Raw genomic sequence first — 56505 nt, forward strand, 5'->3', positions numbered from 1 at the left:
GCCGCATGATCGGCAACGTCCTCGAGCAGCTCGCCGCCCGCTGACCCCCCAAGACCCGAGCAGCCGTCCGCGCGGGAGACCGCGATGCCGTCGAGGACTGCGAGGAGAAGCGCCGCGTCGTCGGCGCCGAACGACGCCGCGGGATGCGCGGCGCGCAGCAGCTCCAGGACGACGTCCTCCGTTCGCGACCAGCCTGCGGTGTGGATCGCGCGGATCTCCGGATCGGTGCCGGCGCGGGAGGCGAAGGCGGTCCACACGATCGCATCGGGGACGTCCTCGTCCGCGACGCACGCGATCTCGTCGCAGAAGACGCGCAGCCGCACCTCGGCCGAGGATTCGGCCTCCAGGCGGCTCCGCATCCGCTCGCGGAAGCGCTCCTCGACCCGGGCCATCGCGCCGGCCAGCAGCGCCTGCTTCGTCGGGAAGTGGTGCTGGACGGCCCCCACCGAGACGCCGGCCTCGGCCGCGACGGTGCGGATGCTGAGGTGCTCCGCCCCGCGGGTCGAGAGGACGGCGACGACCGCCGAGAGGATGTCGCTCCTGCTCTCGCGCCGATCCGGCATGGCGTCCCTCTCGTTCGACTGCTCGAGCAGGCTACGCTCTCGGACATGACCAATACGACCGTATTGCCGCCCCGTGCCGAAGCCGGCCGCCGCATCGCGACCCTGGACGTCGTCCGCGGTGTCGCGATCATCGGGACCCTCGGCACGAACATCTGGATCTTCTCCCACCCCTGGGGGATGCTCGGACTGCTCTCCGTTCCGGTGACGCCCGAGACCTCCTCCTCCGCCGGGACTGCGCAGCTCCTGCTGATGGCGCTGGCGCAGGGCAAGTTCCTCGCCCTCCTCTCCCTCGCCTTCGGGGTGGGCCTCGCGATCCAGCACGCCTCCGCGGTCCGGCGCGGGACGCGCTGGCCGGGCCGCTACCTCTGGCGCGCGACGCTCCTCCTCCTGGATGGCGCGGTCAACTACGTGCTGATCGCGGAGTTCGACGTCCTCATGGGATACGCCGTCACCGGAGCGGTCGTCGCCTGGCTGCTGCTCACCCGGCCGACGACGCAGCGCCGCGTGATCCTCGTCTGCGGCGCTCTGCACGTCGTCCTGATCTCGGCGCTCGTGGCGCTCGTGGCGGCGAGCCCGGACGGTGCCGGGCAGGGGCCGGCCGGCCGGAGCCCCTACGCGGACGCGTCGTTCCTCGGCCTCGCCCTCTTCCGGCTGCAGAACGCGGGCGTCTTCCGTGCGGAGCCGGTGCTCATCGGGCTCCTCAGCCTCGCGATGTTCCTCCTCGGCGCGCGCCTCCATCGGGCGGGGGTCCTCGCCGCCGAGGGCGCGTCACTCCGCCGTCGCATGATGGTCCTCGGCGCCCTCGCCCTCCCCGTCGACCTCGCGCTGGGCGTCGGGGGGAGCGCCGCCGGTCTGCTCGCCGAGCGCTACCTCGTCGCGCCCCTGGTCGGGCTCGGCCTGCTCGCGGCCCTCGCCGAGGCCTGCCTCCGCCGGGGCGCCGAGGGCTGGGCGGCACGACGGGCGCGGGAGGTCGGCCGGGTCGCCCTGAGCGCCTACCTCCTGCAGAACCTGCTCGGCGGCGCCCTCTTCTACGGCTGGGGACTCGGGCTGGCGGTGACCGCCGCGCAGTGGCGCGTCCCGGCGACCGTCGGAGCGTTCCTGCTCATCGCGGCGGTCGTCGTGCTCGCGGCGCACCTGTGGCTGCGCCGGTTCGAGCTCGGTCCGGTGGAGTGGCTCTGGAAGCGGGGCGAGCGGATCGGTGTCCGCGCGCCCCGCTGACCGGAGGGGGACCTACGCGAGGAGCTCCGCGACGCCGGTGCGCAGGGCGGCGAGGCGGGACGAGACGGCCGACCGGCGGGCGTCGGCGTCGGAGTCGTGCGACCAGGCGTCGAGGTAGAGCTTGACCTTCGGCTCCGTGCCGCTTGGGCGCGCGATGAGACGGGCACCGTCCAGGGAGAAGCGGAGCGCGTCGGTCGGGGGCAGCGCGCCGCCCTCGGCGAGCAGGTCCTCGCTCCGCTCGACGGCGAGCCCGCCGATCGCGGTCGGAGGCGTCGCGCGCAGTCCGGCCATGATCCGGCCGATCTCGGAGAGGTCGGTGACGCGGAGCGAGATCTGCTCCGATCCGAAGAGCCCGAACCGCTCGGCGAACGACTCCAGCTCGTCGTCGATCGTGCGCTCTTCGGCGGCGAGCGCGCTCGCGAGGGAGAGGAAGGCGAGCGCGGCCGAGACGCCGTCCTTGTCGCGGACCGTCCCGGGGTTCACCAGGTAGCCGAGCGCCTCCTCGTAGCCGAAGACGAGGTCGGGGACGCGCGAGATCCACTTGAAGCCCGTGAGCGTCTCGGCGAAGTCGAGGCCGTAGTCGGCCGCCACGGCACCGAGGGCGGGGGAGGACACGATCGAGCAGGCGAGCGCTCCTCCGGTGCGGCCCTCGCGGCGGGCCTGCTCGGCGGCGCGCCAGCCGAGCAGCGCTCCGACCTCGTTGCCGGTGAGGCGCCGGAAGCCCTCCGGGGCGGAGGCGTCGGGCACGGCGGCGGCGAAGCGGTCGGCGTCCGGGTCGTTGGCCACGATCAGCTGCGCGCGACCGGAGCGCGCGGTCGAGAAGGCGAGGTCGAGGGCGCCCGCCTCCTCCGGGTTGGGGAACGCGACCGTGGGGAACGCCGCGTCGGGCTCGATCTGCTCGACCACGACGGCCGGCTCGTCGAATCCCGCCGCGGAGAGCACCCGGTGCGCCGTCTCCCAGCCGACCCCGTGCATCGCCGTGTAGACGATGCGCAGCGGAGCGGACTGGCGGCCGACGGCTGCCGTCGCCTCGATGTAGGCGGCGACCACGGACTCGTCCGCGAGCCGGTACTCGCCGCGCGGCAGCTCCGGAACGCGCCGGTCCCGCGCGACCGCGAGGATCCGCTCGGCGATCTCGGAGTCGACCGGCGGCACGATCTGCGAGCCCTCGTCGGCGCCGCCGAGGTACACCTTGTAGCCGTTGTCCTGCGGCGGGTTGTGGCTCGCCGTGACCATCACTCCGGCGTCGGCGCCGAGGTGGCGCACGGCGAAGGCCAGCACGGGGGTGGGCAGGAGCCGGGGCAGCAGCACCGCGTCCACGCCGGCGCCCGCCATCAGCGCGGCGGAGTCCTCGGCGAAGACGCGCGAGTTCCTCCGGCCGTCGTAGCCGATCACGACCACGGGCCGCTGGACGCCCTGCGCCAGCAGGAAGTCGGCCAGGCCCACGGCGGCCTGCGAGACCAGCACGCGGTTCATCCGGTTGGATCCCGCCGCGATGGCGCCGCGCAGGCCCGCGGTGCCGAACGCCAGGCGGGCGCCGAAGCGGTCCTCGAGCTCGGCGCGGGCGGAGGCGTCCCCCGAGTCGGAGGCGGTCAGCAGGCCGACCAGCTCCTCCCGCGTCTCCGGGTCGGGGTCCTGGGCGAGCCAGGCCTCGGCGAGCTCCCGGACGTCGGCGCTCACAGGGCGCCCGTGATCCCGGCGAGCAGGCGGGCGAGGTCGTCCTCGGCGTCGCGGCCGGCCTCGAGCACCTCCTCGTGGCTGAGGGGGGTCTTCTGGATGCCGGCGGCGAGGTTCGTGATGAGCGACATGCCCAGCACCTCCATGCCCGCCTCGCGCGCGGCGATGGCCTCGAGGGCGGTCGACATGCCGACGATGTGGCCGCCGATGATCCTCGCCATCTGCACCTCGGCCGGGCTCTCGTAGTGCGGCCCGCGGAACTGCACGTACACGCCCTCGTCCAGCTCAGGACGCGTCCCCCGGGCGAGGTCGCGCAGGCGCGAGGAGTAGAGGTCGGTGAGGTCGACGAACGTCGCGCCCTCGAGCGGCGAGTCGGCGGTGAGGTTGATGTGGTCGCTGATCAGCACGGGGGTCCCGGGCGTCCAGTGCTCCTTGATGCCGCCCGCGCCGTTGGTGAGGATCATCACCGTCGCGCCCGTCGCGGCGGCGGTGCGGACGCTGTGCGCGACGCGGCGCACGCCGTAGCCCTCGTAGTAGTGGGTGCGGGCGCCGATGATCAGCGCGCGCCTGCCGGTGGGGAGCAGGACGGAGCGCAGGGTGCCGCCGTGCCCGTGCACGGCCGGCTTGGAGAAGCCGAGGATCTCGGTGGCCTCCACCGTCGCGGTCGTCTCGCCGATCGCGTCGGCGGCCTTGCCCCAGCCGCTGCCGAGGGTGAGGGCGATGTCGTGCTTCTCGACCCCTGTCGCCTCGGCGATCTGAGCGGCCGCGCGGGCCGCGATCTCGAAGGGATCGGCGTCGGGGGCGTCGAGGGTGTGCAGGGTCTGGTCGGACATCCTCCCACCCTACCGACGGGCTGCGCGGCGGCGGAGGGCGACTCCCGCGGCCGATCCGACACCCCGCGATTGGGCGAACACTCAGTGAGAGAGGACAATGGGAAGCATGGCTTACGAGTTCGAGCGCGCGCAGAGGATCGCTGTACTCGGAGGGGGGCCGGGCGGCTACGAAGCCGCCATCGCGGGAGCGCAGCTCGGCGCTGAGGTCACCCTGGTCGAGCGGGTCGGAGTGGGCGGCTCGGCCGTCATCACCGACGTCGTCCCGTCGAAGTCGCTCATCGCGACAGCGGAGGCCACCAACGCCATCGGCGAGGCCGCCGACCTGGGCGTGCAGTTCTTCACCCGCTCGGAGCTGAACAAGCCGGTGCGCCCGGACGTGGCGGTCAACCTGGCGACGGTGAACAAGCGCCTGCTCGGCCTCGCGCGCCAGCAGTCCGAGGACATGCGCGCGAACCTGGTGCACCACGGCGTGCGCATCGTCCAGGGGGACGGGCGCCTGGACGGCTCGAACGCCCTGATCGTCTCGACGGCGGCCGGCGGCGAGGGCATGGACTTCGACCGCATCGAGGCGGACACGATCGTGGTCTCGGTGGGCGCCAGCCCGCGTGTGCTCCCGACCGCGGCACCCGACGGCGAGCGCATCCTCAGCTGGACCCAGCTCTACAACCTCAAGTCGGTCCCCGAGCACCTGATCGTGGTGGGCTCCGGCGTGACCGGCGCGGAGTTCGCCTCCGCCTACCGTGCGCTCGGCGCCCGCGTGACCCTCATCTCCTCCCGCGACCAGGTGCTGCCCGGCGAGGACGCCGACGCGGCCGCCGTGATCGAGAACGTCTTCAAGCGCAACGGCATGGTCGTGCTCTCGAAGTCGCGCGCCGACCGCGTCGAGCGGACCGAGAAGGGCGTGCAGGCCGTGCTCTCGGACGGACGTGTCGTCGAGGGCTCGCACTGCCTGATGGCCGTCGGCTCCGTGCCGAACACGGCGGGCATCGGCCTCGAGGACGCGGGGGTGCAGCTGACGGAGTCGGGGCACATCCGCGTCAACCGCGTCGCCCGCACCAGCGTCCCCTCGATCTACGCGGCCGGGGACTGCACCACGTTCCTCCCGCTCGCCTCCGTCGCCGCCATGCAGGGCCGCACCGGCGTGTTCCACGCGATGGGCGACGCCGTGAACCCGACCGAGGTGCGCAACGTCGCGGCGAACATCTTCACGCAGCCCGAGATCGCGACCGTCGGGTGGAGCCAGCGCGAGATCGAGGAGGGCATCGCGCAGGGCGAGATCTACAAGCTCCCGCTCGCCGCGAACCCGCGGGCGAAGATGATGGGCATCCGCGACGGCTTCGTCAAGCTGTTCGCGCGCACCGGCTCCGGCACCGTCATCGGAGGCGTCATCGTCGCTCCGAAGGCGAGCGAGCTGATCTTCCCGCTCGCCCTCGCCGTGGAGCACCGCCTGACCGTCGACCAGGTCGCGCGGGCCTTCACCGTCTACCCGAGCCTCACCGGCTCGATCTCGGACGCCGCGCGCGCCATGCACATCGTCACCTGACGCGCCACTCCGCCGGGCCGCGCGGGGTGCGGCCCTTCATCGGCAGAGCGCACGACCGGGAATCGCGTGCGAAGCGATTGACGGCAGCGCGACGCGACCCGCTCGGCGGTACCCCTCACGTCGAGGAGCCGACCGCGCCGGGCCGCGCGGGGAGCGGCCCGGAACGGGCTCAGACGATCTGGAGGAGCACGTGTCCCGCGGGGACGGTCGCTCCGGCCGTCGCGTCGAGGCCCTTCACGACGCCGTCCTTGTGGGCGGTGAGCGGCTGCTCCATCTTCATCGCCTCGAGGACGACGACCAGGTCGCCGGTGACGACCGTGTCGCCCTCGGCGACGGCGACCTTGACGATGGTGGCCTGCATGGGCGAGGCGACGGAGTCGCCCGTGACGGTGCTGACGGAGGAGGAGCCGCGGCGCTTCGGGGAGGCGGCAGCGGCCCCGCGGGCGGGTCCCGAGCCGACCAGGTCGCCGGGGAGAGTGACCTCGACGCGGCGCCCGTCGACCTCGACGACCACGTTCCGGCGGGCCGCCGGCTCGTCGGTCGCTCCGGGCTCGCCGCTCCAGGCCGGGATCGTGTTCTCGAACTCGGTCTCGATCCAGCGGGTGTGGATCGTGAAGGGCACGCCGCCCTCGGGGGCGAAGGCCGGGTCCTCGACGATCACGCGGTGGAAGGGGAGGACGGTCGGCAGTCCGGTGACCTCGAACTCGGCGAGGGCGCGGCGCGAGCGCTCCAGCGCCTGCTCGCGGCTGTCGCCGGTGACGATCAGCTTCGCGAGGAGCGAGTCGAAGGAGCCGGAGATCACGTCGCCGGCGACGACACCGGAGTCGACGCGGACGCCGGGTCCGCCGGGGGCCTTGAAGACGTGCACCGGGCCCGGAGCGGGGAGGAAGCCGCGGCCCGCGTCCTCGCCGTTGATGCGGAACTCGAAGGAGTGGCCGCGGGGCGCCGGGTCGTCGTAGTCGAGCACGCCGCCCTCGGCGAGGCGGAACTGCTCGCGCACGAGGTCGATGCCGGTGATCTCCTCCGACACGGGGTGCTCGACCTGGAGGCGGGTGTTCACCTCGAGGAAGGACACCGTGCCGTCCTTGCCGATCAGGAACTCGCAGGTTCCGGCGCCGAGGTAGCCGACCTCCTGCAGGATCGCCTTCGAGGCGCGGTAGAGCTCGGTGTTCTGCGTGTCCGTCAGGAACGGCGCGGGCGCCTCCTCGACGAGCTTCTGGTGGCGGCGCTGGAGGGAGCAGTCGCGGGTGGAGACCACGACGACGTTGCCGTGCGCGTCGGCCAGGCACTGGGTCTCGACGTGGCGCGGCTGGTCGAGGTACTTCTCGACGAAGCACTCGCCGCGGCCGAAGGCGGCGACGGCCTCGCGCGTGGCGGAGGCGAACAGCTCCTCGACCTCGTCGCGCTCGCGGGCGACCTTGAGGCCGCGACCGCCGCCGCCGAAGGCCGCCTTGATCGCGACGGGGAGGCCGTACTGGTCCACGAACTCGAGCACCTCGGCGGCGCCGGAGACGGGGTTGAGGGTTCCCGGGGCCAGCGGCGCGCCGACCTTCTCGGCGACGTGGCGGGCCGAGACCTTGTCGCCGAGGCGCTCGATGGCCTCGGGGCCGGGGCCGATCCAGATCAGGCCGGCGTCGATGACGGCGCGGGCGAAGTCGGCGTTCTCGGCGAGGAAGCCGTAGCCGGGGTGCACGGCGTCGGCACCGGAGCGGCGGGCCACCGAGAGCAGCTTGTCGATGACGAGGTAGGTCTCGGCGCTGGTCGTCCCGCCGAGGGCGTAGGCCTCGTCGGCGAGGCGGCTGTGCACGGCGTCGCGGTCCTGGTCGGCGTAGACGGCCACGGAGGCGATCCCGCTGTCGCGGGCGGCGCGGATGACTCGGACGGCGATCTCGCCCCGGTTGGCGACGAGCACCTTCGTAATCTTCGGCATGGTCCCCAACCCTAGGGGGCGGCTCCGCCCGGCCCGGCGCGGCTCACCACAAAGAAGCGGAGGGCCTTCGTCGGTTCCTCACAAGGGCGGGACGGGCCTCAGCGGTTCCAGAGCGCGGTCCAGTCGACGCCGAGGCTCCGCACCAGAGTGCGGAGGGTCGGCACCGACATCCCGATCACCGTCGAGGGGTCGCCCTCGATCGCGGTGATGAAGCCGGCGCCGCGGCCGTCGATGGTGAAGGCGCCGGCCACCTCGAGGGGCTCGCCGGTGGCGACGTAGGCGTCGATCTCGGCGTCGTCGATGTCGTCGGCGAACGTGACGGCGGCGGAGGTGACCGCTCCGGCCTCGGCGACGATCCTCCCGCCGCGGTGGTCGACGAGCCAGTGGCCGGAGTGGAGGCGGCCGGTGCGACCGCGCTGGGCGCGCCAGCGCTCCCGGGCCCGCTCCGGCTCGTGCGGCTTGCCGTGGACGACCCCGTCGAGGACGAACGCGGAGTCGCCGCCGAGCACCAGACCGTCGATGTCCGGGCGCAGGACGGCGTGCGCCTTGGCGCGGGCGAGCAGCGAGACGGTGGCGTCCGCGTCCAGCGCCGCGCCCCGCTCCTGCTCGGCCCGGGCGACGGCCGCGGGCTCGTCCACCTCGGAGGGGACGACGACGGGCTCGATCCCGGAGGCTCGCAGCAGCGCGAGGCGCGCGGGGGAGGTGGAGGCGAGGTAGAGGCGCACGAGGGCTCCCTGCGGCCGGGCCCACGCTGTGGGATGCTCGACGGATGGCACAGACCCCGTCCCGAGCATCCGCCCGCCCCGACGGGGCCGACGACGCACTCGGGACCGAGATCGAGCTCGACATTAGCAACGTCGCCCACGGCGGCGTGTTCGTCGCCCGGCACGAGGGCCGCGTCGTCTTCGTCCCGGACGTCCTCCCCGGCGAGCGCGTGCGGGCGCGGATCAGCGAGGTCCGGCACGACAGCTTCTGGCGTGCCGAGGCGCTCGAGGTGCTCGAGGCGTCCGAGCACCGGGTGGAGCACGTCTGGCCCGAGGCCGCCCTCGACCGCCGCCCGGAGGAGCGCGTCGGCGGCGCCGAGCTCGGCCACGCCGACCTGGCCTACCAGCGCGAGCTGAAGCGCCTCGTGCTCGTCGACTCCTTCTCCCGCTTCGCCCGTCGCGAGATCGAGGTGGAGGTCGCGCCGATCGGCGGGGACGACGCGTCCGGCGGCCTCGGCTGGCGCACGCGGAACCGCCTCCACGTCGACGACGACGGACGGGTCGGCCCCTACGCGGCACGCAGCCACCACGTCGTCACCGTGGAGTCGCTGCCCCTCGCGACCGCCGATTCCTCCCTGGCCGCACCGCTCGGCGAGCGCCTCGCTCCCGGCTCGGTGGTCGACCTCGTCGACGCGGCCGGGTCCGAGGGAGCCGCGGTGCTCGTGCACGACCCCTCCGACAAGCGCGCCCGCCGCGACCGCACGGTGGTGAGCGAGTTCGTCGCCGACCGCACCTTCCGGGTCGACCGCACCGGCTTCTGGCAGGTGCACCGCGGAGCCGCCGCCGCGCTCTTCGAGGCCGTGCAGGCCGCCGTCGACGCGGATGCGGCGGACCCGTCGGCCGCCAACCACGACCTCTACGGAGGGGTCGGCCTGCTCGCCGCGGCGCTGGCCGACCGCCTCGGCGCCGGAGTGCGCGTGACCAGCGTCGAGAGTGACTCCCGCGCCACCGAGCACGCGCTCGAGAACCTGGCCGACCAGGTCGGCGCCCGCGCGGTGACCGCCCGCGTCGACCGCTACCTCCGCGACGTCGTCGCCCAGGCCGATGCGCGCGAGCGGGCGCGGTGGCGCGCGGCGACCGTGGTCCTCGACCCGCCGCGCTCGGGCGCCGGCCGAGCGGTCACCGACGCTCTGGCGGAGCTGCGGCCGGCGCAGCTCGTCTACGTCGCCTGCGACCCGGTCGCGCTCGCCCGCGACGTGGGCGCCCTGACCGGGGCGGGCTACGAGCTGGAGTGCCTCGAGGGCTTCGACCTCTTCCCGCACACCTCCCACGTGGAGGCCGTTGCGCGACTGGTCCGCCGAGAGGACTGACCGCGGGCCCGCGTCTGCGTACCATGGGCGGGATGGAGCCCCACGTCGACGCAGCCGAGGCCCCGCGCGTGCGCGTGGCGATCGTGGACGACCACGAGTCGGTGCGCCTGGGCGTGGCCGCCGCCGTCGAGAGCGCGGGAATGCAGGTGGTCGCCGCCGCCGAGACCGTCCAGGCCCTCGAGAGCACGATCGGCGGCGCCGAGATCGAGGTGCTCGTCCTCGACCTGTCCCTGAACGACGGCTCGAGCATCACCAGCAACGTCAAGTGGGGGCAGGTGCGCGGCTCCGCCGTCCTCGTCCACAGCATCGCGGACCGCGTCGTGGCCGTGCGGGAGGCGCTCGCCGCGGGAGCGGCCGGCGTCATCCCGAAGTCCTCGCCCATGTCGACGGTCGTCGCCGCCATCCGCACGGTCGCCCGCGGCGAGGTCCTCAACAATCTGGAGTGGGCCTCGGCCATCGACGCCGACGACGACTTCGCGCGGGCCGTGCTCGGCCGTCGCGAGCGCGACGTCCTGCACCTCTACGCCTCGGGGCTGCCGCTGAAGCTGGTGGCCGAGCGGCTGCAGATCTCGGTGTCGACGGCGAAGGAGTACCTCGACCGGATCCGCGACAAGTACGTCGAGATCGGCCGTCCCGCCCCGACGAAGGTCGATCTGCTGCGGCGCGCGGTGGAGGACGGCATCCTGCCGGGCATCGACCCGGACGACGGCGATGGCGGGCGCTGAGGCGCCGATCGCCCGCCGCAACGCCGGGCGCGAGCGCATCGACCGGATCATCAGCACGGTCGTGTCGTTCTTCGGCTTCGGCTTCGGCGTGCAGACCGTCCCGCCGATCCTCGCGCAGCTGCCCCTCCTGCGCCCCGAGGTGGCCTGGCCGGTGCTGGTGCTGGTCTTCGGATCGCTCACCGCCGCCGTGGTCACCGCCGTGCTGCGGCGGGGCACGCGGATCACGGCGGTCCTGGTCGCCGTCGGTGTCCTCATCGCCCTCCTGACCTGGCCGGCCGCCGTCTCCACCGGGGGCGCGGACCGCGAGACCCCGTGGATCTGGTACCTGCTGACCATCGGCACCGCCTTCTGCACGATCGCCGCTCCCCTCCGGATCGCGATCGCGTACGTGTCGGTGACGACCGTGCTGTTCGGGCTGCTGCGCGTCCTCCCCTCCGGCGGCGGGGCGGAGCCGACCCGCGCGATCCTCGACGCCGCCTACGTGGGCATCGTCGGCTTCGTGATGCTGGTGCTGATCACCGTGCTCCGGCAGTCGGCCGACCAGATCGATCGCGCGCAGACGACGGCCATGGAGCAGTACGAGGCGGCGATGCGCCAGCACGCCGGCGAGGTGGAGCGGGTCGAGGTCGACGCCCTGGTGCACGACAACGTGCTCGCGACGCTGCTCTCCGCCGCCTCCGCCGAGTCGCCGGCCGAGCGTGCGCTGGTCTCCTCGATGGCGCAGCGCACCCTCGCCGTGCTGCTGCCCGACCACGAGCCGGAGCCGCCCGAGGGGCTGGTCCCGCTCGAGCTCCTGCAGCGCCAGCTCGCCCACGCGGCGTCCACCTTCGGGACCGAGATCGCAGTCGCGACGGCCGATGGAGTGGATCCGCGCGCGACGACGCTGCCGCGCCCGGTGGCCGAGGCGCTGCTCGGCGCGGTCTGGCAGGCGCTCGCCAACAGCGTCCAGCACGCGGGTCCGAGCGGCAGCGTCCACCGCGCCGTGCACGGGCTGCTGGGCGACGGCGCGGTGGAGGTCGTGGTGGAGGACGACGGCCGCGGCTTCCGGCTCGCCGACGTCCCGCGCGAGCGGCTGGGCATCCGGCTCTCCATCCTCGAGCGGGTGCACAACGCGCGGGGATCGGCGAGGGTCGACTCGACTCCGGGCGAGGGCACCCGAGTCGTCCTCTCCTGGCGGGCGGACGCGGGAGGAGGGCCGTGATCGCCTACCCGCGCCCCCTGCTCCAGGCGCTCGGCGCCGGCTTCTCGCTGTACCACGTGGTGCTCGCCTTCTTCTCCTTCCGTATCTCCCCGGCCACGCCGGCAGACCTCGTCGCGGTCGCACTGTACGTCGCGGCGACTGTCGTCGCCCTCTGGCCGGGAGCGACGACCCGGCTCGCCCTGCCCGTCGCGGTCGGGATGACCGCGGTCGCCGTCGCTCTGCCGCTGCTGGTCGCGCCCTCGCTCGATCCGGGTGCCTCCAACGGCTACTCCACCTGGTACATCGCCGCGGTCGGCACCCTCATGACGATCGTGTGCGCCCGCCGGCGCGCGGCCTGCGCCTGGGTCGGCGTCGGCTTCCTGATCGTGCACACCGTGTTCTGGGCCGGCCCGGCCGCGCTGGCCACTCTCGGCGTCGTCGGGGGGATCGCCTGGGTCGCGATCGCGCAGCTGCTCATCGTCGAGCTCGGGCGCGCGGGCTCCGAGGCGCGCGTGCTCGAGGCGGCCGAGCGCGCGGCCGCGTCGTGGCGGGCCGCGGAGGAGGCGCACCTCACGGAGCGCGAGGTCCGGCTGGAGCAGACCCGCGCCCTCGCCGCCGACATGCTGCTGCGCATCGCCGAGCCGGGACCGGGCCTCACCGACGAGGAGCGGCGCGAGTGCCGGCTGCTCGAGGCGGCCGTGCGCGACGAGATCCGCGGCCGGCGGCTGCTGGACGACGAGGTGCGGCGTCTCGTGCTCGACGCGCGGCGGCGGGGGGTGACCGTGTCGGTGCTCGACGACGGCGGCCTCGACCGCACCTCCGAGGGCGAGAGCCGACGGGTGCTGGGGGAGCTCGCCCAGGCTCTGAGCGGGATCCGCGAGGAGGTCGACCGCGTGGTGGTGCGCACCGCGTCGGCCGACTCGGCCTCGGCGGTCACAGTGGTGGGCCTGCGGACGGCCGGCGACGGCAGCGCGGGCGCCCTCGGCTCCGACGACGCGGGGGACGAGGTCGACGCCTGGGTCGAGATCCGGCGCGACGGCGTCGGCGGACGGGACGTCTGAGCGGCGGAGCGCGCGCGGGACGGCGCGGCCGTCCGCATGCGCAGCGACCGGCGGCGACCCGCCCCGGAGGGCGTGCGGATGTCGGATCGGTGCCGCGGTCGGTACGCTCCGGCTCTCAGCACGGCTCAGGTCCTGGCGCACCCGGTCTCTCGGCGCGGACCGATCGTCGGCGCGGCACGAGCGTGAGCAGAGCCGTCATGAGCGGAGCCCGTTGAGCGCAGAGCGCGTCATGAGAAGAGCCCGTTAACGGAGTGCGGCGGGCCGTCCACTCCTCCGAAGAGGGGGCCCGGCCCGCCGTCAAACCCCGAGTGAGGGTAACAACCCGAATATTACCCTCACTCGCCCCCAACACACCCGCCTGCTTACCCTGGTCGGCGAGTGATTGGCGGTGCCCCTTCCGAAGGAGGAGCACCGTACGTCCACTAGTGTGCTCGCTCCGCCAGGAGGCGCATAGTCAGCACTTTAGGGGACTAATCGGGGGACAAATTTCACGTTCCGCGTCGCGGATCGCTCGTTCCCCGACGGGCTGCGTCTGCGAGTCCGCTCAGCCGGAGAAGGAGCGCCACGCTCCGGGTGCCGGCCGGAGCGGCCTGCGGACCGCCGCGGCGCGGTCGTTCCAGCCACCGCTGAGCTCCTGCGGGGTCTCCGGCTCGGCCTCGGTGCGAGAGGTCAGTGCGGTGACGACGGCCGTGACGGCGGCGATCTCGGCGGCGTCGAGGCCGGGGGTGGAGATGACGACGGCGGGTGCGGAGTCGGAGGCGGTCATCCCGTGACGCTATCGCATGCCGTTCACGGCGCCGGTCGGCGGGGCATGGCTATGCTGACGCCGGATGCCGCCGGAGCGTCGTCCGTCCGTTGCGAACAGGAGCGTCCCCGCATGCCGACGTGGTTCCCGAGGAGCGGTGCCGCGGCGCTGCGCCCCCTGCGTCTGCTGGTCCGGAGGTCGCCTGCGGCCGTCTCGGTCGTCCTGGTCCTCCTGGCCGCGAGCGCGATCACGGGGACGCTCGTCGCCCCCGCGGGAGCCGAGACGACGGCCTGGTGGGCGGCGGGCCCGATGACGACCCTCGACGGCCGTCCGTGGACGGCGGTGACCGCCCTCCTGATCGCGGCGGACCCGCTGCAGCTGCTCCTGGACGTCGTGCTGGTCCTCCCGATGCTCCTCGCCGCGGAGCGCCGCCTCGGCTCGGCCCGCACCCTCCTCGCCTTCCTCGTGACCGGCGCCGTCGGGATCGTCGTCGGGTCCTCCGTGCAGTCGATCGGCGCTCTCGTCGGGGAGTGGTGGGCGGGCGACACCGTCGGCGACCACACCTTCGACCCGCTGATCGGCGCGGTCGGCGCCCTCATCGCCTCGACCGCCTTCATGGGCGCTCTGTGGCGTCGCCGCCTCCGGGTGACCGTCTTCGCCGTCGTGCTGATGTTCGTTCTCTACGCGGGCGACTCCGCCGACGCGTACCGGCTCCTCGCGGGCGGCGCGGGGCTCGTGCTCGGCGCGGTGCTCGCGCGGGGAGCGGCAGGGCTGCGTCCGCAGCGTCCGGCGCCGAGCTCGCACCGCGAGTCCCGGGGGCTGCTGGCGGCGGTCGTCGTCGTCACCGCGATCGGTCCGCTCGTCGCCGTCCTCTCGGACTCGGGCTACGGTCCGTTCTCGTTCCTCGGCCGACTGCTGCAGAGCGCCTTCACGGGGACGACGAACCTCGAGGACCCGTGCAGCCGCGCCCTCCGGCACTGCGCGCACCACGTGAAGCTGAGCCTGGTCGCCCCCGGGCCGATCCTGCTGACGTTCGTCCCGCTCCTCCTCCTGCTCGTCGCCGCCTACGGCCTGCGCTCCGGGCGCCGCCTGGGCCTGCTGCTGGCGGTCGGGGTGAACATCGCGATCGCGATCCTGGAGGTCTTCTCCCTCCAGCGCGCCGCCCGTCACCCCGAGTTCCTGTACTACGCCGAGTACCTGCTCTGGGTGGCGACGACGGTGCTGGTGCCGCTGGCCGTCGTGGCGATGCTCGTGATCGGGAGGAGGCACTTCCGCATCCGCGCGCCCCGTGCCGCCGCGAGGCTCTGGACGCGGGTCGTCGCCATCGCCTTCGTCGTGTCCCTCGGCGGCTACCTGGCGCTCTCGGCCGGCGTGCGCACGAGCTTCGAGCCGCTCCTGGGCCTCGGGAGGCTCCTCCTGGACGGGCTGCTGCGCTTCGTCCCGGTGAGCTTCCTCGGCGGCGCCGGACTGCTCGCCGTGCCGCGGGAGCCCGTTGCGCGGATCGTCTTCGAGTGGGTCGGCCCGGTGTTCTGGCTCGTGGTCGTCGTGGCGGTGGTCGCTCTGCTCCGGGCCACCGACGTGCAGCGGAACCGCGGCGACGAGGCGCGGTACCGCGCGCTCCTGTCCCTGCACGGCGCCGGCAGCCTCGGCCACCAGGGGACCTGGGAGGGCAACGCGCACTGGATCTCGGCCGACGGGACCGGCGGAGTCGCCTACCGGGTGATCGGCGGCGTGGCGATCACCCTCTCCGACCCCGCCTGCGCTCCCGAGCGGCGGGAGGACGTCGTGGCCGAGTTCGTGCGGTTCTGCGACGAGCGCAGCTGGACGCCCGTGTTCTACAGCATCCACGACGAGCTGCTCCCCGTCTTCGACCGGCTCGGCTGGTCGCGCCTCTCGGTCGGCGAGGAGACGATCATCGAGCTCTCCTCCTTCGAGCTCACCGGCAAGCGGTGGCAGAAGGTGCGCTACCCGCTCACGCGCGGCATCAAGCTGGGCATCGAGGCGCAGTGGACCAGCTGGCCCGAGCTCTCCCTCGGCATGGCCAACCAGATCGTCGACCTGTCGGAGCGCTGGGTCGCCGAGAAGGCGCTGCCCGAGATGGGCTTCACCCTCGGTGGCATCGACGAGGTCCGCGATCCCGACGTCGCCCTCCTGCTCGCGGTCGGACCGGACGGCGTGCTGCAGGGGGTGACGAGCTGGCTGCCCGTGCACCGGGAGGGGCGCGTGGTCGGCTGGACCCTCGACTTCATGCGCCGCTCCGACGACTCGATGCCCGGCATCATGGAGTTCCTCATCGCCTCCGCGGCGCTGCGCGTCAAGGAGGAGGGCGCCGAGTTCCTCTCGCTCTCGGGCGCTCCGCTCGCCACCGCGCCGGTCGAGGAGGGGGAGGAGCCTCCGGAGCCGACGGTCCTCTCGCGCCTGCTCGAGTTCCTCTCGCGGACGCTCGAGCCGGCCTACGGCTTCACGTCGCTGTTCCGCTTCAAGGCCAAGTTCCACCCGCGCTACGCGGGCCTCTGGATGACCTACCCCGACGCGCTGCAGCTGCCCCGGATCGGAGCCGCGCTGGGTCGCGCCTACCTGCCGGACCTCTCCGCCGCGCAGGCGCTGGCGTTCGCGCGGGTGGTCGGGGCGAAGCCGGAGGAGAAGCCGTCCGAGGCGTCCGCGGCGAAGCCGGATGCTCCGGCCGCCAGGGCAGGCGCTCCTGCGGCGAAGGCGGGTGCTCCGACAGCCGAGCCGGACGGTCCTGGGGTGAAGGCGGGTGGTCCTGCGGTGAAGGCGGGTGCTCCGGCTGCGAGGGCGGATGCCCGGGAAGCGGAGGCCGATTCCGCGACAGGGAAGCCGGGTGCTCCGGCCGCGGAGCCGGCCGCTCCCGTCGTGCGGCCCGATGCTCCCACGGAGTCCGCTGCCCGACGGACCGGCCCCGGCTCCTCCGACTGATCGTTCCGCCCCTCCGCCCCGTGAGGAGGTGGGCGCAGCGGAACGCCGCGGCACGGACGGTCTCCCGTCTCCTGCCGCGGCGTCCGAGCGAGCCGGGTCAGAGCGGGATGTTGCCGTGCTTCTTCGCGGGCAGGTTGGCGCGCTTGGTGCGCAGCGCCCGCAGCGCCTTGATGACGGAGACACGCGTCGCCGAGGGCTCGATCACGCCGTCGAGCTCGCCGCGCTCGGCCGCGAGGAACGGGCTCGCGACGTTGTAGGTGTACTCGTTCGCCAGGCGCGTCCGGACGGCTGCGACGTCCTCGCCGGCCTCCTCCGCCTTGCGGATCTCGTTGCGGTAGAGGATGTTCACCGCGCCCTGGCCGCCCATGACGGCGATCTCGGCGGTCGGCCACGCGAGGTTGATGTCGGCTCCCAGCTGCTTGGACCCCATCACGATGTATGCGCCGCCGTACGCCTTGCGCAGGATGACCGTGACCAGCGGCACGGTCGCCTCGGCGTAGGCGTAGAGCAGCTTCGCGCCGCGGCGGATGACGCCGGTCCACTCCTGGTCGGTGCCGGGCAGGTAGCCCGGGACGTCGACCAGGGTCAGGATCGGCAGCGAGAACGCGTCGCAGAAGCGGACGAAGCGGGACGCCTTCTCGCCCGCCTCGATGTTCAGCGTGCCCGCCATGGCGCTCGGCTGGTTCGCGATGATGCCGACGGAGCGGCCCTCGACGCGGCCGAAGCCGATCACGATGTTCGGCGCGAACAGCGGCTGCACCTCGAGGAAGTCGCCCTCGTCGACGATGTGCTCGATGACGGCGCGCATGTCGTACGGCTGGTTCGGGCTGTCCGGGATGACCGTGTCGAGGAAGCGGTCCGCGTCGGTCGTCTCGAGATCGACCTCGGTCTCGAAGACGGGGACAGGCGACAGGTTGTTGTCCGGGAGGAAGGAGAGGAGCGTCCGCGCGTAGTCGAGCGCGTCGTTCTCGTCGCTCGCGAGGTAGTGCGAGACGCCCGAGATCTTGTTGTGGGTCAGCGCGCCGCCGAGCTCCTCCATGCCGACGTCCTCGCCGGTGACGGTCTTGATCACGTCGGGCCCGGTGACGAACATCTGGCTGGTCTTGTCGACCATGATCACGAAGTCGGTCAGGGCGGGGGAGTAGACCGCGCCTCCCGCGGCCGGGCCGCAGATGATCGAGATCTGGGGGATCACGCCGCTCGCCGCGGTGTTGCGGCGGAAGATCTCGCCGTACTTGCCGAGGGCGACCACGCCCTCCTGGATCCGTGCTCCGCCGGAGTCGAGGATGCCGATGATCGGGACGCCGGTCTTCAGGGCGAGGTCCATCACCTTGATGATCTTCTCGCCGGCCACCTCGCCGAGCGAGCCGCCGAAGATCGTGAAGTCCTGCGAGTACACGGCGACCTGGCGGCCGTGGATGGTGCCGGTCCCGGTGACGACGGCGTCGCCGTAGGGGCGCTTCTTCTCCATGCCGAAGGCGTGGGTGCGGTGGCGCACGAACTCGTCCAGCTCGACGAACGAGCCCGGGTCGAGGAGGGTGTCGATCCGCTCCCGTGCGGTCATCTTGCCCTTGGCGTGCTGCTTCTCGATCGCCGCCTCGCCACTGGCCGTGACGGCCTCGTGGTAGCGGTTCCTGAGGTCCGCGATCTTCCCCGCGGTCGTGTACAGATCGGGCGCGGGACGTTCGGTGTTCGCGGTCACCCGCTCACCCTACCGGCGGGGCGGACGCCTCCTCTTGTCGCACTCGCACAGGGAGGGCCGCTCCCGACGGGAGGATCCGGACAAGGGCGGGCCGTCGCGCGCGGCGCTCGGAGCGGCCTCGCGGGAGCCGCCGCTACCGTGGCGTCATGCTCCTCCCGCTCTCCTCCGCCGTCTCCCCCCGCGTCCTCGCGCTCGAGTCGGCGGGGTCGACGAACGACGAGCTCCGCGAGCGGGCTGCCGCCGACCCCGCCGTGTGGCCGCACCTCTCCGTCGTCGCCACCGGCGACCAGCGCGCCGGGCGCGGCCGGCTGGGGCGCGTCTGGCAGGCGCCCGCGGGCCGCACGCTCGCGGCCTCGACTCTGGTCGACGCCTCCGCCCTCGGCGCCGAGGCCTCCGGCTGGCTGCCGCTCGTGGCCGGCGCCGCTCTCGCCCGGGCCCTCGCACCCCTCGTCGACGGGGACGTCGCCGTCAAGTGGCCCAACGACGTCCTGATCGACGGCCGGAAGGTCGCGGGGGTCCTCGCCGAGCGCCTGCCGGACGGGCGGGTCGTCGTCGGCACCGGCGTGAACCTGCTGCTGACGGAGGCGGAGCTGCCGGTCCCGACCGCCACCTCGCTCGCCCTCGCCGGAGCGCGGACGACGAGCGCCGACGAGGTGCTCGCCGCGTTCCTGACCGGGTTCCAGGGTCTGCTGGCTCCGCTGCTCGCCCAGGGCGACCCCCAGGCCTCCGGAGCGGCCGCCGCCGTCCGCGCCTCCTGCGGCACCCTCGGAACGCGCGTCCGGCTCGAGCTGCCCGACGGCACGCAGGAGGAGGGGACCGCCGCCGCACTCGCCCCGGACGGCTCCCTCCTGCTCGAGCAGGGCGGCGCGCTGCGCTCGTTCACGGCCGGCGACGTCACGCATCTGCGCTCCTGATGGCCAGGACCGACCCCGCCGACCGCGAGCTGGCGCGGCTGACCCCGCGCGCCCGCCGGGCGGTCGCACCGGTCGTCGGTCTCCTCATGCTCACCTGGACGGGCTTCTACTTCGCCGCGCAGTTCGAGCTCGCCCTGCAGCGCTGGATCATCGGGCTCGGCACCGCACTTCTGGTGCTTCTCCTCTGCGCTCCCGGGATCGCGGGCTGGGCGAGCGTGCGCTACCGCGTCACCGCCTCCGGCCTCAGCGCGCGCCGGGGCGTGGCGTCGATCCGGCGGGCCGAGGTGGTCTTCGATCGGAGGATGGAGGTCGTGGTCGAGCGCTCCCTCGGCCAGCGCCTCGCCCGGTGCGGGGACGTCCGGATCCTGCAGGCGGGAGCCGAGGTGTTCGTGCTGCGGGACCTGCCGGATCCGGAGCTCACGGCCGACCTGCTGCAGGAGGCGATCGGCGCGGCTCCCGCTCTCGAGCCGGAGTGGCCGCCGCCCGCGTGAGCGCGTCGGGGCCTCGGTAGCATGGAGCCGCCCCGCGCCAGCGGGCGGAGACGGAGGAGCGCCATGCGCGTCGGCGTGATCGGGGGCGGCCAGCTCGCCCGGATGATGATCCCCGCGGCGGTGGAGCTCGGCATCGAGATCGCCGTGCTCGCCGAGAGCGAGGGCGCCCCGGCGGGCCTGGCCGCGACACGGGTCGGCGACCACCGCGACGAGGCGACCGTGCTCGCCTTCGCCGAGACCGTGGACGTGGTCACGTTCGACCACGAGCACGTTCCCCAGCCGATCCTCCGCGAGCTCGTCGCCCGCGGCGTCGCCGTGCACCCCGGGCCCGACGCCCTGCTGTTCGCCCAGGACAAGCTGATGATGCGGCGCCGCCTGACCGAGCTCGGCGTGCCCGTGCCCGAGTGGGCCGAGGTCTCCTCCGCCGAGGAGCTGGGGGAGTTCCTGGCCGAGCACGGCGGCAGCGCCGTGGTGAAGACCGCGCGCGGCGGCTACGACGGCAAGGGCGTTCGCGTGGTGCGCGGCGCCCACGAGGCGGACGACTGGTTCACCGCCCTCGCCGAGCACGGCCGGGGCGGCTCGCTCCTGGTCGAGGAGCTGGTGGGCTTCCGCCGCGAGCTCGCGCAGCTCGTCGCCCGGCGTCCCTCCGGCGAGAGCATCCTCTGGCCGGTGGTGGAGTCCGTGCAGCGCGACGGCGTCTGCGCCGAGGTGATCGCTCCGGCCCCCGCGTCCGCCGGCCGGCTCGCAGCCGCCGCGGCCGAGATCGCGCAGACGATCGCCGACAGCCTCGGGGTCACCGGCGTCCTGGCCGTCGAGCTGTTCGAGACGACGGACGACCGGATCCTGGTCAACGAGCTGGCCATGCGCCCGCACAACAGCGGCCACTGGACGATGGACGGATCGACCACGTCGCAGTTCGAGCAGCACCTGCGCGCGGTCCTCGACCTGCCGCTCGGCGCGACGGGCTGCCGCGACCCGTGGACCGTGATGGTCAACGTGCTCGGCGGCCCGGTGGGGGAGTCGCTGACCGACCGCTACCCGCGGGTGCTCGCCGATCACCCGGGTGTGAAGGTGCACAACTACGGCAAGGAGCCGCGACCGGGCCGCAAGGTCGGGCACGTGAACGCCGGCGGCGACGACCTCGACCTCGTGGTCTACGAGGCTCGCGCGGCGGCGGCCGTTCTCACGGACTGACCCGTACGATGGTCGCCGTGACGAGCCTGCCGACCTCCCCGACCCCTGCCGGAGCCCTCTCGTGAGCGCGGACGCGCTCGTGAACGGGCCCGCGCCGCTCGTCGGCGTCGTGATGGGCTCGGACTCGGACTGGTCCGTCATGCAGGCGGCGTCCACCGTCCTCGCCGAGTTCGGCGTGGCGCACGAGGTCCGGGTCGTCTCCGCGCACCGCACCCCGGAGGCGATGATCGCGTACGGCCGCGAGGCCCGCGGCCGCGGCCTGAAGGTCGTCATCGCCGGAGCGGGCGGAGCCGCCCACCTCCCCGGCATGCTCGCCGCCGTGACCTCGCTCCCCGTCGTCGGAGTGCCGGTCCCGCTCGCCCGACTCGACGGGCTCGACTCCCTCCTCTCGATCGTGCAGATGCCGGCGGGCGTCCCCGTCGCCACCGTTTCCATCGGCGGAGCGCGGAACGCCGGACTGCTCGCGGTGAAGATCCTCGCGACGGCGGACGACGCCCTCTCCGCAGCGCTCGACGCCTTCGCCGCCGACCTCGAGGTGCAGGTCGCCGCGAAGAACGACGCCCTGGTGGCGGGCCTGTGACGGCCGTCGCCCTGCCGCTGCGGCATCCGGACGTCGCCTCCCGCGCCTTCATGACGCGGCGGGCGTGGTGGCTGCTGATCGTCAACCTGCTGGTGCCCGGGTCCGCTCAGGTCCTCGCGGGCAACCGCCGGCTCGGGCGCCTGGGGCTCGGCTTCACCCTCGGGCTCTGGGTCGCCCTCCTGGTCGCGGTGCTCCTCTACTTCGTCTTCCCGACCGGCCTCTACACGCTCGCGACCTTCGACGTCTCGATGCTCGCGCTCCAGGCCGCGCTCGTCGTCTACGGGGTGGTCTGGGCCGTGCTGACGCTCGACACCCTCCGCCTGATCCGCGTCGTCCGGGTGCGCCCGCGGATGCGCGGCGTGCTCGCGTTCGCGACGATCGCGCTGATGGCGGTCTCGGTCGGCACCACCGCCTACGGCACCTATCTGCTCGGCGTGACCCGGGGGACGCTGTCGTCGATCTTCGGCGGCGGAGCGATCGAGCAGCCGATCGACGGCCGCTACAACGTGATGCTCCTCGGCGGCGACGCGGGAGAGGACCGCGACGGTCTGCGCCCCGACAGCATCTCGGTGGTCAGCATCGACGCGTCGAGCGGCAAGGCCTCGATCATCGGCGTCTCGCGCGAGTTCGTCGACTTCCCGTTCCCCGAGACCAGCCCGATGCACGAGCTCTATCCCGACGGCTACGACACCGACAACTGCGCCGTCGACGTCTGCAAGCTCAACTCGGTCTACACCGAGGTCGAGCTGAAGCACCCGGAGCTCTACCCCGACGCCGTCGACCACGGCAGCGAGCCCGGCATCGAGGCGATGCGCGACGCGGTCGAGGGCATCCTCGACCTGAGGATCCAGTACTACGCGCTGATCGACATGGAGGGCTTCGCCCAGCTGATCGATGCGCTCGGCGGCATCGACATCGACTACGTGGCCGACGAGCCGCTGCCCCTGGGCGGGCTGCCCGACTCCGACGGCGTGATGCAGGGCGTCAACCAGTGGATCGATCCCGGGCACTGGCACTTCAACGGCGAGCAGGCCCTCGCCTACGCCCGGTCTCGCTACACCACGAGCGACTACGACCGGATGGCGCGCCAGCGGCAGGTGCAGGAGGCGCTGCTCGCCCAGTTCGAGCCGGGCAACGTCCTCGCCAAGTTCCAGGACGTCGCGTCCGCCGGGTCCCAGGTCATCAAGACGGACGTCCCGCAGGGGATGCTCGGCTACTTCGTGCAGCTGGGGCTCAAGACGAAGTCGCAGCCGGTGGATCCGATCGAGCTGGTCCCGCCGGCCGTCGACCCGGAGGACCCGGACTACGACGTCGTGCACTCGCTGGTGAGCGCCGGACTGTCGGGCGACTCCGCGCCGTAGACGGCCGGGTGCCGCACGCCTCAGAGGTCGGCGTGCAGCGCCCAGACGCGCTCGGCGGAGTCGCGCCAGCTGAAGGCGCGGGAGCGGTCGCGGCCGGCCACCGACATCCGCTCGCGCAGCCCGGTGTCGGCGAGCACGCTGCTCATGGCGAGGGCGAGGCGGTCCGGGTAGTCCTTCGCGTCGCCGCGCTCGACGGCGACGCCGGCGTCCGCGGCGACCTCCATCAGCGCGGGGTCGTCGGAGTGCACCACCGGCACTCCGAAGTGCATCGCCTCGAGCACGGGCAGGCCGAAGCCCTCGGCGATGCTCGGGTAGACGAAGAGGGTGGCCCGCGAGAGGACGACGGCGAGGTCGGCGTCGCTGAGGACTCCCAGGGCGCGCACGCGCGTCTCGTCGAGGCCCTGCTCGTCGGCGACGGAGGCCACGTCCAGGTCGCCCCAGCCGGTCGGGCCGACCAGGAGCAGCGGGATCGCCGGGGCGGACGCTCCTCCGAAGGCCGCGATCAGCGAGACCAGGCCCTTGCGCGGCTCCAGCGTGCCGACGCTCAGCACGTACTCCGGGGGGAGGCCCAGCGCCGTGGCGCGCTCGTCGGCGTCCTCCGGGACGACCAGGCCGGAGCCGACGGCTCCGCCGATCACGCGCAGTCGATCGCCGAAGTCCATCAGCTGGGAGAGCTGGTGGGCGACGGCGTGGGTGGGGACGACGACGGCGTCCGCGTGCTTGCGGGCGCGCTTCGCCATCGCCCGGTGCCACTTCGCGCCGTGCGGGGTGAGGGTCTCGGGATGCGTCCACGGCACCGTGTCGTGGATCGTGACGGCGATCTGCTCGCCCTCGCTCCCGTCGTGGCTGCGCAGCGGGGCGAAGAGGCTCGGGGCGTGGATCATGCCGCCGCCGGCCGGGATGGCGATCCCGTACTGCCAGGCGCGCGAGAGCTCGCGGCGCCCGAGCGGCAGCCGGTGGATGCGCGCGAGGCCGGGCAGGCGCAGGCGCAGCTCCTCCTCCTTCTCGGGCGGGTGGGCGGAGACGACGGCCTCCACCTCGCAGTCGCGGGGAGCCGTCGCGATCAGCTCGCGGGTGAGCTCCTCGGTGTAGCGGCCGATGCCGCCGGGCACGCGGGCGAGCATCTGGTCGACGACGACGCGGAGAGTGGTGGTCACGGGGTCACCGCCTCGAGGGGTGCGGCGGCGAGCGCGTCCTGCCAGGAGCGCAGCGGCGGCAGGCCCGCCCGGCTCCAGCCGTCGTGTCCGAGGACCGAGTAGGCCGGACGCGGAGCGGGGCGGACGAACGAGCCGCTGTCGGTCGGGCGCAGGCGCTCGGGATCCAGGCCCGCCTTGGCGAAGACGGCACGGGCGAAGCCGAGCCAGGTCGTCTCGCCGGAGCTGGTGCCGTGGTAGACGCCGGCCGGGGCCTCCGCGTCGACCAGCTCGATCAGGCGCGCGGCGAGGTCGGCGGTCCAGGTGGGCTGGCCGTGCTGGTCGTCGACCACGGTCAGCGTCTCGTGCGCGCCCGCCAGTCGCACTATCGTCTTCGCGAAGTTGCCGCCGTGCTCGCCGTAGAGCCAGGCCGTGCGGACGACGTAGCCGCGCTCCGGGTTGGCCTCGAGCACCAGGCGCTCGCCGTCGGCCTTCGTGCGGCCGTAGGCCGAGATCGGGTTCCGGGGGTGGTCCTCCGAGTACGGGGTCGTCGCGGAGCCGTCGAAGACGTAGTCGGTGGAGACCTGCACGAGTGCGGCTCCCGTCTCGGCGGTGGCGAGGGCGAGGTTGCGCGCGCCGACGGCGTTGACGCGGTGCGCCTCCTCCTCGTCGGTCTCGGCGTCGTCGACGCAGGTGTACGCGGCGCAGTTCACCACGGCGTCGTGTCCCGCGACGGCGGCGCGCACGGCGTCGAGGTCGGTCACGTCGAGGTCGGAGCGGCCGAGGGCGGTGCTGAGGCGGGAGCCGAGGGCCGCGCGCAGGTCGGTGCCGAGCATGCCGGAGGCGCCCGTGATGAGGAAGGTCACCTCCTCATCATGCCCGAGCGGTCCGTCGGCCGACGGTCGGCGCTCCGGCACGCCGCCGGGTGGCGCAGAGAGGCGTCGCGGGCCCGTGACACGCCGTCGTTAAACTGGCGACCGTGCAGATCCGAGAGCTCGACATCCCCGACGTCTACGAAGTGACTCCGCGCCAGTTCCCCGACGATCGCGGGGTCTTCTACGAGTTCTACCGCTTCGACCGCCTGGCCGAGAAGGTCGGGCACCCGCTCTCGCTGCGGCAGGGCAACACCTCCGTCTCGCGGCGCGGCACCGTCCGCGGCATCCACTTCGCGCAGATCCCGCCGTCGCAGGCCAAGTACGTCTCGTGCTTCTCCGGCGCGGTCCTCGACTACGTGATCGACGTGCGCGTCGGGTCGCCGACCTTCGGGCGCTGGGAGTCGATCCTGCTCGACGACGTCGACCGCCGCTCCGTCTACATCGCCGAGGGCGTCGCGCACGCCTTCGTGGCGCTGACCGAGGGCGCCGTGGTCTCGTACCTCGTGAACGCCACCTTCGACCCGGTGCGGGAGAAGGGGATCGACCCGCTCGACGAGCAGATCGGCCTGCGCTTCCCGGAGGAGGCCGGCGAGCTGCTCCTCTCACCGAAGGACACCGACGCACCGACGCTGGCCGAGGCCGAGGCGCAGGGCCTGCTGCCGACCTGGGACGAGGCGCGGGCCTTCTACGCGGAGCTCGACTCCGCGTCCTGACCGCCGATCCGGCGGACGGGCCGCCCGGCGCCGGCCAGGCGGCACGCCCGACCGGACCGGATCAGCTCTTCGAGCGCAGGCGCATCAGCGCGACCCGGGCGCCCAGCCCGGCGCGCACCGCCGCACGGATCGGCGCCTGGTACCAGGCCCCGTACTTCTGCGCGAGGTAGAGGTAGGCGCTGCGGTGGTGGACCGCGAGCATCCGCGCCGAGGCCAGGCGGGTGGAGTGCCCGCCGAGGTGGGAGACGACCGCGTCGGCGAGGTAGACGTTGGTCCAGCCGCGCTGTCCGAGCGAGTCGCCCAGCTGGACGTCCTCGAAGTACATGAAGTAGCGGTCGTCGAACCCGCCGATCTCCTCGAAGGCCGTGCGGCGCACCATCACGCAGGCGCCGGAGAGCCAGCCCGCCTCCATCCGGCCGTGGCGGAGGGTCTCGACCGCGCGCGAGCGCCGGTAGGTCGCCGACCACGGGTTGCCGGGCCAGACGTGGGCGAAGACGGCGTGCCCGACGCCCGTGCCGAGCGAGGGCAGAGCGCGGGCGGAGGGGTAGATCGTGCCGTCGGAGTCGAGGATCCGCGGCCCGATCGAGCCGATCCGGTCGTCCGCCGTCGCGGCGGCGTAGAGGGCGTCGATCGAGCCGGGGAGGAAGACCGTGTCCGGGTTGGTCACCAGGATCCACTCCACTTCGGGCCCGAGGCGGTCGACCGCGTAGTTGACGGCCCGGCCGTAGCCGAGGTTCTGCCCGGTCTCGTGGAACTCGACCTGCGGCAGGCGCTCGACGACGCTGCGGACGGAGTCGTCCGTGGTCAGGTTGTCGACCACCACGATGCGCACGTCGTGCTCCGTCGCCTCCGGCACGGACTCGAGGCACGCGCGGAGGACCTCACCCGAGAAGTGGGTGACGACGATGACCGCGATGGGCAACGTCGAGCGTGCGATGGGAGCCTCCGGGTGGTGCGGCGTCGACGGGAGGAGTGCCCCGTCGGAAGAACTCGACGAGGCTAGCACGCGGCTCGAGCGGGGCCCGGGAGCCTGCGGCCCTCAGCGGACGATGTCGACGGGCTCGGTGCTGACGGCCACGGCGGCGGGGGAGACCGTCTCGATCGCGGGCAGCGCATCGTGCGCCGGACGGCGGAAGACGACGAACTTGTACATGCAGAAGTTCCACACCAGTCCCACGAGGACGGCGACGGCCTTGGCGATGTTGATCGCGAGGAAGGCGTTCTCGCCGGAGCTGGGGAGGAAGAGCAGCGAGTTGCCGAAGCGGGTGTCGAAGAAGACCTCGAAGCCGTAGATGATCGCCGACTGCAGGACCAGCGAGCTGAACCCGGTGACGAGGAAGAACTTCGCGAACGTGGCGACCGAGACCCTGCCCGGGTGGCGGAAGACGAAGAAGTGGTTCAGCGCGTACGAGATCGTGATGCCGACCAGGACGGAGAAGACGTTGGCGACGAGGGTCGGCAGACCGAGCAGGAGCACGAGCGTGTTGAGGATGAGGAAGTCGATCGCCGTGTTGGTGCAGCCCGCGATGAGGAAGCGGACCTTCTGCGATTCGAGGAGTCTCTTCATCTGCGGTGCTCTTTCCCGTCCCCCTCTGGCGTCGATGCCCGACCGTCGGGCTCCGACGGGCGTCCATCGGGGCAGGCGAACAAGGGGTGAACCGCCGTGCACTGTCGTCCATCGTAACCGTGGACCCCTGCCGGGCGGTCGAACAGCCGGTGCCATGTTCCTGAGAGAGTGCGCGGACGGGGCGGCGGGCCGCGGGGCGCGCTCGGAGGCTCGCGAGCACCGCCTCGTTATACTCGCAGGGCTCTCACCGGTCAGCCGGTGCACCGGAAGAACGGATCCTCCCCGCCTCATGCGCTCCCTCGCCGTCGTCGTCCCCACCTACAACGAAGTCGCGAACATCGCGACGGCGCTGCCGCGGGTCGCGCTCGCGGCGTCCCGCAACCCCGACTTCCACGTGACCGTCGCCGTCATCGACGACAGCTCCCCCGACGGAACCGCGGACCGCGCGCGCGAGCTCGCGGCCGAGCTCGGATCCGACACCTTCGAGGTCCTCGTGCTCTCGCGCGAGAAGAAGGAGGGGCTCGGCGCGGCGTACATCTGGGCCTTCCAGCACCTCCTCGCGGCCGAGCGCCGCTACGACTACCTGCTGCAGATGGACGCCGACCTCTCGCACGACCCGGACTACATCGACGCCTTCCTCCGCGAGGTGCGCGCGGGCGCCGACTTCGTGGTCGCCTCCCGCTACATCGCGGGCGGGGGCACTCCCGACTGGACGCTCGACCGCAAGCTGCTGAGCGGTGGCGGCAACCTCTACACGCGCCTCTTCCTCGGCTCGAAGATCACCGACTGGACCGGCGGCTTCAACCTCTTCAGCGCGGACCTCCTGCGCACCCTCCACCTCGAGACGATCCGCGCAGCCGGCTACGGCTTCCAGATCGTGCTCAAGTACCGGGCGCTGCGCCGGGCCCGCGGAGTGAAGGAGATCCCGATCGTCTTCCTCGACCGCACGGTCGGCAACTCCAAGATCCCGAGCGACACCCTCCTGAAGAACCTCCTGCTCGTCCTGGCCATCCGGTACGGCGGGAAGCACCGGTGACGGCGGGTCCGACGGGATCCCCTCGGACCCGGAGGGCCCTCCTCGAGCTCGCCGCCCTCGCCGTCGTCGTCAGCGGGACCCTGCTCGTGCTCGGATTCATGGTCGGCACGCCGTGGCGGCCGCTGCTCTTCCGCGACGGCGACTCGCTGGCGCTGCCGCTGATCCTGCAGTCCTTCGCCGAGGGCCGCCCCGCGGCGTGGGTGATGACGAGCCAGCTCTTCCTCTTCCCCGAGCTCCCCGTCTTCGGCGTCGCGTGGCTGCTGACCGGTGGCGATCCCGCGGCGGCGCTCGCGGTCAACGCCGTGCTCAACGTCGTCCTCCTCTACGGCGTGCTCCGGATGCTCGCGCGACCGCTCGTCGCGGACCGGCACCGCCGGCTGCGGCCCGCCGCCGCGCTCGCCGGCATCGCCGTGCTGCTGGTTCTCTGCCTGACGGAGGGCCGCGCGCTCAACAACGAGGGGGCCCTGGCGACCACCTTCCTCCTCACGACCTACTACTACGGCGCGGTGCTCACAGGCCTCGCCGGGCTCGCCGTCGCCCTGGGCGCGCTGCGCGAGCGCCGTCCGGCCGCGCGTCCGCTGCTCCTGGTCGGAGCGGCCGTCGCCGCGACGACCCTCTCCGATCCGCTCCTCCTCGTGCAGTTCGTCGGCCCCCTGCTGGTGGTCCTCGTCGAGCTGCTGGTGCTCGCTCTCGCTGCTCCCCGAGCGGTGCTGATCGTCGCGGGCACGGTCCTCGGGGCCGCCGCGCTCGGGGCCGCGCTGCGGCTCCCGCTCGGCTTCCTGATCGGGACCGACGCCGGCGGGTACCTCCGGCTGCCGCTCGCCGGGACGGCCCTGGACGACCTGATCGTGCAGTTCCTGGTGCTGAAGGCGCCGCTGATCGGCAAGCTCGAGGTGGCGCTGCTGGGTCTGCTGCTGCTGGCGGCCCTCGCCGTCGTCGTGGCCGGTGTCGCCCGCCTGGCGCGGGGAGCCGCCCTCGACGAGGCGGCCCGTGCGCGCTTCGCGGTGTGCGCGTTCCTGCCGGCGCAGACGGCGGTGCTCCTGGTGGTGCAGGTCTTCACCGGCAGCTCGGTCAGCCGCTACCTGATGCCGATCCCGGTGACCGCGACCGTGGTCGTGATCGCCCTGATCGGCGCCGCGGCGGCGCACCGGCGTGCTGCGGGCGCGCGGCTGGCGCCGGTCGTCCGCGTCGTCGCTCCGCTGGCCGCCGCAGGCCTCGTCGTCGCCGCCGTGCCGGCCACAACGGCGGTCGCCTCCGCGGCGGCCGAGGCGCGATCGGACCCGGACACCGACTGCCTGGACCGCTGGATCGACGGCCGCGAGCTCGCGGGCGTCGGCTCGTTCTGGTCCACGCGGCCGCTGGACCTCTACGGGCCGGCCTCGCTGCACGTCCAGCAGGTCAACTTCGACTTCACGGTGCAGCTGTGGATGAACAACCTGAGCGACTACCGCGACCGGCAGTACAGCTTCGTCCTGGCCGACCGCTCGCCCGACTGGGCGGGGCTCGCGCGCGGGACGCTCGGCGCTCCCTCCGATATCGTCGCCTGCGGGGGGTTCGACATCTACGACTACGCGGGCACCGACGGCGAGACCGAGCTGAACCGGATCGTCCAGACCAGCGTGGAGGAGCAGCGCCGTGAGCGCGGCTACTGACGTGCGCGGCCCGCGGACGGCGAGTCGGCGGCGCCGGACGCTCGTCGAGCTCGGATGGGCCCTCGTCGCCGCCCTCGTCTCGGTCGTCGCCGCCGTGCTCGCGCTCGGGATCGGGCCGCAGGACCTGACGGCCCGCTGGACCGTGGGCGGCGACGACCAGATCCTGCACTACACGCTCTTCACCAGCGCCACGCAGGCGTTCCCGTTCGACGGCAACGCGGCGCTCGGCTTCCCCGACGGGTTCAACGCCTTCTTCAGCGCGCAGTTCGACGTCGCCTCCGCCCTCGCCGTCTCGGTCCTGGCCCTCGTGGTGCGCGACGGGACGACGCTCCTGAACGTCTTCTACCTGGGCACGTTCGCGACGGTCGCCGTCACCGGCTACGTGTTCTTCCGCGCCCTCCGCACGCGGCCCTGGGTCGCGGCGTTCTCCGCGGTCCTGCTGTCGCTGCTGCCGTACCACTTCCTCCGGATCGGATTCGGCCACGCGTTCCTCGCCAACTACTGGGCGATCCCGCTCCTGGGCGTGATGGTGCTGATGGTCGCCGGACCGCGCACCGATCCTCTCCGAGCCTGGGCCGAGCGGGGCGCGACGCGGAGGAGCCGCGTGCTGCGCTCCGTCGTCCCGGGAGTCGTGCTCGGGCTCCTGGTGGCGAGCACGGGCGGCTACTACTACGTCTTCGCGGTCCTGGTCCTCGGAGCGACCTGGGCGGTGAGCACGGCCGCCGGGCTCCTCTCCCGCGAGCGGCTGCGCGTGCTCGCGGTCTCGTCGGTGCCGTTCCTCGCGCTCGGCGTGTTCGTCGGGCTCTCGCTGCTGCTGCTCTCGCTCGACTTCGGGGAGCGCTACAGCCCGTACTTCACGTCGCGGACCGTGGGGGAGTCGGAGGCCTACGCCGGCAAGCTCGTGCTGCTGGGCCTGCCCTGGTCGGGGACCGGGCTGCCGCAGGGGTACGGCCTGCTCAACACCTACGCGGGCCAGTCCGGCGTGGCGCCGACGACGGAGCCGCCCGGGTTCTCGATCCTCGCCAGCGTCGCGCTCCTGATCACGCTCGTGGCGCTCCCGATCACCGCGCTCGGCGGCGGACGGGCGCTCCGTGCGACCGCGGTCGGCCGGTTCTTCTCGGACGCCCGCGTGCGCGTCCTCGCCGTGGCGACACTGGCCGCGCTCCTCTTCTACACGGTGACGGGCCTGGGCGTCGTGGTCTCGCTGGTAGCGGGGCCGACGATACGTGCGTGGGCGCGGATGTCGATCGTCATCGCGGTCCTCGTCCTCGGCGTGCTCGCGCTCCTGCTCGATCGGATCACGGCCCGTGGCGGTGTCCGGATCCTCGTGGCGGCGCTGCTCGCCGCCGTCGCCGTCATCGATCAGCTGGCCGGAGTATCGGCCGCGGTGCCGATCGCTCCGACCGACGACTCCGAGATGCGCTCGTTCGTGTCGGAGGCCGACGCGCAGCTGGACGACGGCTGCGGTGTGGTGGAGCTCCCCCTGAAGAGCTTCCCCGACAGCGGGCGGATCGGAGCGCTCTCCGACTACGACGAGGCGCTGCCCTACCTCGCGACCGAGGAGGGACGCCTCCGCTGGAGCTACGGGGCGGTGGAGGGCACCTACGGCTGGGACGTCTGGGGCGACGTCGACGACCCCGCGGAGTTCGCCGACGCCGTGGCGGGCAGCGGCGCCTGCGCCGTCTACGTGGACACCGCCGGCTACACCGACGACCCCGACGGCTGGCGGCCCTACGTCGAGGCGGCGACGGGGGACGTCGAGCCCGAGGTCGCCTCCGCCTCCGGGCGCTGGCTGCTGTTCACGACCCGGCGCTGATCAGCGGTCGTCGAAGGCCAGCTCGAGCAGGCGCCGAGCGGTGCGGTCCCACCCCGGGATGGGCTCCGGTGCGAGTCGCCGGGGACGGCGCAGCGCCTCTCCGATCGCGGCCGACCACCCGGTGCGGTCCGCCGGGTCGATGAAGACGGCGGCGGACTCCCGCCCGGCGAGCGCGTCGCGGAGGCCGGGGATGTCGGCCGCGAGCACCGGAGTGCCGCAGGCGACGGCCTCGAGGGCGGGCAGGCCGAAGCCCTCGTGCCAGGAGGGCATGGCGACGGCGTCGGCCCCCGTGAGCAGGGCCGGCAGATCCTCGTCGGCGACGTAGGAGGAGGCGAAGCGCACGTCGGCTCCTGCGGCCACCGCGCGGGCGACGGCGGAGTGGACGTCCTCGTTGTCCCAGCCGTCCCCGCCCACCAGGAGCAGGGTGTGGTTCTCCGGCCGCTCGGCCTGCCGGTACGCGTCCACCAGGGTGACGAGGTTCTTGCGGCGCTCGATCGATCCGACGAAGAGCAGGTAGGACCCGAGCCCGTGCTGCGCGCGGACCCGCGCCACCTCCTCCTCCCCGCGGGCATGGAAGAGGTCGGCGTCGATCGTGGTCGGCAGCACGCGGACGCGCTCGGGAGCGACGCCCAGAGCGCTCTCGACCTCGGCTGCGGAGGACGGGGTGCCGGTCAGGACCAGATCGCTGCGCCGGATCCACCGGGGCACCGACCGCGACAGCAGCTCTCGGCGCTCGCGAGGAACGAGCTCGGGCATCACAGCGAAGCAGACGTCGTGCACGAAGGTGAGCGAGCGGGAGCGGGCGAGCGGCCAGCTCCGGAAGTTCGGGAAGAAGTAGGCGCCGCGGCCGAGCAGGAGGTCGATCCCCGGCGCGGGCACTCGGGTCAGTGCGCTCCACACCGGCCGGGGCAGCGGCACCGGTCGGACGCGCAGCGTACGGAAGCCGAAGCGCTCGATCGAGCCCGCCTCGCTCGCCGGCACGACGAGGAGCACCTCGACCTCTGCGGCGGTCGCGTCGGTGTCCAGCGCGTGCAGCAGGCCGAGCAGGACGCGGCCGACCCCGGTCAGGCGCGGCGCCGCGAGGGCGGTCGCGTCGACCAGGAGGCGGCGGCGCCGCGCGGTCACGGCCTGCTGAGGCGGACGGTGGAGTCGATGTCGACGACGCCGTCGTGCACGGAGGCCCGCTCGACCGTGAAGGTCGCGGCGACCGGGATCCGCATGGTCTCGCCCTGCGAGAAGGTGGCCGAGGAGGCGTGCACGGCGTAGTTGCCGGCGCCGAGGTGCAGGTCGGGGAGGGTGAACGTGACCGTCATCTCTCCGTCGACCGCGCTCAGCGGCGTGCCGATGCGCTCGGTGTTCGTCCCGAAGACGCGCTGGCCGAGGGGAGTGTCGATGCCCATGCCGATGTTCCAGTCGTCGACCGGGCGGCTGGTGCGCACCGTGACGTCGAACTCGAGGGTCTCGCCGCTGCGGACGACCGTGCCGCCGTGCTCGATCGATCCGCCGCGCAGTCGGCAGCCCAGGATCTCGATGAGCTGGGGGGCGGGCTCGTCCGCGGCCTCGGCGGCCTCGGCCTCGCGCTCCTGGCGGGCGGCCCGACGGTCCTCGAAGCTCTCGCGGAGGACCTGGAGTCCCTCGGAGGTCTCGCCGTCGAAGACGACGGTGCCCTTCTCGAGGACGATGGTGCGGTCGCAGAGCTCGCCGACCTGCTCGAGCGAGTGGGTGACCAGCACGATGGTCTTCCCCGCGCGCTGGAAGGCGCGGATGCGGTCCATGCACTTGCGCTGGAACGGCTCGTCGCCGACGGCGAGCACCTCGTCGACCAGCAGCAGGTCGGGATCGGTGTGGATCGCGATAGCGAAGGCGAGCCGCACGTACATGCCCGACGAGTAGAACTTGACCTGGGTGTCGATGAACTCGGCGATCTCGGAGAAGTCGACGATCGAGTCGAACTTGCTGTCCAGCTCGCTGCGCGAGAGTCCGAGGATCGCGCCGTTGAGGTAGACGTTCTCGCGCCCGGTGAGGTCGGGGTGGAAGCCCGCTCCGAGCTCGAGGAGCGCGGCGAGGCGTCCGCGGCGCTCCACGGTGCCGGTCGTCGGCTGCACGATGCCGCCGATGAGCTTGAGGAGCGTGCTCTTGCCCGATCCGTTCGCGCCGATGAGGCCGACGGTCGAGCCCAGTGGGATCTCGAGGTCGACGTCGCGGAGTGCCCAGAACTCGTCGCGGTGCTTGCGCCCGCGGCCGAAGTTGACGATCCGCTCCTTGAACGACTTGTCCTTGCGGATGACGAAGCGCTTGGAGGCGTTGCGCACCCGGACGACGGTCGGGGTGCCGGAGGAGGCGGGCACGGACTCCTGCTTGCTGGTGAGGGTCACGATCAGATCTCCTGGGCGAAGTTGCCCTCGAGGCGGCGGAAGATCCGGTGGCCGATCCACACGAACACCAGCCCGACGACGAGGACGATGAGAAGGCGCAGCTCCATGTCCGGCGGCCACACCTGGGGGGCGATCTCGTTGCCGTCGATGATGCTGACGCGCGAGCCGTCTCCCCAGATCGCGCGCTGGAAGGCGAGGATCGCGTTCGAGATCGGGTTGATGAGGTAGAGCTGCTCGGCCCAGCCGTGGCCCGCTCCGGTGGAGGCGGCGACGACGAAGTTCCACGCGTAGACGATGGGGGAGAGCCAGAAGAAGATCTGCAGCCCGACCTCGACGAGGAACTGGACGTCGCGGAGGTAGACGTTGAGGGCCGAGAGGGCCAGGGCCAGCGCGAGGCCGTACACGAGCACGATCGCCAGCGCGGGCACGATGTAGAGGAGCTGGACGCCGAAGATCAGCGAGCCCGTGAGGACGGCTCCCGCGATCAGGACGACGAACTGCACACCGAAGTTGAAGAGGGCCGAGCCGATGGCCGCCACCGGGAAGATCTCCCGCGGCAGGTACACCTTCTTGATCAGTCCGCCGTTGCCGAGGATCGACGTGGTGCCCGCGGTCACGATCTCGCTGAACAGGCCCCAGAGGGTGAGCCCCGAGAAGACGAAGATCGCGAAGTTCGGGACGCCGCGCGAGGCCCCGAGGATCTGGCCGATCGCCACGTAGTAGATGAGGAGCATGATCAGCGGCCGGACGAGGCTCCAGACGAAGCCCAGGCTGCTGTCCTTGTAGCGCGACTTCAGCTCGCGCCCGACGAGCAGGCGGAGAAGCTCGCGGTGCCGCAGGATCTCGGCGAGAGAGGCGACGAAGCCGCCCGAGCCGCCGCCGACGGCCGACGTGGTGCCGGCGATCTGGAACGGCTCGTCGGCGATCGCGCGCGCGCGATCCACAGCTTTGCTGGGCATGGAACTCCAAGCTCTCGGCCTCCGCCGGGCGACGGACCGCATCATTATACGTGCGGCCCACCCTGGAGCCCCCTGGCTGGCGTGCCGGTGCGCGGCGCATGGCGGGTAGTCTTGCTCCCGCTCGCCGACTGAACGACACGAACGAGGTGTTCGCCATGCCCACGCAGCCATCCGACGTCCCCCTGGACCCGGCGCCGCAGAGCGCTGGGGACCCCGCCCCCGTCCTCGGCGGCACGGGCGAGGACGCTCCTCCCGCTCCCGACCCGAGCCTCGAGTCGGCCGTCGGCGACGCCGCTCCCGCCGCCGTCCCGGCCGAGCCCGCCCGCACGTCCGGGGCTCCCATCGAGCCCCGTCTCGCCGAGCCCGAGTCCCCGGACGAGGAGCTCGCCCGCCTGCGCGCGCAGGTCGACTCCCTCCTCAACGACCCCTTCGACGAGTGGGTCGAGCGGATCCAGGTGGGCGGAGTGACCGCCTCCGGCTTCGAACGCACCCTCTCCTGGCGGGTGACGAAGCCGCTCCGCCTGGTGCGCACCTTCCAGATCCGCGTCGAGCAGCTCGGGCTGTCGGGCGCCGTCGGCCACAGCGCGCGCTTCGTGAAGCGCCGCCTGTCCGGTCGGGCGCGATGAGCGACCGGTCGCAGGTCTCGGCCGCCGGCTCGGCCGCCGCGCGCGCCCACCGCACGGAGGCGATGCTGCAGCGCCTGGAGCAGATCGGCGCGCTCCTCTTCGACGAGGAGCGCCGCGCCTCGCTGCGCACCCGCGGGCCCGGCCCGTACCTCGACGAGGTGGCCCGAGAGATCCGCTCGCGCCAGGACGACGAGCTGACCTGGGTCGCGCTGGTGTCGTTCACGGCCGCGTACCCGACGAGCGAGCTGTTCGACTGGTTCCGCCGCGCCCTCGAGCTCGCCCCCGAGGAGGCGGCGCTGCGCATCTTCCTCGAGGCCGGCTCCCGCACCGCGACCGGGTTCGCCGATCTGGACGCCCGCGTCGAGGTCGTCACCGGGGCCGTCCTGATCGACGTCGACTTCCCCGCCCGCCACGGGCACAACACCGGCGTCCAGCGGGTCGTGCGCCAGACCGTGTCCCGCTGGGACGCCGAGCACGAGATCGTCCCGGTCGCCTGGGTCCACGGATCGATGTCCTTCCGGCGGCTGAGCGCGATCGAGCACGAGCGCGTCGTCGACTGGTCCTCCGCCGGGCGGCGCGACTGGGAGCACGGCGATCCGGAGCGCATCGAGTTCGTCGTGCCCTACCGCAGCGTCGTCGTCATCCCCTCGGTGCCCGACTACAACCAGTGCGGGCCGCTCGCGGCCCTCGCCGAGTACTCCGGCAACGAGGTCGTCGTCCTCGGCCACGACGCGATCCCCGTCGTCAGCGCCGACACGGTGCCGCCGGAGGAGACGGTGCGCTTCGTCAACTTCCTCTCCGTGGTCAAGCACGCCGAGCGCGTCGCCACGGTGAGCGCCGCGGCCGCGCTGGAGTTCGAGGGCTTCGTGCGAGCGCTCCCCGCTCAGGGCCTCACCGGCCCGACCGTCGTCCCGGTCCCGCTGCCCGTGGAGCTCCCGGACGGCCTGCGCTCCGAGGGCCGGAGCGCGTCCGGCCTGCCGCTCGTGCTCTGCGTCGGCAGCCAGGAGCCCCGCAAGAACCACCTCGCGGTGCTGCACGCCGCCGAGGTCCTCTGGCGCGAGGGCCTGCGCTTCCGCGTCCGCTTCATCGGCGGGGCCAACCCGTGGGCGCACCAGGTCTTCGATCCCCGCGTGCGCGAGCTGGTCGCCGCCGGACGCCCGGTCGAGGTGCTCCGCGGAGCCGACGACGACGTCCTGATCGCGAGCTACCGGGAGGCGCTGTTCCTGGCGTTCCCGTCGCTGCACGAGGGGTACGGCCTGCCGGTCGCCGAGGCGCTGTCGATCGGGCTCCCCGTGCTGACCTCGCGCTACGGCAGCACGGCGCAGATCGCCGAGCACGGCGGATGCGTCCTGATCGACCCGGAGTCCGACGAGGAGATCACCGACGGCATGCGCCGCCTGCTGACGTCGCCGGAGCTCGTCGACGAGCTCCGCCTCGAGGCGGCCGAGCGGCCCGAGCGCACCTGGGACGACTACGCCCGGGAGCTGTGGGCCGCCCTGATCGGCCCCTCGGCCCTCATCGAGCACGAGGAGGCGCCCCGTGCGCTCTAAGCAGTACCTGGTCGACCGTCTCGCCACCCTGGTGCGCACCCTGGCCCCCTCCGTGGAGCCGCTGGGCAGCGTCGACGCCCTCACCGGACAGCTGAGCGTTCTGCTGCCCGCCCCCACCGACCGCGAGGTCTGGCTGGTGCTCGCCGTCCTCCGCGGCACGCTCCCGCGCCGGGAGGACGTCGTCGACGGCCGCCGCCGGGCCCGGCTGGACGGCACCGCCGGTCTGCTCACCCACGCCGCGTCCACCATCGCCTCGAACCGGGTCTTCGCCCGCTTCCACCACCCCGAGGTCGAGGTGGTCGTCGGCGCGGTCGTCGTCGACGTGCACCACACCGCGCGCACGGGGCTGGCCACGGGCATCCAGCGCGTGGTGCGCCAGAGCCTCGTCCGATGGACGCGCGACCACGAGATCCTGCTCGCCGGCTGGGACTCGACCCACGAGTCGCTCGTCATGCTCACCCCGGAGCAGAGCCGGAACGCCGTCTCGGGCGACGTGCCCGACGCCGCCGAGGACCGCTCCCGCGTGATCGTCCCGTGGCAGGGCACCTACCTCCTGCCCGAGCTCGCCGTGGAGGACGAGCGGACGTCGCGCGTCTCCGCTCTGGCCGAGTTCAGCGGCAACCGCACGGGCACCATCGGCTTCGACTGCGTGCCGGTCACCACCGCCGAGACGGCGAGCACCGGCATCAGCGCCGCCTTCTCGCGCACGCTCGTCGCCGTGTCGCACATGGACCGCATCGCGACCATCTCCGAGGCGGCCGCGACCGAGTACTCCGGCTGGCGCCACATGCTCGGCAGCGTCGGGATGCAGGGGCCGGACATCCGGCCGATCCTGCTGCCCTCGCAGCCGGAGAGCGTCTCGGACGAGGAGCTGGCCACCGCCGCGCGCTCGCTGGTGACCGGCGACCTCCCGCTCGTCGTCTGCGTCGGCAGCCACGAGCCACGGAAGAACCACCTGGCTGTGCTCCAGGCGGCCGAGCTGCTCTGGCGCCGGGGCGTGCGCTTCAGCCTGGTCTTCATCGGCGGCAACGCCTGGAGCAGCGCCGAGTTCGAGTACCGACTCGAGGTCCTCGAGGGCCAGGGCCGTCCGGTCCGCTCGCTCTCCAAGATCACCGACGCGCTGCTCTGGAGCGCCTACCGCCTGGCCCGGTGCACGGTGTTCCCCTCGATCAACGAGGGCTACGGTCTCCCGATCGTGGAGTCGATCTCGGTCGGCACCCCGGTCGTGACCTCCGGCTTCGGCAGCATGCACGAGGTCTCCGCCTCGGGCGGCGCGCTGTTCGTCGATCCGCACGACGACCACGACATCGCCGCGGCCCTCGAGCGGCTGCTGACCGACGACGAGCTGCACGCGCGGCTCTCGGCGGAAGCGCTCGCGATCGACGGCGGCACCTGGGACGAGTACGCCGCCCGCGTCTGGTCGTACCTCGTCGAGGGCGAGGGCGTCGACGAGCGGGGCCGGGCCGAGCAGTCGGACGCGACCGCCTAGGCGTCCTCGACCCACCGCGTGCAGAAGGCCCCCGCTCCAGGAGCGGGGGCCTTCTGCACGCGGTGCGCGCGGCTCAGTTGGAGCGGCGCGCCAGCTCGAGGTCGTTCTCGACCATGCGGGCGACGATCTCCTCGAAGCCGACGGTCGGCGCCCAGCCGAGCACTTCGCGGGCCCGGGAGGCGTCCCCGCGCATCTCGGGGGCGTCCACGGGGCGCGCGAACCGCGGGTCGATCGTGACCCGCTGCTCCCAGTCGTCGATGCCGGCCGCGGTGAAGGCGGCACGGACGAAGTCGCGGACCGAGTGCGCGACTCCGGTCGCCACGACGTAGTCGCCCGCCTCCTCGGCGCGCGAGGCGCGCACGAGGGCGTCCACGTAGTCGGGAGCCCAGCCCCAGTCGCGGCGCGCGTCGAGATTGCCGAGCGAGAGCTCCGACTCGGCGCCCGTCGCGATCGCCGCGACTCCGGAGGTGATCTTGCGGGTGACGAAGCCGAGCGGCCGACGCGGCGACTCGTGGTTGTAGAGGATGCCGGACGAGGCGTGGAGCCCTCGGCCGCGGTAGACCGCGACGAGGTGGTGCGCGAACGCCTTCGCGGCTCCGTAAGGGGAGACGGGGCGGATCGGGGTCCGCTCGGTCTGCGGGTTCTCGGTCGCGGCCCCGAAGATCTCGGAGGAGGAGGCCTGGACGAAGCGGACCTCCCGGCCCGCCGACTCCTGGAGCGCCAGCGAGGCCTCCAGGAGCGCGGCGACCGCGGTGCCGGTCACCTCGGCCGTGAGCACGGGCTCCTTCCACGAGAGCGCGACGGAGGAGAGGCCGGCGAGGTGGAAGACCGTGTCCGGCTGCGCCTCCGCGACGATACGGCCGAGGCCGGAGGCGTCGCGGAGATCGCCCTCGAAGGCGCGGACGGCGGCGGGAAGAGCGGCGTCGTCGGTCCCGCGCACGAGCGCGGAGACCTCCCAGCCGTCGGCGAGCAGGCGCTCGACGAGGTAGCCCCCGTCCTGACCGCTCGCTCCGGTGACGAGAGCGGCAGGCATGACTACTTGATCAGCGCGGACTGCTCGGCGAGGTCGTTCTCGACCATCATCGCCACGAGCTCGGGGAACGAGACCTTCGGCTCCCAGCCGAGAACATCGCGCGCCTTCGCCGGGTCGCCGATCAGCAGGTCCACCTCGGCGGGACGCATGAACGCGGGGTTCTGGGTCACGTACGGGGTCCAGTCCTCGATGCCGACGTGGTTGAAGGCGATGTCGAGGTACTCGCGGATCTGGTGGGTCTCGCCGGTCGCGACCACGTAGTCGTCGCCCTCGGGCTGCTGCAGCATGCGCCACATCGCGTCGACGTAGTCGCCGGCGAAGCCCCAGTCGCGCTTCGCGTCGAGGTTGCCGAGCTCCAGCGTCTCCTGGAGGCCGAGCTTGATGCGGGCGACCGCGAGGCTGATCTTGCGCGTGACGAACTCCGGTCCGCGGCGGGGCGACTCGTGGTTGAAGAGGATGCCGGAGGAGGCGTGCATGCCGTACGACTCGCGGTAGTTGATGGTCATGTAGTGGCCGAAGACCTTGGCCACGCCGTAGGGCGAGCGCGGCCAGAGCAGCGTCTCCTCGCTCTGCGGGACCTGCTGGACCTTGCCGAACATCTCGGAGGAGGAGGCCTGGTAGAACTTCACGCGCGACATGTCGGAGCCGGCGTAGAGGCGGGTCGCCTCGAGGATGTTGAGCACGCCCTTGCCGGTCACATCGGTGGTGAGCGACGCGTTCTCCCACGAGTAGGCGACGAACGAGATCGCACCGAGGTTGTAGACCTCGTCGGGCTGGGCGGCGGCGAGCACGCGCACGAGGCTCGACACGTCGGTGAGGTCGCCGGTGAGCAGGGTCACCTCGGGCACGGTGCGGCGGACCAGCTCGTACTTGGGGTTGTTCTGCCCGCGGACGAGCCCGAAGACCTCGTAGCCCTTCGAGAGGAGGAGCTCGGCGAGGTAGAGGCCGTCCTGGCCGGTGATTCCGGTGATCAAAGCGCGGGGCACGTGGTGGTCCAATTCGTCGGGGTCGATGACAGCGGGACACATACTACCCACGGGCACGGCCGGGCGCCGGGAGCGGTGCGGCCCGCCGGTATCCTGGCCGGGCTTCGGACCGATTGGACGCCATGCCGGAACTTCGCCCCGTCACGCTCGCCGTGCTCACTGTCGACCCGGGCGGGATGGGCGGCGGCGAGACCTACGCGCGCGCGCTCACGCGCCTCCTGGCGCCGCGGCCGGGGGAGGAGGGGCCCGACGTGCAGGTGCTCGTCCCCGAGAACGCGCGCGGCTTCAGCGAGGGCGTGCCCGAGGTCGTGGCCGAGGGGGTCGTCAGCGGGGCGGGCCACCGCCGCCGGGCCGTGGGGATGCTCCAGGCGCTCCTGCGCACGCCGCGCCTGCGCCGGCGCCTCGGCCGGGAGGCGGTGCTCTACTTCCCGTTCACGGTCCCACTCCCGTGGCCGTCGCGGCGGCAGGGGCACGTGCAGATGCTGTTCGACCTGCAGCACCGCGACCTCCCGCACCTCTTCCCCCGCGTCGAGCGCGTCTTCCGCCGGCTCGCCTACGAGGCGACCGCTCGCCGCGCCGACGCGGTCATCACCATCAGCGCCTTCACCAAGGGGCGGATCGTCGAGCTGCTGGGCATCCCGGAGGAGCGGATCCACGTGTCGCATCTCGGCGTGGACACCCGGCGCTTCGTCGCGAATCTGGGCACACGCGAGGACTTCGTCTTCTACCCGGCGCGCGCCTGGCCGCACAAGAACCACGCCCGCCTGTTCGAGGCGGTGCGCCTCCTTCGGGAGGAGGGGCACGCCCTCCGGCTCGTGCTGACCGGAGGGGATCTGGACCGCCTCGGCCCGCTGCCGGACTTCGTCGAGTGGCGCGGCCACGTCACTCCGGAGGAGCTCGCCGACCTCTACCGCCGAGCCGCGGTGCTGGCGTTCCCGAGCCTCTACGAGGGCTTCGGCCTCCCTCCCATCGAGGCGATGGCGTCGGGATGCCCGGTCGCCGCGTCCGACGCGGGCTCGCTCCCGGAGATCTGCGGGGACGCCGCGGTCTACGTCGATCCGCTCGAGCCGCGCTCGATCGCGGACGGGATCCTCGAGGCGATCGAGCGGACAGGCGAGCTCGGCCCGCTCGGCGTCGAGCGCGCCCGGTCCTTCAGCTGGGAGCGCTGCCGGGAGGAGCACCTCGCCGTGCTCCGCCAGGTGGCGCGGCGGCGCGGGCGCTGAGGAGTCCGGTCAGTCCCGCGGGTGCAGGAGCCGGCGCCAGCTCAGTCCCTGGGCCGCGCGCATCGCGCAGAGCACCACGAGCAGCCAGCCGGCGTCGAGCAGGATCGAGCTCTCGGCCAGCGCGGTGACCATCAGCACGGTCAGCACCAGCACCGGCCAGACGTGCACGACCGCCTTGCGCTCGGAGGCGATCAGCCAGGAGCGCCAGAGCGCGAGGCCGATCAGCACGACGAAGAGGACCACCCCGACCGCGCCGACCTGCAGGGCCACGTCGAAGAGCGCGTTGAGGCTCGACGAGTGCGGGCGGCCCGAGAGGTAGTCGATGGCGGTGAAGGGGTAGAGGTCGGGCCGCCAGTAGCCCACCCAGCCCCAGCCGACGATCGGAGCGAGGTCCGTGAAGCGCCAGACCTGCTGCCAGAGCCGCAGCCGGAACTCGAACTCGCTGCCCGCGTTCAGCAGCTCGATCACCCGGTAGCGCAGGAGCCACACGGTGAGGGCGGCCGCTGCGGCGACGCCGAGCACCGCGACCTGCCGCCGCCGACGGTGGGTGCCGTCGCCGTGGCGCACCCAGCGCAGAGCGAGGGCGACGACGACGGCCACGGCGAGCACGCCCGCGCTCACGGCGGAGCGCGTGAAGAGGAGGGTGACCGCGGCGAGGGCGATCGAGGCGACGGCCGGCCCGCGGGCGACGGAGCGGGTCATCAGCTCCACCGAGAACGTCACGATCGCCAGCAGGCAGACCAGCCCGAGCTGGTTGCGCGTGCCGACCAGTCCCTGGATCGGCCCGCCGACCGCGAGCAGTCCCTCCACGCCGAGGAAGCGCAGCGGCTGGTCGATCAGCACCCCCGAGAGCACCTCGACGGCGAGCGAGGCGATCAGCACGACCCGCAGCACGTCGCCGACCGAGCGGATGATCTGGATGATGTCGCGCGTCAGGCCGATCGCGATCGCCAGGAACGCCAGGGCGAACTGGTAGACGACGCTCGAGACCGTGGCCCAGGTGTAGTCGCTCCACAGCACGCTGAGCGCGATCCAGCCGAGGAACACCAGGATGCTCGTGGGCAGCAGGCCCTCCCAGTCGAGCCGCCCGCGCCGCAGGACGAGCATGACCGCCGCGAGGGCGGTGAGCGTGGCGACGGCGGCGATGTAGCCGGGCCAGCCGAGGAGCCCGCGGACCGCCGGGGCGCAGAGGACGGTGACGAGAGTGGTCTGCGCGAGGGCCGCCGCGAACTGCGGGGACGCCGTCGCGTCGGCGACGGAGGCGGGGAGCGAGGGGCGGCGGGGCCTCATCGCCTCGGGGAGGCGTCGGCGAGGGGGAGCGGGGTCGCGGCGAGGACCTCGGGCGTCTCGGTCGCCGGCCGCTTGGTCTGCACCGCGAAGAGGACGAGGAGCAGCCAGCCTCCCTCGATGAGGATCCGGCTCTCGAAGAGCGACTGCGCCAGGAGGGCGACCACGATCAGCAGCGGAGCGAGGCTGACGGCCGTGTAGGGGAGGGTCGAGGTCGCGTCGCGCCGCGGGCGGTCGACCGCGCGGAACCAGGAGCGCCACAGCGTCGAGACGGCGAGCGCCGCGAAGAGGACGAGGCCGCCCGCTCCGAGCTGGAGGGCGACGTCGAGCCAGGCGTCGTGGGCCTGCAGGTAGAGCACGCCCTTGCGCTCGGCGAGGGTGTCGAACGGGGCGGCCCAGGGAGCCCAGTAGCTGACCCAGCCCCAGCCGAGGACCGGACGCTGCAGCGTGAGCGCGATCACCGAGTCCCAGATGTCGAGGCGGCCCGTGGCGTCCTCGCTCTTGCCGAGCAGGCCGAGGAGGGCGCCCCAGCCCGCGGCGCCTCCGGCGACGGCCGCCACCGCCAGCCCCGCGGCGGTCAGGTAGACGGGACGCCGGCGGGACTCGCCCCTCCGGCGAGCCCAGAGCGCGAACGCGGCCGCGAGGACGACGGCGACGAGGCAGAGCAGGACGGTTGCCGAGCGGGTGAGCAGGAGGGTCGCGACGAACAGGGCGACCCAGACCGCTCCCCACCGGCGCCGGATCGAGTGGGCCGCCAGCTCGATCGCGATCACGATCAGGCCGAGCAGGGCGAGGAAGCCGAGGAGGTTGCGGTTGCCGACGATCCCCTGGACGGGCTCGCCGGTGAAGAGGGCGGCCTGCGACCAGTAGAAGGCGTCGGGCGTCGGTCCGTCGGCGGGAGGCTCGACGCCGAACGGCAGGACGGGCTGCCGCACGACGACCGCGATCACGAGCTCGAAGAGGAGCGACAGGCCGACGGAGAGGCGCAGGGCCCGTCCGAGAGCCGTGAGCAGCTCCCGGCTGCTCAGCGTGACGGCGAGGACGACGCCGCCGAGCGTCGTCGCGAGCTGCGCCGTGACTCCGATCGCGCTCGCTCCCGGATAGGCGGACCACAGCAGCGAGAGCACCGCGAGCCCGAGGAAGAGGACCAGCGACTTCGGCGTGCGGGCCCAGCGCAGGCGGGGGCGGGCGCGGACGAGCACGGCGATCGAGGCGCCCAGGAGCACCGCGACGACGACGCCCCAGCCCCACCATCCGGCGAGGTTCCGCAGCGACTGGCCGGCCAGCAGCACGGCCAGCACCGCCACCGCGAGCGCTCGGGGAGCGGCGGGGGCGGCGCGTCGGATCATGGCGACCAGTCTAGGGAGCGGGGGCGGCGCGGCGGCGTGCCGGGCGCGCCGCCGCTCGCTCCCCGGCCGGGGAGGCTCAGACGAACGCGGCGGTGCCGGTGATCGAGCGGCCGACGATCAGCGTGTTCATCTCGCGGGTGCCCTCGTAGGAGTAGAGGGCCTCCGCGTCGGCGAAGAAGCGGGCGACGCCGTAGTCGAGGACGATGCCGTTGCCGCCCATCACCTCGCGGCACCAGGCGACGGTCTCGCGCATCCGGGCCGTCGCGTAGGCCTTCGCGAGGGCGGAGTGCTCGTCACGCTGCTCGCCGGCGTCGAGCATCTCGGACACGCGGGTCGCCAGGGCGATGCTGGCCGTGATGTTGCCGATGCTCTTGACCAGGAGGTCCTGCACCAGCTGGTGCCCGACGAGCGGCTTGCCGAACTGCACGCGCTCCTTCGCGTAGCGCAGCGCCGCGTCGTAAGCGCCGATCGAGACGCCGATGGCCTGCCAGGCGACCTCGGCGCGGGTGAGCCGGAGCACCTTCGCGGTGTCGCGGAACGAGTTCGCGCCCTGCAGGCGCAGCGACTCCGGGACGCGGACGCCCTCGAGCACGATGTCGGCGTTCTGCACCGTGCGCAGGCTCTGCTTGCGCGCGATGGCGGTGGCGCGGTAGCCCGGTGTCGAGGTGGGGACGAGGAAGCCCTTCACCTGGCCGTCCTCCGCGTCCTTCGCCCAGATCACGGTCACGTCGCTGAAGGTCGCATTGCCGATCCAGCGCTTCTCGCCGTCGAGGATCCAGTCGTCGCCGTCCCGGCGGGCGGTGGTGCGCAGGCCCTGGGCGGAGTCGGAGCCGGAGTGCGGCTCGGTGAGGCCGAAGGCGCCGACGACCTCGCCCGAGGCGAGCTTCGGCAGCCACTCGGCGCGCTGCTCGTCGGAGCCGGCGACGCCGACCGTGCCCATCACCAGGCCGTTCTGCACGCCGACGTAGGTCGCGATGCCCGCGTCCACCCGGCCCAGCTCGAGCGCCACCCAGCCGCGGAACACGGCGGAGTTCTCTATCGCGCGGGTCTCGGGCCAGGAGAGGCCGATGACGCCGGTGGCGTGGATCCCGGGGATCAGCTGCCGCGGGAACTCCGCGCGCTCCCAGTACTCGTCGGCGATCGGCCGCACCTGCTCCTCGAGGAACGCGCGGACGCCGACCAGCAGCTCCTTCTCGGCGGGCGTGAGCGCCGCCTCGAACCCGTAGAAGTCGGCCCCCAGGGTCTCGAAGGTCGTGCTGTCCATGCTCTGTGCTCCCTCGCTCGTCGGATGCGGCACGGCTACCGCTCCGACGGCGACAGTGCTGCGACTCCCAGCGTACGAAGCGCGCCTGCGAGTGCCGCGTCCGCTGGCGGAGAGCACCAACAGGCGGGCCCTCCTCCCGGGCCCGCGTTGTGGATCCTGCTAGCGTCGCAGCGGAGCGGCCCCGGCGCGTCCGGCTGAGCGGCTCGGACCCACCCCTCGGACGGAAGGCCAGCGCTCCCGTGTTCATCCCGATCGGCAACACCCCCCGCGACTACGCCTGGGGCTCGCTCACCGGCATCTCGGAGGCCCTCGGCACCGCGCCCTCCGGCGCCCCTGAGGCCGAGCTCTGGCTCGGCGCGCACCCGGGCTCGCCCGCGCGCATCCTCGACCCCGCCTCGGTCGGCGCCGGCACGCTCGCCGAGTGGATCGCCGATCACCCCGAGGCGGCGCTCGCCGGAGTGGAGGGGTCGGTCGATCCGGTCTCGGGCGCTCCCCGTCTGCCGTTCCTGCTCAAGATCCTCGCGGCGGGCGGGCCGCTGTCGCTCCAGGCCCACCCCTCGTCCGAGCGGGCCCGGCGCCGGTTCGTCGAGGAGGAGGAGGCCGGCATCCCCCGCGACGCCGCCGATCGCAACTACAAGGACCCGTTCCACAAGCCCGAGCTGATCTACGCGCTCAGCGAGAGCTTCGACGCGCTCTGCGGCTTCCGCGAGCCGGCGGACGCCCGGGCGCTGCTCGCCGAGCTGGCCGGGCGCGCCCCGGCGGAGGAGGCGGCCGCGATCGCGCGGTTCGCCCGGACGCTCGAGGGCGAGCCCTCGGAGGTCCTCCGCGGCGCCGTGTCGTGGCTGCTCGCCGACGGCGACCGCGCCGAGGTCGCCGCGCTGGTGTCCGCGGTCGTCGCGGCGTCCGCGGGCGACGACCGCCTCGAGACGACCACGGTCCGGGACCTGGCCGAGAGCTACGCGGGCGACCCCGGCATCGTGCTCTCGCTCCTGCTCAACCGCGTCCGCCTCGCCCGTGGCGAGGTGCTCTACCTCCCCGCCGGCAACATCCACGCCTACCTCGCGGGCACGGGCGTGGAGCTGATGGCCGCCTCCGACAACGTGCTGCGCGGGGGCCTCACGCCCAAGCACATCGACGTGCCCGAGCTGGTGAGCGTGCTCGAGTTCTCGCCGCTGCCCGTGCCCTACCTCCCGGCCGAGCAGGCCGGACCGGGCGTGCGCGTCTACCGTCCGGACGTCCCCGACTTCGTGCTCGCCGTCGTGGAGCCGGAGTCGGAGACGCCGGCCCGCGTCGCCCTGCACGGACCCGCCATCGCGATCGCGACCGAGGGCTCGTTCTCGCTCGAGGGCGCCGAGGGCTCGGTCCGCGTCGAGCGCGGCGGCAGCGTGTTCGTGACCCCGTCGGAGGGCACTCTCGCCGTCACCGGACGGGGCACGCTCTTCGTCGCGACGGTCTGATCCCTCCAGCGATCCCGGTGCCGGCCGCTCAGGCGGCGAACGTGCGGCGGTAGGCCGCCGGCGTGGTCCGCAGGACGCGCGTGAAGTGGTGGCGCATCACCGCGGCCGTGCCGAAGCCGACCCGCGCGGCGACCGCCTCGAGGGTCAGCTCCGTCTCCTCCAGCAGCACCTGCGCCCGGAGGAGGCGCTGGCGGGTGAGCCAGGCGAGCGGAGTCGTGCCGAGGTCGGCCCGGAAGCGGCGCGCGAAGGTGCGGGGGGCCATCACGGCGCGACGGGCCAGCGCCTCGATCGAGAGGTCCTCGTCGAGGTGCTCCAGCATCCACTCGGTGACCTCGGCCAGCGAGTCCGCGCGCGCCTCGGGAACGGGGGTCCGCAGGTACTGCGCCTGCCCGCCGTGGCGCTGCGGGGGCACGACCATCCGCCGGGCGACGACGCTCGCCGCCGTCGCGCCCAGCTCCTCGCGCACCACGTGCAGCGCCGCGTCGATGCCGGCCGCGGTGCCCGCGCTCGTCACGATGCGCCCCTCCTGCACGTAGAGGACCTCGGGGTCCACCGTGACGGAGGGGAAGCGCCGGGCGAGCTCGGCGGCGTGCATCCAGTGGGTGGTCGCGCGCCGGCCGTCGAGCAGGCCCGCCTGCGCCAGGGTGAAGGCCCCGCTGCAGACGCTGAGGATCCACGCGCCGCGCTCGTGAGCCTCGCGGAGGAGGTCGAGCACCTGCTCGTCGGCGGGCCCGCGGCCGTGGGCGGGGACGGCGATCAGGTCCGCGTCCCGGGCCGCGTGGAGACCATCGGCGATCAGCAGGTCGAATCCGAGGCTCGTGCGGACGGGGCCCGGATCGGGAGTGGCGATCCGGAAGTCGAGGGCGGGACCTCCGTCGGCGCCGCGGTCGATCCCGAACACCTCGCAGACGACCCCGAACTCGAACGGCGCGAGGCCGGGCAGGGCGAGGAGGGCGACGGAGCGGAGCACGGCGGCAGGATATCGCCACCCGTCGTCATCCGGCCGATCCGCGCCGTCGATCCCCGCCGCTAGGGTGTCTTCCGGCGCGCGGAGTCGCGGGCCCGCACCGAGGAGGATCCACATGGCATGGCTGGTCACCGGGGGAGCCGGGTACATCGGGGCGCACGTGGTGCGCGCGTTCTCGGAGCAGGGCATCGACCCCGTCGTCCTCGACGACCTCTCCTCGGGGCACGCGTCGTTCGTGCCCGAGGGCGTCCCGTTCCACCAGGGCTCGATCCTCGACGAGGCCCTGCTCGACCGCGTGCTCGCCGAGCACGACATCGAGGGCGTCGTCCACGTCGCCGGGTTCAAGTACGCCGGAGTCTCGGTGCAGCGCCCCCTGCACACGTACGAGCAGAACGTCACCGGCACCATGCGCGTGCTGGCGGCGATGGAGCGCGCCGGGGTCTCCTCGATCGTCTTCTCCTCGAGCGCTGCCGTCTACGGCGCGGTCGACGTCGAGATCGTCACCGAGGACACCCCCAAGAGCCCGGAGTCGCCCTACGGCGAGTCGAAGCTGATCGGCGAGTGGCTGCTCGCGGACGCGGGGCGGGCGCACGGCGTCCGGCACGCCTCCCTGCGCTACTTCAACGTCGTCGGGTCCGGCTACCCGGACGTCTACGACACCAGCCCCCACAACCTCTTCCCCCTCGTCTTCGAGGCTCTGCTGGACGGCCGCACGCCCCGGATCAACGGCGACGACTACCCGACGCCGGACGGCACCTGCGTCCGCGACTACATCCACGTCGCCGACCTGGCGCTCGCGCACGTCGCCGCGGCGCGCCGCCTGGCCACGAGCGAGCCGATCGACCCGGTCTACAACCTGGGCAGCGGATCCGGGGCCTCCGTCGGGGAGATCATGCGCGCGATCGCCGACAGCACCGGCATCGCCTTCACGCCCGAGGTCGCCCCGCGGCGGCCGGGCGATCCGCCCCGCATCGTCGCCTCCGGTGAGACGGCGGCCCGCGACCTGGGCTGGGAGATGCGGCACACCGTCGCCGAGATGGTGGAGAGCGCCTGGCGCGCACGGAGCGCCGCGACCGCCTGACCGGATCTCACGTTCGCGACACGCCGGTGTGTCGTGAACCCTCCACGGCGGGTTGAGGGTTTATGGTCCGCGACTTGACCTGAGCGAATGACACCGCTGTAATTACCTAGGCAGCGGCTCCGGGAGGAGCGGCCGCCGATCATCGGTTCGCAGGCGGGGTAGGAGACGGCATGACGCTTCCGGAACAGCACTCCGGAGTCCCCGAGGACTGGTTCGTCGATCCGGTCCGTCTGGGCGTGCCCGGGGTCCGACCCGGTATCGACACCGCGACCGAGGCGCCGGGGGGCGCGCTCTCCTGGCAGGTCGACTCGCTGTGCGCGCAGACCGACCCCGAGGCCTTCTTCCCCGAGAAGGGCGGCTCGACCCGCGACGCCAAGAAGATCTGCACCTCGTGCGAGGTCCGGGCGCAGTGCCTCGAGTACGCGCTCGAGAACGACGAGCGCTTCGGCATCTGGGGCGGCCTCTCCGAGCGCGAGCGCCGGAAGCTGCGCCGCCGGGCCTAGTCTCCTCCTCGCCGCGACCCGACCGACGGGGCGGCGAGCCGCAGGCGGGCGGCGCGGCGGCATCGCTTAGGGTGGTCCGCGATGTATCCACGAGTCACCGCCGTCCTCGTCGCGCGCAACGGCGCGGCCTATCTGGAACGAACCCTCGCGGCCCTGCGGGCGCAGACCCGTCAGCCCGACGCGACGGTGTTCGTCGACGGAGGCTCGAAGGACACGACCGACGAGCTCCTCGCGTCCTGGGGTCCGACGCAGCTCGTGCAGGTCGCCGAGCACCTCCCCTTCGGCCAGGCCGTGGCCCGCGCTGTCCGCGTGATGCAGCCGCCGGCCGGAGAGGACGAGTGGCTGTGGCTGCTCGCGCAGGACTCCGCCCCCGAGCCCGGCGCCCTCGCGGCGCTGCTGGGAGCCGTCGAGGTCGCCCCCTCCGTCGCGGTCGCCGGCCCCAAGATCATGGACTGGACGCGCTCCGGCTACATCCGCAGCTACGGCGAGTCGATCACCAAGCACGGCACGACCGTCCACCTCGTCGAGGACGAGCTCGACCAGGGCCAGCACGACTCCACGCCCGACGTCCTGGCCGTCGCCGCCGGCGGCATGCTCGTGCGCCACTCCCTCTGGGAGGAGCTCGGCGGATTCGACCCCGGCCTGCCGGTCGTCGACGACGCGCTCGACTTCTCGATCCGCACCCGGCTCGCCGGACACCGGGTCAGCCGCGTGCCGGACGCCCGCGTCACCACCGCCCGCATCGGGCTGCAGCGCCCCGACGGCCGCCGCATCGACAGCGGCGAGCGGCGCCGGGCGCGCCAGCACCGCACCGCGCAGCTGCACCGCCGGCTCGCCTACGCGCCCGTCGCGCTCCTCCTCCTGCACTGGCTCTCGCTCGTCCCCCTGGCGATCGGCCGCGCGGTCGTGCGCCTGCTGCGCAAGCAGCCCGGGCTGGTCGGAGGGGAGCTGCTGGCGGCCCTCGTCGTCGCCTTCGGGGGGACGAAGGTGCTGCGGGCCCGCACCGTTCTCCGCTCGTCGAAGAACGTGGGCTGGAAGGCGATCGCGCCGCTGCGCATCCCGCTGGACGTGGTGCGGCAGCTGCGCTCGGTGCGCCACGACGCCGTGCGCGTGCAGGCCGGGCGGGACCGTCATCCGCTGCACTTCTTCCAGGGCGGGGGAGTGTGGGTCGTCCTCGTCGCCGCGCTCGCCGGCCTGGTGATCTACACGCCGCTCCTCGCTGCTCCCGCGCTCAGCGGCGGTGGTCTGCTGACGCTCTCGCCGACCGTCGGCGAGCTGTGGCGCAACGCGGCCTACGGCTGGCGCGACCTCGGCTCGGGGTTCATCGGCGCGGCGGACCCGTTCGCCTCCGTCCTCGCCGTGCTCGGCTCGCTGACCTTCTGGTCGCCCAGCTACTCGATGGTGCTGCTCTACCTCGTCGCGCTCCCCGCTGCCGCCCTCGGCGCCTGGCTGATGATCGCCCGGCTCACCCCGCGCGCGACCGCCCGCGCCGCCGGAGCCCTCGTCTACATCCTCGCTCCCGCCTTCTTCGCCGCGCAGGCCGACGGGCGCCCCGCCCCGCTGCTGGTGCACGTGCTGCTGCCCTGGCTCTTCTTCGCCGGGTTCGGCGCGTACCGCTCCTGGTCCGCCTCCGCGAGCGCCTCGATCCTGGCCGCGGCCGTCGTGGCGTGCGCGCCGGTGCTGGCCGTGCCGCTCCTGGTGATCTGGCTCGTCGTCGTCGCCACCTCGGGGCGGCGGATCGGCCGCTTCCTCGGCCTGCCGATCCCCGCGGCCGTCCTGCTCTTCCCGCTGGTGGTCGCCCGCGCACCGCGGGGCGACTGGCTCGGCGTCCTCGCGGATCCGGGCGTCCCGCTGCCCTCCGCGCAGTCGGACCTCGTCGCGCTGCTCGCCGGCTTCCCGGCCGGTCTGCCCGACGGATGGCTCGCGTTCCTCGGCGGTCTGGGGATCGGCGCCTCCGCCGCCCCGCTGGTCACGGCCGTGCTCGTCGTGCCGCTGATCGTCGCGGCGCTGGCCGCCCTCCTCCTCCCGAACAACCTCTCGGCCCTCGGCGGAGTCGGCGTGGCGGCGGCGGGTCTCGTGACCGCCTCGCTCGCCCAGGGCGTGCAGGTCGCGACCACCGGCTCCGAGGCGGTCTCCGTCTGGAGCGGCACCGGTCTCAGCCTCTACTGGCTCGGCCTGGTGATCGGCGCGTCGCTCTCGCTCGCCGCCGTGCGCTCCGTGCGCGTGGTGCCGGCGCTCGTCGTCACGGCCGCGGCGGCAGCACTGGTCGGTCCGCTCGCGGTGGCCTTCCCGACCGGCGCCGGCACGTCGGTGTCGACCACGTCGGACCGCTCGCTCCCCGCCTACGTGGCGGCCGAGGCCCGGAACGACCCGCGGGTGGGCACGATCGTGCTCGTCCCGCAGGCGGACGGCGGCGTCCTCGCCCGGCTGGAGCGCGGAGCGGGCGCGACCCTCGACCAGCAGTCGACCCTCGCGAACACCGGCGCCGAGAGCACGGACGCGATCGACGAGCTGGCGGGCAACCTCGTCTCGCGGACGGGCTACGACGTCCCCTCCGCGCTCGAGAGCCTCGGCGTGCGCTTCGTCGTGCTGACCGAGCCGGCCGGCACCCAGGTCGGCGACGCGGCCGCCGCCGTGCGCGCGCGGGCGGCCGTCTCCCTCGACGGCAACGCGGCGTTCTCGGCCGTCGGCGACACCCGCTACGGGCTCCTCTGGACGGCCGTCGACACCGAGGGGACCCGCACCGAGGCCGCTCCGTCCGGCGTGGTCGGGCCCTTCGGGATCGCCTACACGATCGCCCTCCTCCTCGTCTTCGTCGTCGCCCTCCTGCTGGCGGTGCCCACCGGGCTCTCGCTCGAGCGGGGCCGCTCCAGCGGCGCGGTCGCCGGGATCGACGACGAGCCGGGCGAGGCCACCGGCCAGTTCGACGACGGGAACGACGATGTCTGACCCCGCCGACCAGGAGAAGCAGATGCCCGAGTCCTCCGCCCGCCGCTCCCGCGCGGAGCGCCGCGCCGATCGCGCCGCGGCCTCAACGCCCGATCGCGCACCCTCGGCCGCCCGTCGGCGCCGGACGGCCCTGCGCGGTGCGGTGGGCGCGGCCGGAGTCGTGATCGCCGCGGCCGCCGTGGTCGTGCCCCAGCTCCTCCCGTCCCCCCTGGTCTCGAGCGCCGCGGAGGGCGTCGTCGTGACGCCCGTCGCGGCCGACAGCTCGCTGGTCTGCGGCGGCGATCTGATCGACGCCGGAGAGCCGGAGCAGCTGCGTGCCCTCGACGGCGCGGCGACCGCGGTCCGGCCCGAGGGCTCCACCTCGGACCCCACGGTCCTCGACGAGGACGACGTCGCCGCACCGGGCACCGGCATCACCGGTCTGAGCGTGCCCGCGGGCTCCGACCCCGCTCCCGGCGGAGCCACCGTCCAGGGCATCGGCACGGACACCCTCTCCGGACTGTCGGCCCGCGCCTGCGCCGAGCCCTCGGCCGACAGCTGGCTCGTGGCCGGCTCGACCGACGTCGGGCGCACCTCCGTGCTGATCCTGGCGAACCCGAGCGAGGTCGCCTCCACCGTCGACCTCACGCTCTTCTCCGAGACCGGCACCGTCCAGGCCACCGGCGCCACGGGCATCGTCGTTCCGGCCGGAGCGGTCCGCGCGCTCCCGCTCGCGGGGCTCGCCCCCGGGGTCGTCCAGCCCGTCGTGCACGTGACCGCCCGGGGCGGCGAGGTCGCCGCGAGCATGCAGAGCAGCGCCATCTCCGGCCTCACCCCGGAGGGCGTCGAGACCACCGGCCCCTCCGCCGGCCCGGACACGCTCGCCGTGATCGCCGGCTTCACCGTCACGTCGCCTCCGGCCGAGACCGCGAGCGACGACGGCAGCGGCGGCGCGGGCAGCCCCGTGCTGCGCATCCTCACCCCCGGCGACGCCGACAGCACGGTCTCGGTCGAGGTCACCAACGAGGACCCGAGCGGGTCGGGCGCCTCCACCCAGGTCGTCGTCCCCGCCGGCCTCGTCGGCGAGGTCCCGCTCACGGGCCTGGCGGACGGCTCCTACCGCATCGTCCTGCGGGCCGATCAGCCGATCGTCGCGGCGGGGCGGACGACCTCGACCGGCTCGGCCGGCACGGACTTCGCCTGGTTCGCCTCCGGCACCGCGACCACGACGCCCTTCGGCGTCGCCGGCACGGGCGAGGGCGACGCGCGGCTGCACCTGGTCAACGGCAGCGACTCGACCGCCTCGGTCGAGATCGAGGCCCCGGGCGGCACCCGCACGCTCGAGCTCGGCCCGTTCGCGGCTCTCGCGACCCCGCTGGACGGCGACGGCGCTGTCGTCAGCAGCACCCAGCCCGTGCAGGCCTCGGTCTCGATCGCGCGCGACGGGCGGATCGCCTCGTACACGATCGTCCCGCCGGGACCGCTCTCCTCGCCGATCACGGTCTACTCGCACTGAGACGCGGGGCGGCGGCGCCTCGGCGGTGCCGGCGCCTCAGAGCTGCCGGCGCCTCAGGGGTGCCGGTAGCGGTCCGGGGAGATGTCCCACGGGTCGCGGCCGAGCAGCTCCGCGACGGCGCGGAACACGTAGCTCTCGATCAGCATGCGCTGGTGCCACTCGTCGCGGCGGTGCAGCTTCGCCAGGCGCTCGATCGGCACACGGTAGAGCGTGATGCGGCGCGCGGCGTGGTCGACGCGCCACCGCGCGATGCCCGTGCCCTGCAGCCGGTCGGGGTCGACGTCGGGAGTCGCCGCGACGTCGACGCGGATGCCGGCGAGCTCCTCCGGCCAGGTGCCGCGGAGGTAGTCGAAGGCCGAGCCGATCGTCGCCTCGAAGAAGTCGGAGCGGGTCTGCAGCAGGGGGAGGTGCGGACCGGTGATCGGCCCTCGTGCGCCGCGGCCGTGCCGGTCGCGGGAGTCTCCGCGCGACCCGCTCGTCGGGCGAGCGGCGGAACGACGAGCACGGGGCATGGCTCCAGCCTATTGCTACTGTGGGCGGCGATGACCGGACGGCACTGCTCGCGGACGGGCTGCCGCGCGCAGGCCGTCGTCACGCTGACCTACGACTACCGCGACTCGCTGGTGGCGGTCGGGCCGCTGAGTCCTGCGCCGGATCCGCACGGCTACGACCTCTGCGCCGAGCACGACCGGCGGCTCCTCGTCCCGCGCGGCTGGGAGACCGTCCGCTACGGCGCGGGGCCCGCCTAGGCCGCTGCCGCGCGCGTCAGGGCCGCTCGGGGAAGCCGCGCGGCGTGCTCGAGAGCACCGGGGCCAGCCGCTCGAGGCGCTGGTCGGAGAGGAGAAGGGCGCGCTCCTCCCGCGCCCGGCGGAGGGCCGCCACGGCGAGGAGGAAGTCCTCCGCGGGCGCGGCGGGCAGCGGGGAGACGTGGACCGCGGTCTCGTCGGCCAGCGCGGCGGCGAGCTGCGAGCGCGAGGGCTCCGTCATGCCGTGGCGCTGGCGGAGGAACTGCGCCAGTCGGCGCGCCAGTGCGTCGGGGAGGCGCGCGGTGTCCGCCGTGACGGCCCAGCCCCGCAGCGGCTCCGGGATCTCGACGACCAGCGGCTCCGCGCGGGGAACGCGCTCGAGCTGGCTGTGCGTGCCCGCGAGGACGTCGCCGAGACGGCGCGATCGGCGCGAGAGGAGGCCGACGACCGCGGCGAGCCCGCCGAAGGTCATCAGGATCTCGAGGACGCCGGTGAGGCCGCGCACGAGGGCGTGCCGGAAGCCGATGGAACCGCCGTCGTCGCGGACGACGCGAGCGCCGACGGTGAGCTTCCCGAGCGAGCGGCCGCGACTGGCCGTCTCGACGGTGACCGGCACGATCACCACGGCGATGACGAGGGCCGCGATCGCCACGGCGGCCGAGGCGGCGGGGTCCAGGCCGCCGTCCCCGGAGAGGGAGGAGACCAGCAGGAACAGGCCCAGCGCGAGCAGGAGCTCCGCGATCAGGTCGATGATCGCGCCGACCGCGCGGAGCACGAACGAGGTGACGGGCACCTCGAGCGCGATCGCCTCGCCGGTGACCAGGTCGGCGTCGTCGAACTCGGTGCGCTGCTCCTCCACGGTGCTCCTCCCGGATGCTCGGCCTCGGCGGCGTGCCTGGCTATCCTGTCAGGAGATGGACATCGACGCTCTCTCGGCCGCCCGCACTGCGCAGTGGACCCGCCTCGACGAGCTCTCGCGCAGGCGCCGCCTGACCGGAGCCGAGGCGGACGAGCTGATCGAGCGCTACCAGGCGGCATCCGCGGACCTCGCCACGATCTCCTCCACCGCCGGATCGACGGCCGTCGGCACGCGGCTCGCCGTCTCGCTCTCGCGGGCTCGGGGACGCCTGACCGGCACGCGAGACGAGCCGCTCGCCGCGGTCTCCCGCTTCGTCGTCCTCTCGCTCCCGGCCGCTCTGCACCGGCTGCGCTGGCTGACGCTCGCCGTCGCCCTCGCGACCGCGGTGGTGGCGACGCTCTACGCGCTCTGGATCCTCGGCGACCCGCGCCTGCTCGCCGCGCTGGGCGACGACGAGGAGCTGCGGCGCTTCGCCCGAGGCGACTTCATCGACTACTACTCCGAGAACCCCGCCGCCTCGTTCGCCGGGCAGGTCTGGACCAACAACGCCTGGATCGCGGCGCAGTGCGTGGCCTTCGGGATCGTCGGCGTCTACGTGCCGTACATCCTGCTGCAGAACGCGCAGAACCTCGGCACGTCGATCGCGGTGATGTTCCATGTGGGGGAGGGCGACACGTTCTTCCTCTACATCGCGCCGCACGGCCAGCTCGAGCTGACGGCCGTGTTCGTCGCCGCGGCCGCGGGACTGCGGATCTTCTGGGCCTGGATCGCTCCCGGCGCGCGCACC

49 protein-coding genes (1 of these 49 only partly in view) are annotated in these 56505 nt (G+C 73.4%); 27 read left to right on the forward strand and 22 right to left on the reverse strand.

Annotated elements, in window-relative coordinates; all coding sequences use genetic code 11:
* A partial coding sequence (locus tag C5C46_RS01800) for a TetR/AcrR family transcriptional regulator (RefSeq protein ID WP_146078915.1) occupies positions 1–563 on the reverse strand: 563 nt, incomplete at its 3' end.
* Between the two features lie 45 nt (positions 564–608).
* Between C5C46_RS01800 and C5C46_RS01810 the strand changes: the two genes are divergently transcribed.
* Positions 609–1781, forward strand: coding sequence for a DUF418 domain-containing protein (locus C5C46_RS01810; RefSeq protein WP_104225455.1), 1173 nt, complete (start codon positions 609–611; stop codon positions 1779–1781).
* A gap of 12 nt (positions 1782–1793) precedes the next feature.
* On the opposite strand, the gene C5C46_RS01815 is transcribed toward C5C46_RS01810, so the two are convergent.
* Positions 1794–3461 (reverse strand): phospho-sugar mutase, encoded by a 1668-nt coding sequence (locus tag C5C46_RS01815; protein WP_104225456.1) that lies wholly within the window; start codon positions 3459–3461, stop codon positions 1794–1796.
* Positions 3458–4291, reverse strand: a complete 834-nt coding sequence (locus C5C46_RS01820) for a purine-nucleoside phosphorylase (protein WP_104225457.1) — start codon at positions 4289–4291, stop codon at positions 3458–3460. The genes C5C46_RS01815 and C5C46_RS01820 overlap by 4 nt, the downstream gene beginning before the upstream one ends.
* Before the next feature lie 106 nt (positions 4292–4397).
* On the opposite strand from C5C46_RS01820, the gene C5C46_RS01825 reads away from it, so the two are divergent.
* Positions 4398–5834, forward strand: a complete 1437-nt coding sequence (locus tag C5C46_RS01825; protein WP_104225458.1) for an NAD(P)H-quinone dehydrogenase — start codon at positions 4398–4400, stop codon at positions 5832–5834.
* A 169-nt stretch (positions 5835–6003) separates the two neighbouring features.
* On the opposite strand, the gene C5C46_RS01830 is transcribed toward C5C46_RS01825, so the two are convergent.
* Positions 6004–7764 (reverse strand): biotin carboxylase N-terminal domain-containing protein, encoded by a 1761-nt coding sequence (locus C5C46_RS01830; protein WP_104225459.1) that lies wholly within the window; start codon positions 7762–7764, stop codon positions 6004–6006.
* A gap of 98 nt (positions 7765–7862) precedes the next feature.
* The gene (locus C5C46_RS01835) at positions 7863–8489 is read right to left on the reverse strand and encodes a nucleoside triphosphate pyrophosphatase (protein ID WP_181027094.1); all 627 of its coding nucleotides are present in this window, start codon (positions 8487–8489) and stop codon (positions 7863–7865) included.
* 44 nt (positions 8490–8533) lie between these two features.
* Between C5C46_RS01835 and C5C46_RS01840 the strand changes: the two genes are divergently transcribed.
* From C5C46_RS01840 to C5C46_RS01855, 4 genes are read left to right on the forward strand one after another with little or no spacing between them, the layout of a single operon-like run.
* Complete coding sequence (locus tag C5C46_RS01840; protein WP_146078916.1) at positions 8534–9838, forward strand: class I SAM-dependent RNA methyltransferase; 1305 nt, start codon at positions 8534–8536, stop codon at positions 9836–9838.
* A gap of 23 nt (positions 9839–9861) precedes the next feature.
* Complete coding sequence (locus tag C5C46_RS01845) at positions 9862–10563, forward strand: response regulator transcription factor (protein ID WP_104223169.1); 702 nt, start codon at positions 9862–9864, stop codon at positions 10561–10563.
* Entirely contained in the window at positions 10550–11764 is a 1215-nt protein-coding gene (locus C5C46_RS01850) for a sensor histidine kinase (protein ID WP_104225460.1), read from the forward strand. Before C5C46_RS01845 ends, C5C46_RS01850 begins: the two co-directional genes overlap by 14 nt.
* The gene (locus C5C46_RS01855) at positions 11761–12804 is read left to right on the forward strand and encodes a hypothetical protein (RefSeq protein ID WP_104225461.1); all 1044 of its coding nucleotides are present in this window, start codon (positions 11761–11763) and stop codon (positions 12802–12804) included. Before C5C46_RS01850 ends, C5C46_RS01855 begins: the two co-directional genes overlap by 4 nt.
* 544 nt (positions 12805–13348) lie before the next feature.
* Here the strand turns inward: C5C46_RS01855 and C5C46_RS01860 are convergent.
* The gene (locus tag C5C46_RS01860) at positions 13349–13570 is read right to left on the reverse strand and encodes an acyl-CoA carboxylase subunit epsilon (RefSeq protein WP_104225462.1); all 222 of its coding nucleotides are present in this window, start codon (positions 13568–13570) and stop codon (positions 13349–13351) included.
* 111 nt (positions 13571–13681) lie between these two features.
* On the opposite strand from C5C46_RS01860, the gene C5C46_RS01865 reads away from it, so the two are divergent.
* Positions 13682–16486: a DUF2156 domain-containing protein gene (locus C5C46_RS01865; RefSeq protein WP_181136477.1), complete on the forward strand. Its 2805-nt coding sequence runs from the start codon at positions 13682–13684 to the stop codon at positions 16484–16486.
* 97 nt (positions 16487–16583) lie between these two features.
* On the opposite strand, the gene C5C46_RS01870 is transcribed toward C5C46_RS01865, so the two are convergent.
* Positions 16584–18188, reverse strand: coding sequence for an acyl-CoA carboxylase subunit beta (locus C5C46_RS01870; RefSeq protein ID WP_104223164.1), 1605 nt, complete (start codon positions 18186–18188; stop codon positions 16584–16586).
* Between the two features lie 146 nt (positions 18189–18334).
* Here C5C46_RS01870 and C5C46_RS01875 point away from each other — a divergent pair, with 146 nt between their 5' ends.
* From C5C46_RS01875 to C5C46_RS01895, 5 genes are all read left to right on the forward strand, one after another.
* On the forward strand, positions 18335–19102 hold the full coding sequence (locus tag C5C46_RS01875) for a biotin--[acetyl-CoA-carboxylase] ligase (RefSeq protein ID WP_104225464.1): 768 nt from the start codon (positions 18335–18337) through the stop codon (positions 19100–19102).
* Positions 19102–19593 carry a PH domain-containing protein gene (locus C5C46_RS01880; RefSeq protein ID WP_104225465.1) on the forward strand — a complete coding sequence of 164 codons (492 nt, stop codon included), beginning with the start codon at positions 19102–19104 and terminating at the stop codon, positions 19591–19593. Before C5C46_RS01875 ends, C5C46_RS01880 begins: the two co-directional genes overlap by 1 nt.
* A gap of 63 nt (positions 19594–19656) precedes the next feature.
* Positions 19657–20787 carry a 5-(carboxyamino)imidazole ribonucleotide synthase gene (locus tag C5C46_RS01885; RefSeq protein ID WP_104225466.1) on the forward strand — a complete coding sequence of 377 codons (1131 nt, stop codon included), beginning with the start codon at positions 19657–19659 and terminating at the stop codon, positions 20785–20787.
* 112 nt (positions 20788–20899) lie between these two features.
* Positions 20900–21367 carry a 5-(carboxyamino)imidazole ribonucleotide mutase gene (gene purE / locus C5C46_RS01890; RefSeq protein WP_104225651.1) on the forward strand — a complete coding sequence of 156 codons (468 nt, stop codon included), beginning with the start codon at positions 20900–20902 and terminating at the stop codon, positions 21365–21367.
* Positions 21364–22728, forward strand: a complete 1365-nt coding sequence (locus C5C46_RS01895; RefSeq protein ID WP_244230602.1) for an LCP family protein — start codon at positions 21364–21366, stop codon at positions 22726–22728. The genes purE and C5C46_RS01895 overlap by 4 nt, the downstream gene beginning before the upstream one ends.
* A gap of 20 nt (positions 22729–22748) precedes the next feature.
* On the opposite strand, the gene C5C46_RS01900 is transcribed toward C5C46_RS01895, so the two are convergent.
* Positions 22749–23885, reverse strand: coding sequence for a glycosyltransferase family 1 protein (locus C5C46_RS01900; protein ID WP_244229467.1), 1137 nt, complete (start codon positions 23883–23885; stop codon positions 22749–22751).
* Entirely contained in the window at positions 23882–24727 is an 846-nt protein-coding gene (gene rfbD / locus C5C46_RS01905) for a dTDP-4-dehydrorhamnose reductase (RefSeq protein ID WP_104225467.1), read from the reverse strand. The genes C5C46_RS01900 and rfbD overlap by 4 nt, the downstream gene beginning before the upstream one ends.
* Positions 24728–24840: 113 nt before the next feature.
* On the opposite strand from rfbD, the gene C5C46_RS01910 reads away from it, so the two are divergent.
* Positions 24841–25449: a dTDP-4-dehydrorhamnose 3,5-epimerase family protein gene (locus C5C46_RS01910; RefSeq protein ID WP_104225468.1), complete on the forward strand. Its 609-nt coding sequence runs from the start codon at positions 24841–24843 to the stop codon at positions 25447–25449.
* A 61-nt stretch (positions 25450–25510) separates the two neighbouring features.
* On the opposite strand, the gene C5C46_RS01915 is transcribed toward C5C46_RS01910, so the two are convergent.
* Together C5C46_RS01915 and C5C46_RS01920 are read right to left on the reverse strand one after the other, a co-directional pair.
* A complete protein-coding gene (locus tag C5C46_RS01915; protein ID WP_258059259.1) occupies positions 25511–26371 on the reverse strand; it encodes a glycosyltransferase family 2 protein in 861 nt (286 codons plus the stop codon).
* A gap of 117 nt (positions 26372–26488) precedes the next feature.
* The gene (locus tag C5C46_RS01920; protein WP_104223158.1) at positions 26489–27016 is read right to left on the reverse strand and encodes a GtrA family protein; all 528 of its coding nucleotides are present in this window, start codon (positions 27014–27016) and stop codon (positions 26489–26491) included.
* Positions 27017–27305: 289 nt separating this feature from the next.
* Here C5C46_RS01920 and C5C46_RS01925 point away from each other — a divergent pair, with 289 nt between their 5' ends.
* The 3 genes from C5C46_RS01925 to C5C46_RS01935 are packed head-to-tail and all read left to right on the forward strand — an operon-like array spanning position 27306 to position 31520.
* Positions 27306–28052 (forward strand): polyprenol monophosphomannose synthase, encoded by a 747-nt coding sequence (locus tag C5C46_RS01925; RefSeq protein ID WP_104225469.1) that lies wholly within the window; start codon positions 27306–27308, stop codon positions 28050–28052.
* Complete coding sequence (locus C5C46_RS01930) at positions 28049–29704, forward strand: hypothetical protein (protein WP_104225470.1); 1656 nt, start codon at positions 28049–28051, stop codon at positions 29702–29704. Before C5C46_RS01925 ends, C5C46_RS01930 begins: the two co-directional genes overlap by 4 nt.
* Positions 29688–31520, forward strand: coding sequence for a hypothetical protein (locus C5C46_RS01935; RefSeq protein ID WP_146078917.1), 1833 nt, complete (start codon positions 29688–29690; stop codon positions 31518–31520). The genes C5C46_RS01930 and C5C46_RS01935 overlap by 17 nt, the downstream gene beginning before the upstream one ends.
* On the opposite strand, the gene C5C46_RS01940 is transcribed toward C5C46_RS01935, so the two are convergent.
* The 3 genes from C5C46_RS01940 to C5C46_RS01950 are packed head-to-tail and all read right to left on the reverse strand — an operon-like array spanning position 31521 to position 34854.
* Entirely contained in the window at positions 31521–32645 is a 1125-nt protein-coding gene (locus C5C46_RS01940; protein ID WP_104225472.1) for a glycosyltransferase family 1 protein, read from the reverse strand.
* Complete coding sequence (locus tag C5C46_RS01945) at positions 32642–33895, reverse strand: ABC transporter ATP-binding protein (RefSeq protein WP_244229465.1); 1254 nt, start codon at positions 33893–33895, stop codon at positions 32642–32644. Before C5C46_RS01945 ends, C5C46_RS01940 begins: the two co-directional genes overlap by 4 nt.
* Before the next feature lie 2 nt (positions 33896–33897).
* Positions 33898–34854, reverse strand: coding sequence for an ABC transporter permease (locus tag C5C46_RS01950; RefSeq protein ID WP_104223153.1), 957 nt, complete (start codon positions 34852–34854; stop codon positions 33898–33900).
* A gap of 155 nt (positions 34855–35009) precedes the next feature.
* Here C5C46_RS01950 and C5C46_RS01955 point away from each other — a divergent pair, with 155 nt between their 5' ends.
* Genes C5C46_RS01955 through C5C46_RS01965 form a run of 3 tightly spaced genes read left to right on the forward strand, consistent with a single transcriptional unit; the run spans position 35010 to position 38519 of the window.
* Positions 35010–35480: a hypothetical protein gene (locus tag C5C46_RS01955; protein WP_104223152.1), complete on the forward strand. Its 471-nt coding sequence runs from the start codon at positions 35010–35012 to the stop codon at positions 35478–35480.
* Positions 35477–37030, forward strand: a complete 1554-nt coding sequence (locus tag C5C46_RS01960) for a glycosyltransferase (protein WP_104223151.1) — start codon at positions 35477–35479, stop codon at positions 37028–37030. Before C5C46_RS01955 ends, C5C46_RS01960 begins: the two co-directional genes overlap by 4 nt.
* Positions 37020–38519, forward strand: coding sequence for a glycosyltransferase family 1 protein (locus C5C46_RS01965; RefSeq protein ID WP_104225474.1), 1500 nt, complete (start codon positions 37020–37022; stop codon positions 38517–38519). Before C5C46_RS01960 ends, C5C46_RS01965 begins: the two co-directional genes overlap by 11 nt.
* 73 nt (positions 38520–38592) lie before the next feature.
* Here the strand turns inward: C5C46_RS01965 and C5C46_RS01970 are convergent, their stop codons facing one another.
* Complete coding sequence (locus tag C5C46_RS01970; protein WP_104225475.1) at positions 38593–39552, reverse strand: GDP-mannose 4,6-dehydratase; 960 nt, start codon at positions 39550–39552, stop codon at positions 38593–38595.
* Positions 39553–39554: 2 nt separating this feature from the next.
* A complete protein-coding gene (locus C5C46_RS01975; RefSeq protein WP_181136478.1) occupies positions 39555–40538 on the reverse strand; it encodes a GDP-mannose 4,6-dehydratase in 984 nt (327 codons plus the stop codon).
* A 122-nt stretch (positions 40539–40660) separates the two neighbouring features.
* Here C5C46_RS01975 and C5C46_RS01980 point away from each other — a divergent pair, with 122 nt between their 5' ends.
* Positions 40661–41761 carry a glycosyltransferase family 1 protein gene (locus tag C5C46_RS01980; protein ID WP_104225477.1) on the forward strand — a complete coding sequence of 367 codons (1101 nt, stop codon included), beginning with the start codon at positions 40661–40663 and terminating at the stop codon, positions 41759–41761.
* 9 nt (positions 41762–41770) lie between these two features.
* Here C5C46_RS01980 and C5C46_RS01985 read toward each other — a convergent pair whose 3' ends face one another.
* From C5C46_RS01985 to C5C46_RS01995, 3 genes are all read right to left on the reverse strand, one after another.
* Positions 41771–43051, reverse strand: a complete 1281-nt coding sequence (locus C5C46_RS01985; protein ID WP_104225478.1) for an O-antigen ligase — start codon at positions 43049–43051, stop codon at positions 41771–41773.
* Positions 43048–44397 carry an O-antigen ligase gene (locus tag C5C46_RS01990; RefSeq protein ID WP_104225479.1) on the reverse strand — a complete coding sequence of 450 codons (1350 nt, stop codon included), beginning with the start codon at positions 44395–44397 and terminating at the stop codon, positions 43048–43050. The genes C5C46_RS01985 and C5C46_RS01990 overlap by 4 nt, the downstream gene beginning before the upstream one ends.
* A 76-nt stretch (positions 44398–44473) precedes the next feature.
* Entirely contained in the window at positions 44474–45661 is a 1188-nt protein-coding gene (locus C5C46_RS01995) for an acyl-CoA dehydrogenase family protein (protein WP_104224149.1), read from the reverse strand.
* Between the two features lie 239 nt (positions 45662–45900).
* On the opposite strand from C5C46_RS01995, the gene manA reads away from it, so the two are divergent.
* Entirely contained in the window at positions 45901–47118 is a 1218-nt protein-coding gene (gene manA, locus C5C46_RS02000) for a mannose-6-phosphate isomerase, class I (RefSeq protein WP_104225480.1), read from the forward strand.
* Positions 47119–47146: 28 nt separating this feature from the next.
* Here the strand turns inward: manA and C5C46_RS02005 are convergent, their stop codons facing one another.
* Entirely contained in the window at positions 47147–48088 is a 942-nt protein-coding gene (locus C5C46_RS02005; protein WP_104224147.1) for a GlxA family transcriptional regulator, read from the reverse strand.
* Positions 48089–48200: 112 nt separating this feature from the next.
* Between C5C46_RS02005 and galE the strand changes: the two genes are divergently transcribed.
* From galE to C5C46_RS02025, 4 genes are all read left to right on the forward strand, one after another.
* Positions 48201–49166, forward strand: coding sequence for a UDP-glucose 4-epimerase GalE (gene galE, locus C5C46_RS02010; RefSeq protein ID WP_104224146.1), 966 nt, complete (start codon positions 48201–48203; stop codon positions 49164–49166).
* A gap of 170 nt (positions 49167–49336) precedes the next feature.
* On the forward strand, positions 49337–49669 hold the full coding sequence (locus C5C46_RS02015; RefSeq protein WP_104224145.1) for a WhiB family transcriptional regulator: 333 nt from the start codon (positions 49337–49339) through the stop codon (positions 49667–49669).
* An 81-nt stretch (positions 49670–49750) separates the two neighbouring features.
* Positions 49751–52618 carry a glycosyltransferase family 2 protein gene (locus C5C46_RS02020; protein WP_104224144.1) on the forward strand — a complete coding sequence of 956 codons (2868 nt, stop codon included), beginning with the start codon at positions 49751–49753 and terminating at the stop codon, positions 52616–52618.
* Positions 52611–54113: a DUF5719 family protein gene (locus tag C5C46_RS02025; protein ID WP_146078918.1), complete on the forward strand. Its 1503-nt coding sequence runs from the start codon at positions 52611–52613 to the stop codon at positions 54111–54113. Before C5C46_RS02020 ends, C5C46_RS02025 begins: the two co-directional genes overlap by 8 nt.
* Positions 54114–54166: 53 nt before the next feature.
* On the opposite strand, the gene C5C46_RS02030 is transcribed toward C5C46_RS02025, so the two are convergent.
* Positions 54167–54625 carry a metallopeptidase family protein gene (locus tag C5C46_RS02030; RefSeq protein ID WP_104225482.1) on the reverse strand — a complete coding sequence of 153 codons (459 nt, stop codon included), beginning with the start codon at positions 54623–54625 and terminating at the stop codon, positions 54167–54169.
* A 30-nt stretch (positions 54626–54655) separates the two neighbouring features.
* Here C5C46_RS02030 and C5C46_RS02035 point away from each other — a divergent pair, with 30 nt between their 5' ends.
* The gene (locus tag C5C46_RS02035; protein WP_104224141.1) at positions 54656–54862 is read left to right on the forward strand and encodes a DUF3499 family protein; all 207 of its coding nucleotides are present in this window, start codon (positions 54656–54658) and stop codon (positions 54860–54862) included.
* A 16-nt stretch (positions 54863–54878) separates the two neighbouring features.
* On the opposite strand, the gene C5C46_RS02040 is transcribed toward C5C46_RS02035, so the two are convergent.
* Positions 54879–55718 (reverse strand): RDD family protein, encoded by an 840-nt coding sequence (locus C5C46_RS02040; protein ID WP_104224140.1) that lies wholly within the window; start codon positions 55716–55718, stop codon positions 54879–54881.
* 55 nt (positions 55719–55773) lie between these two features.
* Between C5C46_RS02040 and C5C46_RS02045 the strand changes: the two genes are divergently transcribed.
* Positions 55774–56505, forward strand: the 5' portion of a protein-coding gene (locus tag C5C46_RS02045; protein ID WP_104225483.1) for a stage II sporulation protein M. 264 nt of this gene lie beyond the right edge of the window; only the first 732 of its 996 coding nucleotides appear in the window; its start codon is at positions 55774–55776; its stop codon lies off the right edge, out of view.

Origin of the sequence: Rathayibacter sp. AY1E6, assembly GCF_002931115.1 — a bacterium.
Classification (GTDB): Bacteria; Actinomycetota; Actinomycetes; order Actinomycetales; family Microbacteriaceae; genus Rathayibacter.

What these genes read in the sequence shown, in the direction of transcription:
- C5C46_RS01880 (WP_104225465.1), top strand. Translation starts at nt 19,102, where the DNA reads ATGGCCAGGACCGACCCCGCCGACCGCGAGCTGGCGCGGCTGACCCCG.
- C5C46_RS01990 (WP_104225479.1), bottom strand. Translation starts at nt 44,397, where the DNA reads ATGATCCGACGCGCCGCCCCCGCCGCTCCCCGAGCGCTCGCGGTGGCG.
- C5C46_RS01830 (WP_104225459.1), bottom strand. Translation starts at nt 7,764, where the DNA reads ATGCCGAAGATTACGAAGGTGCTCGTCGCCAACCGGGGCGAGATCGCC.
- C5C46_RS01960 (WP_104223151.1), top strand. Translation starts at nt 35,477, where the DNA reads ATGAGCGACCGGTCGCAGGTCTCGGCCGCCGGCTCGGCCGCCGCGCGC.
- C5C46_RS01950 (WP_104223153.1), bottom strand. Translation starts at nt 34,854, where the DNA reads ATGCCCAGCAAAGCTGTGGATCGCGCGCGCGCGATCGCCGACGAGCCG.
- C5C46_RS02020 (WP_104224144.1), top strand. Translation starts at nt 49,751, where the DNA reads ATGTATCCACGAGTCACCGCCGTCCTCGTCGCGCGCAACGGCGCGGCC.
- C5C46_RS01860 (WP_104225462.1), bottom strand. Translation starts at nt 13,570, where the DNA reads ATGACCGCCTCCGACTCCGCACCCGCCGTCGTCATCTCCACCCCCGGC.
- C5C46_RS01875 (WP_104225464.1), top strand. Translation starts at nt 18,335, where the DNA reads ATGCTCCTCCCGCTCTCCTCCGCCGTCTCCCCCCGCGTCCTCGCGCTC.
- purE (WP_104225651.1), top strand. Translation starts at nt 20,900, where the DNA reads ATGGGCTCGGACTCGGACTGGTCCGTCATGCAGGCGGCGTCCACCGTC.
- C5C46_RS01980 (WP_104225477.1), top strand. Translation starts at nt 40,661, where the DNA reads ATGCCGGAACTTCGCCCCGTCACGCTCGCCGTGCTCACTGTCGACCCG.
- C5C46_RS01845 (WP_104223169.1), top strand. Translation starts at nt 9,862, where the DNA reads ATGGGCGGGATGGAGCCCCACGTCGACGCAGCCGAGGCCCCGCGCGTG.
- C5C46_RS02030 (WP_104225482.1), bottom strand. Translation starts at nt 54,625, where the DNA reads ATGCCCCGTGCTCGTCGTTCCGCCGCTCGCCCGACGAGCGGGTCGCGC.
- C5C46_RS01985 (WP_104225478.1), bottom strand. Translation starts at nt 43,051, where the DNA reads ATGAGGCCCCGCCGCCCCTCGCTCCCCGCCTCCGTCGCCGACGCGACG.
- C5C46_RS01850 (WP_104225460.1), top strand. Translation starts at nt 10,550, where the DNA reads ATGGCGGGCGCTGAGGCGCCGATCGCCCGCCGCAACGCCGGGCGCGAG.
- C5C46_RS01970 (WP_104225475.1), bottom strand. Translation starts at nt 39,552, where the DNA reads ATGCCTGCCGCTCTCGTCACCGGAGCGAGCGGTCAGGACGGGGGCTAC.
- C5C46_RS01955 (WP_104223152.1), top strand. Translation starts at nt 35,010, where the DNA reads ATGCCCACGCAGCCATCCGACGTCCCCCTGGACCCGGCGCCGCAGAGC.
- C5C46_RS01840 (WP_146078916.1), top strand. Translation starts at nt 8,534, where the DNA reads ATGGCACAGACCCCGTCCCGAGCATCCGCCCGCCCCGACGGGGCCGAC.
- C5C46_RS02015 (WP_104224145.1), top strand. Translation starts at nt 49,337, where the DNA reads ATGACGCTTCCGGAACAGCACTCCGGAGTCCCCGAGGACTGGTTCGTC.
- C5C46_RS01995 (WP_104224149.1), bottom strand. Translation starts at nt 45,661, where the DNA reads ATGGACAGCACGACCTTCGAGACCCTGGGGGCCGACTTCTACGGGTTC.
- C5C46_RS02035 (WP_104224141.1), top strand. Translation starts at nt 54,656, where the DNA reads ATGACCGGACGGCACTGCTCGCGGACGGGCTGCCGCGCGCAGGCCGTC.
- C5C46_RS01885 (WP_104225466.1), top strand. Translation starts at nt 19,657, where the DNA reads ATGCGCGTCGGCGTGATCGGGGGCGGCCAGCTCGCCCGGATGATGATC.
- C5C46_RS01810 (WP_104225455.1), top strand. Translation starts at nt 609, where the DNA reads ATGACCAATACGACCGTATTGCCGCCCCGTGCCGAAGCCGGCCGCCGC.
- C5C46_RS01865 (WP_181136477.1), top strand. Translation starts at nt 13,682, where the DNA reads ATGCCGACGTGGTTCCCGAGGAGCGGTGCCGCGGCGCTGCGCCCCCTG.
- C5C46_RS01920 (WP_104223158.1), bottom strand. Translation starts at nt 27,016, where the DNA reads ATGAAGAGACTCCTCGAATCGCAGAAGGTCCGCTTCCTCATCGCGGGC.
- C5C46_RS01820 (WP_104225457.1), bottom strand. Translation starts at nt 4,291, where the DNA reads ATGTCCGACCAGACCCTGCACACCCTCGACGCCCCCGACGCCGATCCC.
- C5C46_RS01825 (WP_104225458.1), top strand. Translation starts at nt 4,398, where the DNA reads ATGGCTTACGAGTTCGAGCGCGCGCAGAGGATCGCTGTACTCGGAGGG.
- galE (WP_104224146.1), top strand. Translation starts at nt 48,201, where the DNA reads ATGGCATGGCTGGTCACCGGGGGAGCCGGGTACATCGGGGCGCACGTG.
- C5C46_RS01925 (WP_104225469.1), top strand. Translation starts at nt 27,306, where the DNA reads ATGCGCTCCCTCGCCGTCGTCGTCCCCACCTACAACGAAGTCGCGAAC.
- C5C46_RS02025 (WP_146078918.1), top strand. Translation starts at nt 52,611, where the DNA reads ATGTCTGACCCCGCCGACCAGGAGAAGCAGATGCCCGAGTCCTCCGCC.